Below are 44,271 nucleotides of genomic sequence, written 5' to 3' on the forward strand. Positions count from 1 at the left end.
CCCTATGGCGCCCCGTCCGGCTACCCCGCCCCGCAGCCACCCGGTCACCAGGGATACCCGGGCCAGCCCGGCTACCCGGGGACCGGCGGTGTGCCAGGACAGGCAAGCCCGCCAGGGCCGCCGATGGCCCAGGGCCACGCCGGCTACGGCGTACCGCAGGGGGGCGGCAGCGGACTGGGCGTGACGCTGGAGAAGTACCGTGAAGCGCCCAACGGCCAGCGGTGGACCCTCCAGAACTCCCAACTCGTCCGGGCGGACCTGGGGGTGGACGGCCAGCCGGTGCTCGCCCGGCAGGGCAGCATGGTCCTCTACCAGGGCAAAGCCGAGTTCAGCTACAAGGGCGCGGGCTTCCGCGGCAGGATCGTCGGCAACGCCACCGGGCAGGAGATGCAGCTCATGCGCTGCACCGGCTCGGGCCAGGTGTTCTTCGCCGAGGAGGCCGCGTACCTGCACCCCATCGAGCTCCAGGGAGACGCGATCTGCGTCTCCGCGGAGAACGTGCTGGCCTTCGACGAGTCGCTGCAGTACGAGGTGCGGCGTGTCGAGGGGCACGGAATCCCCGGCGGCGCGCTGTTCACCATGCAGTTCCACGGCACCGGCACGCTGGTGGTGAAGACGAAGGGCACCCCCGTCGTCCTGCCCGTCACCCCGGCCACCTACGCGGACGCCCAGGCCGTCATCGCCTGGTCGGCCGCCGCGCAGGTCATCGTCACCAGCCAGGTGAGACTGCGCCGGCACGCCTACCCCGGCCACAGCGGAGAGAGCGTCAATCTCCAGTTCCGCGGTGCGCCGGGCAACTTCATCGTCGTCCAGCCGTACGAGGTCTGAGGGAGCCCGTCATGAACCAGCAGTCGATCGCGGGCTACGCCCCGACCCCGCCCGCCGCCCGTATGGAGACACACGGAAGCAGCATTCTGAAGGTCGCCATGGCAAGCGGCCAGGACCTCTTCGCCCGCACCGGCTCGATGATCGCCTACGAGGGCTTCGTCCAGTACGAGCCCAATCCGCCGGCGATCCGCCGCATGGCCTCGCAGTGGCTGACCGGGGAGGGCGCCCCGCTGATGCGCTGCCACGGCGACGGCCTGCTCTATCTCGCCGACTACGGCGCCGACGTGGTCGTGCTGCACCTCAACGAGGACAGCCTCTCCGTCAACGGCACCAACGTCCTCGCGTTCGACGCCCACCTCAACTGGGGTGTGGAACGGGTCAAGGGCATGGCCAAGTTCGCCGGTCAGGGTCTGTTCAACGTCGGCATATCCGGTACCGGCTGGGTCGCGCTGACCTCGCGCGGCACACCGATCGTGGTGGACTGCGGACGCGGAGCGGACGAGACCTACGTCGACCCGGACGCCCTGGTGGCGTGGTCCAGCGGGCTGAAGATGAAGGGCAAGCGCAGCTTCAAGGCGTCCGCCATGATCGGCCGGGGCAGCGGCGAGGCCTACCAACTCGGCTTCTCGGGGCAGGGCTTTGTGGTCGTCCAGCCCAGCGAGGACAGCGCCGACCGCCTGCGTGCGCGCGGCTGAGGGGAGCAACGACAACATGCAGAGCCCGCTTTTCGCCCACACCGAGGTCCAGACCCAGGAGCGGTACGCCCTCCAGAACGACAAGCTGCTGCGCGTCGCACTCACGGGCCACGAGGACGTGCTCGCCCGCAAGGGCAGCATGGTCGCCTACCAGGGCATGATCGAGTTCGACGGCGAGTACCAGAGCCCGAGCCAGCGTCACGCCCAGCACATGACCGGCGAGGTCGTGGAACTGATGCGCTGCTCGGGCCAGGGGGTGGTGTACTTCGCCAACCTCGCCCAGTCGGTGCACATCCTCGACGTCGACCACAACGGCCTGACCGTCGACAGCTCCTACGTCCTCGCGCTCGACTCCCATCTGCACTGGGACGTCATCAGCGTGGACAGCCAGTACGGAATATCGGGTTCGGGCAAGTACAACCTGGTGATCACCGGCCAGGGCAAGGTCGCCCTGATGACCTCGGGCCAGCCGCTGATGCTCACGGTCACTCCCGACAAGTACGCCAGTGCCGACTCGGACGCCGTGGTCGCCTGGTCGACCTCCCTCCAGGTACAGCTCCAGGCGCAGACCAGCTCCTCGGGAGTCTGGCGGCGCCGCGGCAGCACCGGGGAGGGCTGGGAACTCAGCTTCATGGGCAACGGCTACGCGCTGGTGCAGCCGAGTGAACTCCTGCCGCCGCAGGGCGCTGTCATCGGGCAGGGCGTGCGCGCCCAGTTCGGCATGGGAGGACAGGGAGCCCACGGGATGAACCAGGGCAACGCCTGGGGCCACGGCGGCCCGGGCCACGGCCAGGGCAACATCTTCACCAACTGAGAACGGTTGGGGCGCGGCCCGGCCGCGCCCCAACCACAGGCCGACCGCTACAGGCAGCGCAGACCGCTGAAGGCAGGCCGACCGTTACAGGCGGTGGCGGGCGGCCGTCACCAGACGCAGTACGGAGTCGTCCGCGACGGCGGCGAGTTCGGCGAGGTCCGCCGGCTGCGTGTAGCGGTACCAGCGCAGCTCCAGGGACTCCTCGCTGACGGTCTCGGCCGCGCCCGGCGGTGCCAGCGCCGCGTACTGCACGTCGAGATGGACCGCGCACGGTGTGCTGTGCCGGTCCAGCCTCACCGGTCCACCGGGCAGCAGGGCGAGCCCGTCGACGCCGGACTCCTCCGTCGCCTCGCGCAGCGCGGCGGCGGCCAGGGTCGCGTCCTCGGGCTCGCAGTGCCCGCCCGTCTGGAGCCACATCTCCAGCTTGCGGTGCAGGGTGAGCAGCACCCGTTCCCCGACCGGGTCGATCACCAGCGCGCTGGCGGTGAGATGACCGGCGCGGCAGGCCTTCCACATGCCGTCCGGATGCTCGTCGAGATGGTCCAGATAGGCCCGGCGCAGGCCGTCCTGCGCCGGGTCCGGGGCGGTCCACTCACGAAGGGTCCGCGCGGCGTCCGCGTGGAGGGGCCGCGCGCCGGCCGGGCGGGCGGGCGCGTTGTGTTCAGCGGGGTTCACTTGGCGCTGTCGCCCTTGCCGCCGTCGTCTCCCGTGGAGTCTCCTCCGGCCTCGCCACCCGACGCGCCGCCGGATTTCCCGCCCGCCTCGCCACCGGCGTTTCCGCCGGGCCCCTTGCGCAGGTCCGGGCCGCTGCCGGCCGCGTCGCCGAGCATCCGGTCGAGCTCGGAGAAGTCGGTCTGCTCGCGGTGGACAAAGCCGTCCGGGTCGTCGAGGTCGTCGGCGGTCGGCAGCATGTCCGGGTGTGCCCACAGTGCGTCGCGGCCGTCCGTGCCCCGGGCATCGGCGAGCGAGGCCCACAGTCGGGAGGCGTCCCGCAGCCGGCGGGGCCGCAGCTGGAGACCGATGAGGGTGGCGAAGGTCTGCTCGGCCGGACCACCCGTGGCCCGGCGGCGGCGCAGCGTCTCGCGCAGCGCACCGGCGGACGGCAGGTGCGGTTCTGCGGCGGCGTGCACCACGGCGTCGACCCAGCCCTCGACAAGTGCCAGGGCCGTCTCCAGCCGGGCCAGCGCCGCCAGCTGCTCGGGGGTGTCCTCCGGCTGGAACATGCCCTGCTGGAGTTTCTCCTGGATCTCCTCCGGTCGGCTCGGGTCGAGCTGACCGACGACGTCCTCCAGCTTCTCGGTGTCCACCTTGATGCCGCGGGCGTATCCCTCGACCGCGCCGAAGAGGTGCGACCGCAGCCACGGGACGTGCGCGAACAGCCGCTGGTGCGCCGCCTCGCGCAGGGCGAGGTAGAGCCGCACGTCCCCTTCCGGCACGCCGAGGCCCTTGCCGAAGGCCGCCACGTTGCCGGGCAGCAGTGCGGCCTTGCCGGCCGGGCCGAGCGGCAGACCGATGTCCGCCGAGCCGACGACCTCGCCGGCGAGCACGCCGAGCGCCTGGCCGATCTGCGTGCCGAACATGGCGCCGCCCATCGAGCGCATCATGCCCAGCAGCGGGCCGGCCATCGCCTGCATCTCCTCGGGCAGCACGTCACCCATGGCGGTGCCGACCCGCTCGGCGACCGGGTCGACCAGGTCGCGCCAGACCGGCAGTGTCGCCTCCACCCACTCGGCGCGGCTCCAGGCGACGACGGAACCGGCACCGGAGGGCAGGGACGTCACGCCGTCGAGCCACAGGTCGGCCAGCCGGACGGCCTCCTCCACGGCGGACCGCTCGGCCGCGGACACACTGGCGTCCTTAGAGCCGTCGGCGGCACCCTGGGCGACGGTCTGGCGGGCGATCTCCTTGGCCATGTCCCAGTTGACCGGGCCGCCCTCGTAGCTGAGCATCTGGCCGAGCCGCTGAAAGGCAGCCCCGAGGTCGGCCGGGCCGCCGGCGCCACCGCCGAGCGAGCCGAACATGGCGGCCAGCGGGTTGTCCGCGCCGCCGCCGAAGCCGAAGCCGAACGGATCGGAGCCCTGGCCCGGGCCGTCGCCCTCGCCGCTGTCCTTACGGCGCTTGTCCTTGCCGCCTTCGCCGTCCTCCGGCTCTTCCGGCGGTAGGCCGAATCCGAATGGGATGTCACTCACGGGTTTCCTCGGATCTTCTGCGGTCGCGGATGGATCGCCCACACCGTTCGCGGGCGGACGGGAAGCGGGCACGCGGGTGTGACCGGCACTACCCCCAGCCTAGACACCCGTCGCCCGGGCGTCAGGCAGGATGGGGACTGCGCACGCCGTACCAGAGACAACAGCTGGAGAAGCCCGGTGAGTTCCCAGGAACCTAACGTTCGCGCAGCGCGAAACGGCGCTGCGGGCCCGACCGTCGCGGTCACCGGTGCGGCCTCGGGGGTGGGCGCGCTGCTGACCAGGCGGCTCGTGGACTCGCCGGAGATCGGGCACGTCATCGCGCTCGACGAGCGCCGAGGAGACGTCCCGGAGGCCCAGTGGCACGTACTGGACGTGCGCGATCCGACCATCGCCGAGCTGCTGCGTCCCGACGGCCGCCCGGTGGACGTGGTCGTCCATCTCGCGCTGGACCTGGACCTCGGCGCGGACCCGGCCGCCCGGACCGCGTACAACGTGCGGGGCGCGCAGACGGTGCTGACCGCGGCGGCCGCGGCCGGTGTCCGCCGGGTCGTGCTGTGCACGTCCGCGATGGTGTACGGCGCGCTGCCGGACAACGACGTCCCGCTGGCCGAGGACGCGGAGCTGAACGCCACCGCCGAGGCCACCGGCGTCGGCGACCTGCTGGAGATCGAGGCGTTGGCCCGGCGGGCGCCCCGGGCGCATCCGGGGCTGAACGTGACCGTGCTGCGGCCCGCCGTGCTGGTGGGCGGCACGGACACGGCGCTCACCCGCTACTTCGAGTCGCCCCGGCTGCTGGTCGTGGCGGGCTCCCGACCCTGCTGGCAGTTCTGCCACGTGGAGGACCTGGCGAGTGCGCTGGAGTTCGCCGCGCTGGAGAAGGCGGAGGGCGAGCTGGCGGTCGGCTGCGCGGGCTGGCTGGAGCAGGAGGAGGTCGAGCAGCTGTCGGGCATGCGGCGGATGGAGCTGCCCTCGGCGGTGGCGCTCGGTGCCGCCTCCCGGCTGCACCGGCTCGGGCTGACGCCCTCCCCGGCCGGCGACCTGGCCTACACGATGTACCCGTGGGTGGTCAGCGGCAGTCGGCTGCACGACGCCGGGTGGCGGCCGGAGTACACCAACGAGGAAGCGCTGGCCGCGCTGCTGGAGGAGGTCTCCGGGCGGCACGCGGTCGCCGGGCGCCGGCTGGGCCGGAAGGACGCGGCGACGACGCTCGGCGCGGCGGGCGCCACGGTCGCCCTGGTGGGCACGGCCGCTCTGGTACGCCGGGCCCGCAAGCGCCGGGGTCTGTGAGTGCCGGGCCCGCAAGCACCGGGCCCATAAGCGTCGGGCCCGCGAGCGCCGGGGTCTGTGAGCCGCGGCCCGGGGGCCGGCTCGATGGCGCTGACCGAAGGGTGAGCGGGGTTTTGCGCCGTCCGCCGGTTGCGGCAGCATGGCCCCATGTCACAGACCTACGACCACCCCGGTGAGCAGGGCTCGAAGGAGCCGATCCGACTTCTCGCGGTGCGGGACTCCCCGCTCTCGCTGGACGAGGTCTTCGCTGCCGTGGGTGACGACGCGGCGGGCGGTACCGCCCTGTTCGTCGGCACCGTCCGGGACCACGACGGCGGCGCCGACGTCGACAAGCTCGGCTACTCGGCGCACCCGACGGTGGAGGCGGAGATGCGGCGCGTCGCGGAGCGGGTGGCCGAGGCGTATCCGGTTCGCGCGCTGGCCGCGGTGCACCGGGTGGGGGATCTGGCGGTGGGCGACCTGGCCGTGGTCGTAGCGGTGTCCTGTCCGCACCGGGCCGAGGCCTTCGAGGCCTGCCGGAAGCTGATCGACGACCTCAAGCACGAGGTGCCGATCTGGAAGCACCAGACCTTCGCCGACGGCACCGAGGAGTGGGTGGGCGCCTGCTGAGCCCGCCGCCCGCGACCGCCCGGCCCCGCAGCCCCGGGCCGTGAAACACCCGTGGCGTGAAACGCCCGGAACGGCCTAAACCGGCTTGCGTGACCGCCCGGCCGACCCGAACGTTGGATTCTCCGACCAACGGCTTTTCCGGGAGGTTGTGGACATGGCATCGCTGATCTGGCTGCTCATACCCCTGATCGCCACCTGCATAGCGGGGCTGTGGTCCTCCTGGGCCGCCCGCCGCCAGACCAACGGAGCCGGAGACGCCGCGGGCGTGGCCGGCTACGACGCGTTCCGGAGCGCGATGGAACGCTCGCGCCATCCCCGACCCTTCGTCCGGACCGGACAGCCGTCCATGTCGCTGCCGCCCTCCGAGCCGCGGTCCGCGGCCTCCCCCGCGCAGCACGCCCCCGCCGCGCCGCCCGCGCCGCTGGAACCCGTGGCCGCCCTGGTCCGTGACCGGCGCCCGCGTCGCAGCCCCCGCCGCCGACTGGCGCTCTACGTGGCCGGCCGCGTGCGGCACGGCCGCCGCGACGCCGAGCCGGTCCCCACCGCGGCCTCCTCGGACGGACCGTCCCGGCGGGCCGACTGAACCGCCCGTCCCTTAGTGTCATGGCATGTCACGCCGCCATGCGACGATCTTCAGCTCGCTCCTGCTGCTCATAGGCCTCGTCTGCACCCTGCTCGTGGTGCGGGTGCCGTACTCGGAGCTGTCCCCGGGGCCGACGGTGAACACACTCGGCAAGCACGGCGGCGATCCGGTGCTCAGCATCGAAGGCCGCCGCACGTACCCGACGTCGGGGCACCTCAACATGACAACGGTCCGGGTCACCAGCGCGGACTACCAGATGTCGCTGCCGGAGGCGCTGTACGGCTGGTTCCGGGACGACAGCTCCGTGGTGCCGCACGAGACGCTGTACCCGGACGGCAAGACGGCCGAGGAGGCCGAGCAGGAGAACGCGGAGGAGTTCACCCAGTCCCAGGAGAGCGCCAAGGCGGCGGCGCTGAAGGAGTTGGGGATCGAGGTGCCGACGCGGACGGTGGTGGCGGCCGTCGTCAAGGACGGTCCCGCCGAGGGGACGCTGCGGGCCGGTGACATCGTCAAGGCGGTGGACGGCGAGCCCGTGAAGCAGCCGGCCGACGTGGCGAAGCTGGTCACCGAGCACAAACCGGGCGAGGAGGTGGTCTTCACCGTCGTGCCGGTCAAGCAGGCGGAGGCCGCCGAGAAGGCCGGGCAGGACCCGACCGCGAGCCCGACCAAGGAGGTCACCGTCCGTACGGTGGCGGCCGAGGAGGACAACCGGGCGATCGTCGGCATCCAGGCCGGGAGTGCGCACACCTTCCCGTTCCGCATCGACATCAAGCTGGCCGACGTGGGCGGGCCGAGCGCAGGGCTGATGTTCTCGCTCGCGATAGTCGACAAGCTGAGCCGGCCCGACCTCACCGGCGGAGCGTTTGTCGCCGGTACGGGAACGATCAACGCGGACGGCGAGGTCGGCCCGATCGGCGGTGTCCAGATGAAGACCGTCGCCGCGCGGCGCGCGGGCGCGACGCACTTCCTGACCCCGGAGGCGAACTGCCCCTCCGCGCTCGGGAACGCGCCCGACGGCCTCACCCTGGTGAAGGTCGGCTCGCTGGACGACGCGCTGAAGGCACTGGAGGCGCTGCGCGAGGACCGCCCGGCGGACATCCCGCGCTGCACCGCCGACTGACCTCGCACCGCCCAGCGAAGCCGCACCGCCCAGCGAACCCGGACCGCCCAGCGAACCCGGACCGCCGCGGCGGTCAGTCCTCGAACGTGGCGGCCAGCGCGTCGGCCAGCCCGGGGACCAGCGAGGACCCGGTCAGCACCTCGGTCGCGGCGTCCTTCTCCCGCAGCCGCAGCGCGGACTCGCGCCGGCCGTCGCGCAGCACGGCCACCGTCATCCGTACCTCCTGCCGGTCCGGGTGCTCGGCGACCCACGTGTTCAGCGCGGCCTCGTCGAGGCCTTCGGGGATGGACTCCTCGGCGGTGGCCGGCAGCATCAGCCGTTCGACGGTCAGCGCGCAGCCGGCGACGGGGTCGGGCCAGGCGATGGTGCCCAGGAACTCGTCGAGCGGGACGCCCGCCGGCAGCTCGTCCTGCTCGATCGGGGTGAGGGCGGCCTGCCGGCCGCCGGTGTCGGTGTCGGCGTCGTCGGGCTCGGCGAGCCCGAGCTGGTCGGCTAGCGCGGGTTCCTGGGCGCGCAGCGCTTCGGTGTCGACGAGGGCGAAGAGCCGGGCTGGTTGGTCCCAGCCCAGGCCGGCGGCGTACTCGTCGATCTCCAGCACGGCGCGGGTGAGGGGGGTGGCGGCCAGCGGTGTGCCGTCAACGGGGAGGTTGCTCATGCCCTTATCGTGCCTTGCCCTACCCCGGAAACGGGAACTGAGTAAAGCTTGAGTAAGTTGATGAGGTAGGGCCCTGGGTTATGGGGCCAACTTAAGTCCATGTGATTGACCCACTGCGATCTCGAGGTGCGCACCTTGGCTTTCCAGATGCCGGACCGGGGCTCAGGTGGCCCCTCCGGGCCACGGATCAGAGTCGGCCAGCCCTCCAGGCGCGCCAAGACGCTGCTGATGACAGCAGGCGTACTGGCAGTGCTGGCCATGCTCTTTGTCATGTTCGCCGGGTTCTGGACCGACTGGCTCTGGTACCGGTCCGTCCAGTACACCAACGTCTTCACGACCACCCTGTGGACGAAGATCGGCCTGTTCGCCGCCTTCGGTCTGCTGATGGCCGTCACGGTCGGCTTCAACATCTGGCTCGCGCACCGGCTCCGGCCGCCGCTGAGCGCGATGTCCCTGGAGCAGCAGAGCCTGGACCGCTACCGGATGAGCATCGCCCCCTTCAAGAAGTGGGTGCTCATCGGGGTCGCCGCGCTGGTGGGTCTGATCTCCGGTGCCTCGGCGGCCGGGCAGTGGCGCACCTGGCTGATGTGGGTGAACGGCACGCCGTTCGGCAGGACGGACGCCCAGTTCAACAAGGACATCTCCTTCTTCACCTTCGATCTGCCGTTCTACCGTTTCCTGCTGAGCTTCGGCTTCGCTGCGACGGTGCTGTCGCTGATCGCCGCCGCGCTGGTGCACTACCTCTACGGCGGGCTGCGGCTCACCACGCCGGGCGCCCGCGCCACCTCGCAGGCGACCGGCCACCTGTCGGTGCTGCTCGGTGTCTTCGTGGCGCTGAAGGCGGTGGCCTACTGGCTGGACCGCTACGGGCTGGCGGTGAAGTCCAGTGAGATCCGGGGCACGAGCGACTGGACGGGTCTGCGGTACACGGACGCCAACGCCTACCTGCCGGCGAAGACGATCCTGTTCTTCATCGCGGCGATCTGCGCGCTGCTCTTCTTCGCCGCGCTGTGGCGCCGCACGTGGCAGCTTCCGGTCATCGGCTTCGGCCTGATGGTCCTCTCGGCGATCCTGATTGGCGGCCTGTACCCGGCCATCGTGCAGAAGTTCCAGGTCCAGCCGAACGAGCAGGCCAAGGAGACGCCGTACATCGAGAAGAACATGAAGGCGACGCGCGAGGCCTACGGCATCGACGACGCCGACATGTCCGACTACCGGGGCACCACGCCGGACACCGAGGAGGAGAACGGCAGGCTGCGCGACGCCGTCGACGAGACGGCGAGCCTGCGTCTGCTCGACCCGAGCGTCGTGCCGCCCGCGTTCCGCCAGCTCCAGCAGGTCCGCGGCTACTACGGCTTCCCGGCCACGCTGGACGTCGACCGCTACAAGGACAAGGACGGCAACGAGCGCGACACGGTGGTCGGTCTCCGCGAGATCAACATCGAGGGCATCCCCGAGCGGAACTGGATCAACGACCACTTCAAGTACACGCACGGCTTCGGCATGGTCGCCGCCAGCGGTACCGACGTGGCGCCGGACGGCACCCCGGTGTTCAGCGAGAAGAACCTGCCGCCGGAGGAGACGCTGGCCGGTGACTACCAGCCGCGCATCTACTACGGCGAGCGGACGACCCAGTACTCCATCGTCGGCGGCCCCCAGCAGGAGCTGGACTACGCCGACGACGAGGGCGAGAAGACGTACACCTACACCGGCAAGAGCGGTGTCAGCATCTCCGGCCTGCTGAACCGGTCGGCGTACGCGCTGACGTTCGGCGAGCCGCAGTTCCTGTACTCCACGGCGATCGGCGAGGGTTCGCGGATCCTCTACAACCGGACGCCCAAGGAGCGGGTCGAGGCGGTCGCCCCGTGGCTGACCATCGACGGCGACCCGTACCCGGCGATCGTGGACGGCAAGATCCAGTGGATCGTGGACGCCTACACGACGTCGAACGGCTACCCGTACTCCTCGCGCACCACGCTGGGCGACACCACACAGGACTCGCTCACCGACGGCCAGCGCGCGCTGATCGCCCAGCAGGACCGGGTCAACTACATCCGCAACTCGGTCAAGGCGACGGTCGACGCCTACACCGGTGACGTGAAGCTCTACGAGTGGGACACCGAGGACCCGGTGCTCAAGACGTGGCGCAAGGCGTTCCCCGGCACGGTCGAGTCCAAGGACAAGATCAGCGACGCGCTGATGGACCACCTGCGCTACCCGCAGGATCTGTTCAAGGTCCAGCGTGAGCTGCTCCAGCGCTACCACGTGGACACCGCGAGCCAGTTCTACTCGGGCAGTGAGCGGTGGCAGATTCCGGACGACCCGACGCACAAGGGCAACCCGGTGCCGCCGTACTACCTGAGCATGAAGATGCCGGACCAGGACGACCAGGTCTTCTCGCTCACGACGACGTTCAACCCGAACCAGCGTGAGACGTTGGGCGCCTTCATGGCGGTCGACGCGGACGCGAGAAGCGACGACTACGGCAAGATCAGAATCCTGAAGCTGCCGTCCAACACCACGGTCGCCGGCCCGCAGCAGGTGCAGAGCAAGTTCAACTCCGATCCGACGATCGCCCAGCAGATCAACATCCTGCAACGCGGTGACTCCGAGGTGGAGTACGGAAACCTGCTCACGGTGCCGTTGGAGGGCGGCCTGCTCTACGTGGAGCCGGTGTACGTCCGCGGTGCCGGCACCAACTACCCGCGTATGCGGAAGGTGTTGGTGACGTACGGCGAGCGGATCGCCTTCGAGGACACCCTGGAGGCCGCGCTCGACAAGGTCTTCGGCATCGAGGGCGAGCGGCCGTCGCCGCCGCCGGAGGATCCCGAGGACCCGGAGGAGCCGGGTGAGGAGCAGCCCGGCGCCACACCGCCGGCCACTCCCGACGAGGCGTTGAAGGAGGCCGCCGACGCGGCCAAGAAGATGGACGACGCCATGAAGAAGGGTGACTGGGAGGCCTACGGCAAGGCCTGGAGGGAGCTCCAGGACGCGCTGAAGGAGGCCGAGGAGGCCGCGGACGCGGGCGACTGAGCCGGCGCCTGGACCGGCCGGGCGGGGTCGTACCCCGGTCGGCCGGTCCAGGCCCGCCACGCGGCGTGATAGTGTCGGTCAGACAACGGCGCGGGGTGGAGCAGCTCGGTAGCTCGCTGGGCTCATAACCCAGAGGTCGCAGGTTCAAATCCTGTCCCCGCTACTGGAGAAGGACCCGGAGTCATCGACTCCGGGTCCTTCGGCGTGTTGTGTACGTCCTGTGGTGAAACCGGCGACGCGCGCGGCGGGGCGCGCGTGGGGGCCGCGAGGTCGGCACACTGGGGCACGGTCGGCGGGCCTCGCGGGCGCCGCCGGGCCAACTCCCAAACGTGTGAGCGAGTTTGGCGACTCGCCATGTCGGGAAGTCGACAAAACGCTGAAGTGACCTTCTGGGTGCGATATACCAGATGTACGCGGGTTACGGGTGGTGCGACGATGAGACTCATGGGGGACAAGGCGAAGCTTGACGACGCAGGCCGCCCGGCCGCCCATGACGCCCAGGCGGTCCACATGACGGAGGCGGTCCACACGACGGAGGCGACCGGCGAGGGCGCGGGGCGGGACGGCGAGGCGCGGCAGGGGGCAGTGCCCTCCGCCACTCCCGCGACCCGGGCCGCCGCCGAGCGCGGCGAGACGGGCGCGCAGAGCCTGCTCGGCGCCGCACTGCTGCGCCAGGGCGATCTGGAGGGCGCCGAACCGCACCTGCGGGCCGCCGCGCTGGCCGGCGACCGCGCGGCAGCGAACAACCTCGGCGTCCTGCTGCACCAGCTCGGCCGCCGTACGGAGGCCGCCGAGTGGTGGCGCACGGCGGCGGTCGCCGGTTCGGCCGCCGCCGCCCACGCGCTCGGCCGACACCAGCGGGAACGCGGGGACGAGCCGGCCGCCGAGTACTGGCTGCGGCAGGCCGCCGAGTCCGGCCACACCCTGGGCGCCTACGCGCTGGCCGACCTGTTGGAGCACCGGGGCGAGGACGGTGCCGAACAGTGGTTCCGGGCCGCCGCCGAGCGCGGACACCGGGAGGCCGCCTACCGGGTCGGCATGGCCCTGCTGCGCCGCTCCGGCGGCGCGGAGCCGTCACCGCTGGTCGAGTCGCCGGGTCCGGTCGGCGGTCGGGACCGCGGCGGCGCCGCCACCGAGGCCGAACGCTGGTTCCGGCAGGCCGCCGCGCGCGGCCACCGCCGGGCGGCGCTGCGTCTCGGCACCCAGCTGGAGGAGCGCGGTGAGGTCCGGGAGGCCGGTCGCTGGTACCTGATCGCCGCCAACGACGGCGAGCCGCGCGCCGCCTGCGCCCTGGGCTTCCTGCTGCGCGACGCGGGCAACGACGAGGCCGCCGAGCAGTGGTGGCGACGCGCCGCCGAGGCAGGCGACGGCAACGCGGCCAACGCGCTCGGCGCGCTCTGCGCGGAGCGCGGCGAACGCGCCGCGGCCGAGCGCTGGTACCACACCGCGCTGGACGCCGGCGACGCCAACGGCGCCTTCAACCTCGGGCTGCTGTGCGCCGGTCAGGGCCGCACCGCGCAGGCCGAGAAGTGGTATCGCCGCGCCGCCTACGCCGGACACGTCGAGGCGGCCAACGCGCTGGCCGTGCTGCTGCTCCAGCGCGGTGACGCGCAGGGCGCCGAGCCGTGGTTCTCCAAGGCGGCCGAGGGCGGCAGCGTGGACGCCGCGTTCAACCTGGGCATCCTGCACGCCGGTCGCGGCGAGGAGGACCGCGCCCGGCGCTGGTACGAGCGGGCGTGCGCCGCCGGGCACCCGGAGGCGGCCCTCCAGGTTGCCGTGGCGCTGCTCGCCGAGGGCGACGAGGAGGCGGCCGAACGGCGGCTGCGGGAGGCGGCCGAGGGCGGCAGCGTGGAGGGCGCGTTCCGCCTCGCCGACCTGCTGGAGCGCCAGGACCCGGAGGTCGCGGTCGGCACCGGCACCTTCGGCGCCACCGACACCTTCGGCGGCCGGTCCCACCGAGCCGCCGGTACCGGGACCGGCGACGCGGAGAGTGAGCACGCCGAGTACGAGGACTGGTACCGCCGGGCGGCCGAGGCCGGACACCGCCGGGCCCAGGTCCGGCTCGGCATGTGCGCCGCCGCCCGGGGCGACGTGGTGGAGGCCGCGCGCTGGTACCGGGCCGCCGCCGAGGCGGGCAGCAGCCACGGCGCCTTCAACCTCGGGCTGCTGCTCGCCCGTGAGGGCGCCGAGCCGGAGGCCGCGCTGTGGTGGACCAGGGCCGCCGAGGCCGGGCACGGTCGTGCCGCGCTGCGGCTGGCCCTGCTCGCCGCGCGTCGGGGCGAGCTGGCCGAGGGGCGCCACTGGTGCGCCCGGGCGCGGGAGCTCGGGCCGGACGAGGTGGCGCGACGCGCCCAGCGGCTGAGCGAGGCGCTGCACACCGAGCTGACGGCGTGAGCCGTGCCGCCCCCCCCCGGCGGAGTGGCCGCTGGGGCGGGATTTGCACCGAGGGTCACCGGACGGCTAGAGTGGGGAACACAACGACGCGGGGTGGAGCAGCTCGGTAGCTCGCTGGGCTCATAACCCAGAGGTCGCAGGTTCAAATCCTGTCCCCGCTACTGAAGGCCGAGGCCCGGTTCCGCAAGGAACCGGGCCTCGGTCGTGTTGTCGTGTTCGCGTGTCGCCGCGCCGGGATTCGCGTGCCGTCGCGCCGGGGGAGTCGCCCCCGATCCGGGGCTCGGGTGGCCGGATCAGGCCGTGGCGCAGTGGGGGCACAGGCCCCGGTAGGTGACGGTCGCCTCGGAGATCGTGAAGCCGAAGCGCTCGTTCTCGGGCAGCGCGCTCAGCGGGTCGCCCTCCGGGTGGACGTCCCGGATCATGCCGCAGCGGGAGCAGATCAGGTGCTGGTGGCTGTGGTGTGCGTTGGGGTCGTAGCGCTTGGCGCGGCCGTCGGTGCTGACCTCCAGCACCTCGCCGAGGGCGACGAGCTCGCTGAGCGTGTTGTACACGGTCGCCCGGGCGATCTCCGGAAGCCGCTCGGCGGCCAGGGCGTGGACCTCGTCCGCCGTGTAGTGCACGTGCTGCCCGTTCAGGACCTCGGCGACGACGCGTCGCTGCGCGGTCAGCCGCCAGCCCCGCTCGCGGAGCCGTTCCAGCAGGTCACTCATCACTTCCACCCATCGCTCAGGTAAGGGCCAGCTTAGCAGCGGATCAAGCCATCCCCGGACTCGGTATCCTCTTCCTCGTCATCTTGACTTGGACAAAGTCCAATGTAAGCTCGGGTCTCGGCGCACGCCAAGGGACAGGACAAAGCGCAGGAGGCGCAAGTGACTGCACAGCACGAGAGCACCGGCCCGCTGACCACGGAGGCCGGCGCACCGGTCGCGGACAACCAGAACAGCCAGACCGCCGGGGTCGGCGGCCCGGTACTGGTGCAGGACCAGCTGCTCCTGGAGAAGCTCGCCCACTTCAACCGTGAGCGCATCCCGGAGCGGGTCGTCCACGCCCGCGGCGCGGGTGCCTACGGCACGTTCACCGTGACGGCCGACGTGACGCCGTACACCCGGGCCAAGTTCCTCTCCGAGATCGGCAAGGAGACCGAGGTCTTCCTGCGCTTCTCCACCGTCGCCGGCAACCTCGGCGCGGCCGACGCGGTCCGCGACCCCCGCGGCTTCGCGCTGAAGTTCTACACCGAGGAGGGCAACTACGACCTCGTCGGCAACAACACCCCGGTGTTCTTCATCAAGGACGCCATCAAGTTCCCGGACTTCATCCACACCCAGAAGCGCGACCCGTACACCGGCTCGCAGGAGGCGGACAACGTCTGGGACTTCTGGGGGCTCTCCCCCGAGTCGACGCACCAGGTGACCTGGCTCTTCGGCGACCGCGGCATCCCGGCCAGCTACCGCCACATGAACGGCTACGGCTCGCACACCTTCCAGTGGACGAACGAGGCCGGCGAGGCCTTCTGGGTCAAGTACCACTTCAAGACCGACCAGGGGATCAGGACCCTTGCCCAGGACGAGGCGGACCTGCTCGCGGGCAAGGACCCCGACAGCCACCAGCGGGACCTGCGCGAGGCCATCGAGCGCGGCGAGTACCCGACCTGGACGGTGCAGGTGCAGATCATGCCGGCGGCCGAGGCGGCCACCTACCGTTTCAACCCGTTCGACCTCACCAAGGTGTGGCCGCACGCGGACTACCCGCCGATCGAGATCGGCAAGCTGGAGCTGAACCGCAACCCGGAGAACATCTTCGCCGAGGTCGAGCAGTCGATCTTCTCGCCGCACCACTTCGTGCCCGGCATCGGCCCGTCCCCGGACAAGATGCTCCAGGGTCGGCTGTTCGCCTACGGCGACGCGCACCGCTACCGGGTCGGCATCAACGGCGACCACCTGCCGGTGAACCGCCCGCGTGCCACCGAGGCCCGCTCGCACGGCCGTGACGGCGCGATGTACGACGGGCGGCACGGCGGTGCGAAGAACTACGAGCCCAACAGCTTCGGCGGCCCGACCGAGACCGGCCGGGCGCTGTGGGAGCCGCAGCCGGTCTCCGGTGTGACCGGCGACCACGTCGCGCCCTCGCATGCCGAGGACGACGACTTCGTCCAGGCCGGCAACCTCTACCGGCTGATGTCCGAGGACGAGAAGAGCCGTCTGATCGACAATCTCGCGGGCTTCATCTCGAAGGTCTCCAGGGACGACATCGCCCAGCGGGCGATCGAGAACTTCCGCAAGGCCGACGAGGACTACGGCAAGCGCCTGGAGGCCGCCGTCGCCGCTCTCCGCGGCTGACCCGGCGGTCCGTCGAGACCGCGGTGGGCCGCGCCGGCGGTGCCTGATCGGCCCTGCGCCGACGGCGGCGGTCCACCGCACCTCGCCTGGAGGAGGGCGGGAGCTCAAGGCTCCCGCCCTCCGACGTGTGCGCGGCCGCGGTCAGGCCGAGACGGCCGCCGGCCGGCGGCCGCTGTCGGTCCAGCAGCGCACGACGTCCCGTACCGACACGATCCCGACGGGTTCGTGTCCGGCGAGCACGATCAGGTGGCGGAAGCCGCCCCGCGCCATCGCGGCGGCGGCCTCGTCCAGCGTCCAGTGGGGTGCGGCGAACACCACGTCGGTGGTGGTGTGCGCCTGCGCCCGTTCGACGTCCGGGTCCTCGTCGAGGCCGAGTGAGACGAGGATGTCCCGCTCGGTGAGGATGCCGATGCCGCAGCCGCCCGGGTCGTGCACGACCGCGGCGCCGACGCGGCGGGCGGCCATCAGCCGGGCGGCCTGGCGGAGAGTGTGGTCGGGGCCGATGGTGAGGATCACGGTGCTCATGGCGTCGCGTACGAGGATGGGCATAGGGGTGCCACCTCCATGGGTCCGTTTGTCCGCGTGTGAGCGAGCCGGCCCGGTCGACCCGGCGGCCGTTTGAGAGTGGATTCACAAACTCACAAGCGCGGGATTCTCATGTTCACACGGTGGCGGTCCGGCTACAAGGGGTGCGAACGGCGGGCCGGTGCGCACGGCGCACCACCGCCCCGCGCGGGTCCTCCGCACCGGCGCGGGGCGGTTCTTGAAGCGTGGGCGCGGCTCAGCCGCCCAGATACGACAGCAGGTCCTGGTGCAGCAGCCCGTTGGAGGCCGCCGCGTCGCCGCTGTGCGGGCCGGGGCGGCCGTCCAGTCCCGTGAAGACGCCGCCGGCCTCCTGGACGATGACCGCGGTGGCCGCCATGTCCCACAGCGACAGCTCCGGCTCGGCGCAGATGTCCACCGAGCCCTCGGCGACCATCATGTACGGCCAGAAGTCGCCGTAGGCCCGGGTGCGCCAGCACTCCCTGGTCAGGTCGAGGAAGCTGCCGAGCCGCCCCCGCTCCTCCCAGCCGCTGAGCGAGGAGTACGCGAACGACGCGTCTCGCAGGCGGCCGACCCGGGAGACGTGCAGCCGGGTGGCCGAGGACAGCGAACGCCCGGTGTAGGCGCCCGCGCCCTCCGCCGCCCACCAGCGCCGGTTCAGCGCGGGCGCCGAGACGACGCCGACCACCGGACGGTCGCCGCCCTCACCGCGTTCCATCAGCGCGATGAGCGTGGCCCACACCGGCACCCCGCGAACGTAGTTCTTGGTGCCGTCGATCGGGTCGATGATCCAGCGGCGCGGCCCGCTGCCGTCGGTGGCCCCGAACTCCTCGCCGAGCACGGAGTCGCGCGGCCTGGCCCGCTGGAGGGCGGTGCGGAGCAGTTCCTCGGCGGCCTTGTCCGCCTCGCTGACCGGAGTCATGTCCGGTTTGGTCTCCACCTTCAGGTCCAGCGCGCGGAAGCGTTCCATCGTGGCGGAGTCGGCGGTGTCGGCCAGCACGTGGGCCAGACGCAGGTCATCGAGGTAGTCGGACATGGGCGAACAGTATCCAGAGCCCGCCGGGAGCGGCCACAGCAGCGCCGCCGGCCGGGTGTCCGCGAGATGACCGGCATATGTCTTGACATCACCTGGCGGTCCGTCAATTCTGTGCGCGGGTCCGCCCCAGGGGCCCGGAAAGGTAGCCATGCCCACAGCGCGTGAGTCCCTGCTGGACGCCGCACAGGCGGTCCTCGTCCACCGGCCGTGGTCAACCGTGCGGATGGTCGAGGTGGCGGCGCTCGCGGGCGTGTCACGCCAGACGCTCTACAACGAGTTCAGCTCCAAGGAGGGCCTGGGCGCGGCGCTGGTGCACCAGCGGGTGGAGGTTTTCCTCAGGGGCGCCGCCGCGACGGTGGCCACCGCCCGCCGGGAGGGCGGCGACCCGGCGGTGTGCTGGGCCACCGGCGTGGTCTGGATACTTCACCGCGCACGCGAGGAACCGCTGGTCAGAGCGGCCATGACGGGCTGCTGGTCGTCCCGGTTACCCCTCCCGCAGGCGCCTCCCGAGCGGCTGCTGGAGCGACTGTGCGAGCGGATGCTGGCCGCGCTCGACGCCGCCGGCGCGGTCACCTGCTGGGAGGCCCCGGTGGTCCGGCGGGCCTGCGAGGCAGGACTGCGGATGGCGCTCAGCTACGTCGTCGCACCGCCCGACGAACCGGAGGCCGCCGCCCGGGTCGCGGACGTGGTGACGGCGATGCTGCGGCACCTCGGCGACGCCCCCGCCGACACCTGCCCGCCGGATGCCGCCGACCCGCCGGATGCCGCCAACCCGCCGGAGAACGGCCACGGCAGGACCGCTTAGTCGCCCTCGTGGTGTTCCCGCGTGGCGAGCAGCCGGCGCAGGGAGTCGAGCCGGGCCGGATCGGCGTGACCGGCCGCCACCCACTCGTCCAGCGCGCAGTCCGGCTCGTCGTGGCTGCACGCGCGGGGGCAGCCGGCGGTGCCCGGCTCCAGGTCGGGGAACGCCAGGACGACCCGCCCGGGCTCCACGTGGTTGAGGCCGAACGACCGCACGCCAGGGGTGTCGATGACCCAGCCGGCGCCCTCCGGCAGCGGCAGCGCCAGCGCGGAGGTGGTGGTGTGCCGGCCGCGTCCGGTGACCGCGTTGACGAGCCCCGTGGCGCGCTGCCGGTCCGGCACCAGGGCGTTGACCAGGGTGGTCTTGCCGACGCCTGAGTGCCCGACAAACGCCGTCACCCGGTCGGTCAGCAGCTCGGTGACGGCGTCCACCGGCTCGTCCCGGTTCACCGCGACCGCCCGGACGCCCAGCGGCGCGTACCGCCCCAGCAGCGCCTCCGCCGGAGCCAGGTCCGACTTGGTGAGCACCAGCAGCGGTTCCAGACCGGCGTCGTAGGCGGCGACCAGGCAGCGGTCGATCATCCGGGGCCGCGGCTCCGGGTCGGCGAGCGCGGTGACGATCGCGAGCTGGTCCGCGTTGGCGACGATGACCCGCTCGTAGGGGTCGTCGTCGTCCGCCGTGCGGCGCAGCACCGAGGAGCGTTCCTCGACCCGGACGACCCGTGCGAGGGTGTCCTTGGCGCCGCTCAGATCACCCACGACGGCGACCCGGTCGCCCACCACGACACCCTTGCGGCCCAGCTCCCTGGCCTTCATCGCGGTGACCGTGCGGTCCTCCACCAGGCAGGTGATCCGGCCGCGGTCGACGGTGAGGACCATGCCCTCGGCGGCGTCCTCGTGCCTGGGCCGCAGCCGGGTGCGCGGACGGGTGCCGCGCCGGCTGGGCCGGGCGCGGATGTCGTCCTCGTCGGTGTGCTTGCCGTACCGGCGCATCGTGCGCCTCTCAGTCCCGCCCGAGCATGCCGTGCCACAGCGCGGGGAAGTCGGGCAGCGTCTTGGCGGTGGTCTCGACGTTCTCCACCTCCACACCGGGGACGACCAGGCCGAGCAGCGCGCCGGCGGTCGCCAGCCGGTGGTCCTCGTAGGTGTGGAAGACCCCGCCGTGCAGCTTCCGGGGGCGGATGCGCAGCCCGTCGGCGGTCTCCTCGACATCGCCGCCCAGCCCGTTGATCTCCTTGGTCAGCGCGGCGAGCCGGTCCGTCTCGTGCAGCCGCAGGTGCGCCACGCCCCGCAGCACCGACTCGGAGTCCGCGAGCGCGGCGACGGCCGCGATGCCCGGCGTCAGCTCGCCCACGTCGCCCAGGTCCACGTCGATGCCGTGGATCTTGCCGCTGCCGGTCAGCGTCAGCCCGGCCTCGGTCAGCTCGCAACTACCGCCCATGGCGGTGAAGATGTCCCGCAGCGCGTCACCCGGCTGGGTGGTCCGGGCCGGCCAGTCCGGGATGGTGACCCGGCCGCCGGTGACCAGGGCGGCGGCGAGGAACGGCTGCGCGTTGGACAGGTCGGGCTCGACGACGAGGTCGCGGCCGAGCAGCGCGCCGGGCGTGACCCGCCACACGTTGGCCTCGCCGCCGGACTCCGGGGTGTCGACCTGGGCGCCGGCGGCCCGCAGCATGTCCACGGTCATCCGGATGTGCGGCATGGACGGCAGCGTCCCGCCGACGTGCCGCACCTCGACGCCCTGGTTGAAGCGCGGCGCCGACAGCAGCAGCGCGGAGACGAACTGGCTGGAGGAGGACGCGTCGATCTCCACCCGGCCGCCGTCCAGCGACCCGGTGCCGTGCACGGTCATCGGAAGGGCGCCCCGGCCCTCGTCGTCGATCCGGGCGCCCAGCGCGCGCAGCGCGTCGATGACGCCGTGCAGGGGCCGCTCGTAGGAGCGGGGGTCGCCGTCGAAGCGGATCGGCCCGTCGGCGAGCGCCGCGAGCGGCGGCAGGAAGCGCATGACCGTGCCCGCGTTGCCGACGTCCACGGTGGCCGGGCCGTGCAGCCCCGCCGGGATGATCCGCCAGGCCTCGCCGCCGCCGTCCGGGCCGACGCCCTCCTCGATGCCCACGCCCAGGTCGCGCAGCGCCTCGGCCATCAGCAGCGTGTCGCGGGAGCGCAGCGGGCGGCGCAGCCAGCCCGGCTCGGAGGCCAGCGCGGCCAGGACCAGGCCCCGGTTGGTGACCGACTTCGATCCGGGCACGGTGACGGTGGCGTCGACGGGGCCCGTCGTCTGCGGCGCGGACCAGTTGGTGCTGTTCGTGGACTCGTCGGTCATGGTGCTCACTTTAGTGGCTACCCCACGACCCGGTTCCCGGCACATAGGGCCCGCCCACGCGAGAAACCGGTCAGGAACGAACATGTTCGGGCCGCGGCCACGGCTACAGACCGAGCAGCCAGCGGCCGCCGCCGAGCAGCGAACACACCGTGACGACGTGGAAGAACAGCAGCCACACCACCGCCGGCACGTTCGTGAGCCGGTGCAGCTGGTCGACGTCGGAGTCCGGGGCACCGCCGCGCCTCCTCTTGTTCTGAAGCTCGAACACCGGCCGTACGCCCCCCAACAGGAGGAACCACACCGCCCCGTAGGCGAACACCGACTGCACCTCGGGTGCGGTCAGCCAGCTGACCAGCAGGAACGCGCCGCCGGTCAGGAACACCGTGAGTACCCCGTAGACGTTCCTGATCATCACCAGCATCACCACCAGCAGCGCGGTCGCGCCCCACAGCAGCGCCGTGATGTGGCCGGCTGCCAGCAGCCAGGCGCCCAGCAGCCCGAGCAGCGAGGGCGCGGTGTAGCCGGCGGCGGCCGTCAGCACCATGCCGAGCCCGGTCGGACGGCCCCGGGAGACGGTCAGCCCCGAGGTGTCCGAGTGCAGCCGTATGCCCTCCAGTCGGCGGCCGGTGAGCACCGCGACCAGGCCGTGTCCGCCCTCGTGGGCGATGGTCACCGCGTTGCGCGCCAGCAGCCACACCGGCCGGTAGGCCACCACCGCCAGCGCAAGCACGCCGACCAACACCACCAGCAGCACCGGTGGCGCCGGCTGGGTGCCGGTCACCCGGTCCCAGACGCCCGCCACCGGCCCCGCCGCCCACTCCGCCGCGTCCGTGCTGCTCACTGTGCCGCCCCCTCGGGTTCTCGCTTCGGCTCATCCGGCCAACGGACGACACCGCCCGGCCGTGCCGTGGCAGTGTGGCACCCATGTGCGGAAGGTATGCGGCCAGCCGTAAGGCGGAGGACCTCGTCCAGCTCTTCGACGTCCGGCAGTGGGACGGCGAGGAGACGCTGGAACCCGACTGGAACGTGGCGCCCACCAAGGAGGTGTACGCCGTACTCGAACGCCCGATACGCGGCAGCGACGACCCCGCTCCCGTGCGGCAGCTGCGGACGCTGCGCTGGGGGCTCGTGCCCTCCTGGTCCAAGAGCCCGGACACCGGCGTCAAGATGATCAACGCGCGGGCCGAGACCGTCCGGGACAAGCCCGCCTACCGGCAGGCCTTCGCCGCCCGCCGCTGCCTGCTGCCGGCCGACGGCTACTACGAGTGGGCGACCGCGAAGGACGAACTCGACCTGGAGCAGCAGGGCCGGCGGAAGCGGCCCCGGAAGCAGCCCTACTTCGTCACCCCGGTGGACGGCTCGGTCATGGCCTTCGCCGGCCTCTACGAGTTCTGGCGCGACCGCACCCTGCCGGACGGCGACCCCGGGGCGTGGTGGGTGACCTGCACGGTGCTGACCACCGACGCGGAGACCGCCCCGCTCCCCGGCGCCGGCGAGGGGCCCGGGCCGCACGCGCTGGCCGAAATCCACCCCCGGATGCCGGTCGCCCTGCCGCCCGACCGGTGGGACACCTGGCTCGACCCGCGCCACGACGATCCGGAGGAGCTGACCGCCCTCCTCTCGTCCCTGCCCACCGGACGCCACCGCGCGTACCCGGTCGGCACGGCCGTGTCCAACGTGCGGAACAACTCCCCGGAGCTGGTCAGGGAACTCGACGAACCCGAGATCGGCACGCTCTTCTGACCAGCGGGGCGGCGCGGTGGTTCGATAGCGCCATGACACGCTCTGACAGCCCCGACATCCCCGGAGCACCCGACGCCCCCGGAGCACCCGACGCCGCCGTGACCGTGCCCACCCCGGTCGGTGACGCCCGGATCAGCTGGTACCGGGCCGCGGCGCCGTCCGGGCCGCGCCGCGTCCTCGCCCTGGGGCACGGCGCGGGCGGCGGCGTCGAGGCGCGCGACCTGCGGGCGCTCGCCGCCGCGCTGCCCGCCCTGGGCTGCACGGTCGCGCTGGTGGAGCAGCCGTGGCGGGTGGCCGGACGCAAGGTGGCCCCCGCGCCGAAGACGCTGGACGCGGCCTGGACGGCGCTGTGGCCGGAGCTGGCCGCCGAGGGCGTGCCGGTGGTCGCCGGCGGACGCAGCGCGGGCGCGCGGGTGGCCTGCCGCACCGCCGCCGACCTCGGCGCCGCCGCCGTGCTGGCGCTCGCCTTCCCGCTGCACCCGCCGGGTCGCCCGGAGCGCTCCCGGGCCGCCGAACTGCTCGCCGCCCCCGCCGCCGGACTGCCGACCCTGGTGGTCCAGGGCGACCGGGACACCTTCGGCCGTCCGGAGGAGTTCCCGGCGGCCGACGGGCTGGAGGTGGCCGCCGTGCCCTGGGGCGACCACGGCTTCGCGGTGCCGAAGAAGGCCTCCGCCGACGGGATCGGCCAGGCCGGCACGCTCGGGACGATCACCACCGCGGTCGCCGACTGGCTCGGCGGGACACCCGGAGGCTGAGCGGAACCCGTCCCTCCCCATCCCGTCGCGGATATCTCCCGGCCGCGGGAATGCCAGGCGGGTGTCCGCTTGTTGGCACGGACAGTCGGTACGAAGTCGAGCGATGCACACGAGAGGGAGCCGCCCCCATGGGTTCTGTCGCCTGCCCCCAGCGTCCCCAGGCCGCCAGGCTGGACTGGGCCACTCTGGCGCTGGCCGGCGCCGCGGACGGCCACCCGGTCGACGCTACCGCTCGCGGCCTGCTACAGGAGCTATCCTCCGAGGCGGGCGTGCCCGCAGCGGCGTCGCCCGCCGCACGTCGCACCGCAACGGAGGAGGTGGGTCTGGTCGCCGGGCCCGAGGACGGAAGCACACGGTCGGAGACGGAGGCCGAGCGCAACGCCCGCTTCGAGCGGGACGCGCTGGAGTTCCTCGACCAGATGTACTCCGCCGCGCTGCGCATGACCCGCAATCCGGCCGACGCCGAGGACCTGGTCCAGGAGACCTACGCCAAGGCGTACGGGTCCTTCCACCAGTTCCGCGAGGGCACGAACCTCAAGGCGTGGCTCTACCGCATCCTGACGAACACCTTCATCAACTCCTACCGCAAGAAGCAGCGCGAGCCGCAGCGCAGCGCCGCGGAGGAGATCGAGGACTGGCAGCTGGCCAGGGCGGAGTCCCACATGTCGACGGGGCTGCGCTCGGCGGAGTCGCAGGCGCTGGACCACCTGCCGGACTCCGACGTCAAGGAGGCCCTTCAGGCCATTCCCGAGGAGTTCCGCATCGCGGTCTACCTTGCGGACGTCGAGGGCTTTGCCTACAAGGAGATCGCGGACATCATGGGTACGCCTATCGGCACCGTGATGTCCCGACTGCACCGGGGGCGGCGCCAGCTGCGCGGCATGTTGGAGGACTACGCGCGTGAGCGCGGCATGGTCCCCGCGGCCGCCGGTGGGGGCGCGTTGGAGGAGTCGCACAACCGGAAAGGCTCGGGCTCATGAGTAGCTCAGACCCCAATGAGAAGAACTGCTCTGAGGTCCTGGACCATCTCTACGAGTATCTGGACCAGGAGATGCCCGACTGCGACCGGGACAAGCTCGCCGAGCACTTCGACGAGTGTTCGCCCTGCCTGGAGAAGTACGGTCTGGAGCAGGCGGTGAAGAAGCTCGTCAAGCGCTGCTGCGGCCACGACGAGGTGCCGACCGACCTCCGGTCGAAGGTGATGAGCCGGATCGAGCTGATCCGGGCCGGCCAGGCGGTGCCGGAGCAGGCCGTGGTCGACATGGCCGGGTACACCCATCCGGCGCCCTCCGCCGAGGAGTCCGAGGAGGACCCCGCCGCCTCGTCCGGACCCCGCAAGAACACCCACTGAGCCGACGGCCCGCCTCCCGGGTCCCACGCTCGGGGGTACTTCCGGATTTCCCCTCGCGCGCGAGCGCACCCTGTCGCAAGCTGACCCCAGGAACCCTCCGGGTCTGTCCCCGACCGGCGGCACCCGTGGGTAATGAGCGCGCCTCGCGGCGGGCATGGTTGGATGCGAGAGCAGTTTTCCCGGCGACGGTTCGACGGCTTGACGTCGGACGTCGGTCGACGGGTACCGGCAAGGGTGTCTCTCAACCGACAGGCGGGAATGCAGGCGGGATCATCGTGAAGTTCTTCGGCAGGGCACGGCATCGGCCATCCACCGACTGGCGGCTGGCCACCGACCGCGCGTTCACCCTCATCGGCGACGGCCGGTACGAGGACGCGGGCGCGCTGCTCACCCGTGCCGCCGATCTCGAACCCTGGCTTTCGGAGTCCTGGTTCAACCTGGCCCTGCTGCACAAGTTCCGGCACGACTGGGAGCAGGCCCGCACCGCGGGGCTGCGGGCCGTGGCGCTGCTGGACCGGTCCGCCGGCGCCCCCGACTGGTGGAACCTGGGCATCGCCGCCACCGCACTCCAGGACTGGCCGCTGGCACGGCGCGCCTGGCAGGCGTACGGGCTGCGGGTGCCGGCCGCCGCGGAGGAGTCCGGCGACGAGCCGCTCGGCATGGGCCTGGGCAGCGCCGCGCTGCGGCTCTCCCCGGAGGGTGAGGCGGAGGTCGTCTGGGGCCGCAGGCTGGACCCGGCCCGGATCGAGGTGCAGTCCATCCCGCTGCCGTCCTCCGGCCGCCGCTGGGGCGAGGTCGTCCTGCACGACGGGGTCCCGCACGGCGAGCGACTGTTGACGATGTCCGGCACGCCGACGGCCTTCCCGGTGTTCGACGAGATAGAGCTGTGGGCGCCCTCCCCGGTACCCACCTGGGTGGTCCTGCTGGAGGCCGCCACGGAGGCCGACCGGGACGCCCTCGAACAGCTGGCGGCGGACGCCGGCTTCGCCGCCGAGGACTGGTCGGCGTCCGTACGGCTGCTGTGCCGCTCCTGCTCGGAGTCGCGCATGCCCAGCGACGAGGGCGACGGCAACCACCGCCAGGACCCGCACGACCACAGCGCCCCGGGGCAGCCCGGCCCGCTCGGGCACATGAACACCGGCGGCCCCGGCCAGCTGTGGCACCCGGAGCGAGAGTGCGGTGTCGCGGCCCCGGCCGGCCTGGTACGAGGCCTGCTGGACGGCTGGGTCGCGGACAGCCCTGACACCCGCGAGTGGCGGGATCTGGAAGAGGTCTGCTGAGCCGTCCCGGTCGGCCCCGTACCCTGTAGGGCGACACCCGGCGGACAGTAGGACGGCCGGCAGGTTCGAGGAAGGCGTACGGCTGAAGATGGCCCAGCAGCAGGAGACCCGCTCCCAGGACGCGGCGGACGGCCCGGACGAGTTCATCGTCGACACCGAGGACTGCGCGGCGCGTGAGGAGGCGCACCGGCTGCGCGGCACCGCCCGGCCGATCACGGTCGTCGGCAACCCGGTGCTGCACCGGGAGTGCCGGGACGTCACCGACTTCGGTCCGGAGCTCGCCGCGCTCGTGGACGACATGTTCGCCTCGCAGCGGGCGGCCGAGGGCGTGGGCCTGGCGGCGAACCAGATCGGTGTGGACCTGAAGGTCTTCGTCTACGACTGCCCCGACGACGAGGGCGCCCGCCACGTGGGCGTCGTCTGCAACCCGGTGCTCGAGGAACTGCCCGCCGAGCGGCGGCGGTTGGACGACAGCAACGAGGGCTGCCTGTCCGTTCCCGGCGCCTACGCCGAGCTGGCCCGGCCCGACTACGCCGTGGTGCGCGGCCAGGACCTCGAGGGCAAGCCGATCGCCGTGCGCGGCACGGGCTACTTCGCGCGCTGCCTGCAGCACGAGACGGACCACCTCTACGGCCGGCTGTACATCGACCGGCTCTCCAAGCGGGACCGCAAGGACGCGCTGCGGCAGATGGCCGAGGGCACCCCGCGCTACGAGACCGTCCCCAACGACTGACCGCCCCGGGGACGGGGGCCCTTTCACAGGTCGGCCCACTGGCGTTTCCGCTGGAAACCCGGTGAGTTGTTGACGTGTTCCGGCGGTTGGGCGACGCTCTGTTGTCATGCCCGGACGCGGTGCGCACACCGTCGTCCGGGCACCGCTCACGCGACCTGACCAGCACCGTGATCGACCGTCACCGTGAAGGGGAACACTCCTTGAAGACCACCCTGCGCCGCCTCGCCGCCGTCGGCACGGCCCTGGCGCTGCCGCTGCTCGCCGTGCCCGCCACCGCCCAGGCCGCCGCGCCCCCGGCCGCCGGCGAGGTGAGCGCCGCCGCCAAGCTCACCCACTCCCAGGCGACGACGATGTTCCGCAACGCCGGCATCACCTGGTCCTCCAGCGGCAACTGCTCGGACCGCAACAGGCCCACCTGCACGTCCTTCGAGCAGATCCGCGAGGACACGGTGAAGGGCGCGATCACCCTGAAGCGGGCCAGTGGCTGCGCGCTCAACGTCACCGGCGGCACGGAGACCGGTCACGCCAGCGGCACCTACAGCCACTGGAACGGCTACAAGCTCGACTACTCGCTCTCCACCTGCGTCCAGAACTACGTGAACGCCAACTTCAGCTACATCGGCGGCAACAAGTGGCGTTCCGGTTCCGGGAACGTCTACTACCGCGAGAGCAACCACTGGGACGTGACGTACTACAACTGCGGCGGCTGCTGAGCCCCGCGACCGACACGGCCGGCCCGGGCGCTCCCTTCGGGGCGCCCGGGCCGGACGGGCTCTAGAAGTCGTCGTCGAAGGAGACCGAGCCCTCGACCGCGACCTGGTAGGCGGAGGCGCGACGCTCGAAGAAGTTCGTCAGCTCCTGCACGTTCTGCAACTCCATGAAGGAGAAGGGGTTCTCCGAGCCGAACACCGGCTCAAGGCCCAGCCGCACCAGCCGCTGGTCGGCCACACAGCGCAGGTACTCGCGCATCGACTCGGTGTTCATGCCGGGCAGCCCCTCCCCGCACAGGTCGCGGCCGAACTGCAGCTCGGCCTCCACCGCCTCCTCCAGCATGGCGGTCACCTGCTTGCCCAACTCCTCGTCGAACAGCTCGGGTTCCTCCTGGCGCACGGTGTCCACCACGTGGAAGGCGAAGTCCATGTGGCAGCTCTCGTCGCGGAACACCCAGTTGGTGCCGGTGGCCAGACCGTGCAGCAGGCCGCGCGAGCGGAACCAGTACACGTAGGCGAAGGCGCCGTAGAAGAACAGCCCCTCGATGCAGGCGGCGAAGCAGATCAGGTTGAGCAGGAAGCGGCGGCGGTCCTCCTTCGTCTCCAGCCGGTCGATGTTCTCCACCGAGTCCATCCAGCGGAAGCAGAACTGCGCCTTCTCCCGGATGGAGGGGATGTTCTCCACGGCGGCGAACGCCTCGGCGCGCTCGTCCGGATCGGGCAGGTAGGTGTCGAGCAGCGTCAGGTAGAACTGGACGTGCACGGCCTCCTCGAAGAGCTGTCGCGACAGGTACAGCCGCGCCTCGGGGGAGTTGATGTGCTTGTAGAGAGTCAGCACCAGGTTGTTGGCGACGATCGAGTCTCCGGTGGCGAAGAACGCCACCAGCCGCCCGATGAGGTGCTGTTCGCCGGGGGAGAGCTTGGCCAGGTCGGCCACGTCGGAGTGGAGGTCGACCTCCTCGACGGTCCAGGTGTTCTTGATGGCGTCCCGGTAGCGGTCGTAGAAGTCCGGGTAGCGCATCGGGCGCAGGGTCAGCTCGAAGCCCGGGTCGAGCAGGTTCCTGACCCGCTCGGCGGCGTTCTCACCGGCGGTCGGGGCGTCGGTCTCGACGGGGGTGTTCACTGGCAGGCCTCGCAGGACTCGGGGTTCTCAAGGGAGCAGGCGACGGCGTCCTCGGCGGGCGCCGTCTGCTGGGTCGGCAGTTGGGCGGCGGCGGAGGAGCGGGCCGACTGGGCGATCCGGGTCGCCGGTCGCGACCGCAGGTAGTACGTGGTCTTGATGCCGCGCTTCCAGGCGTAGGCGTACATCGAGCTGAGCTTGCCGATGGTCGGCGCGGCCATGAAGAGGTTGAGCGACTGGCTCTGGTCCAGGTACGGGGTGCGGGCCGCGGCCAGGTCGATCAGCGCCCGCTGCGGGACCTCCCACGCCGTGCGGTACAGCGCCCGCACGTCCTCGGGCAGTCCGGGCAGCTCCTGCACCGAGCCGCCTGCCTCCCGCAGCGCCTGCCTGGTCGCCTCGTCCCAGCGGCCCAGCCGCTTCAACTCCTCCACCAGGTAGGTGTTGACCTGAAGGAACTCACCGCTGAGCGTTTCGCGTTTGAAGAGGTTGGACACCTGAGGCTCGATGCACTCGTAGACGCCGGCGATGGAGGCGATCGTCGCGGTGGGCGCGATGGCCAGCAGCAGCGAGTTGCGCATCCCGGTGCGGGCGATCCGCGTCCGCAGCGCCTCCCAGCGGTCCGGCCAGGTGGGCTCGGCGTCCGGGTAGTGGTCCGGGTGCAGCACGCCGCGCGCTGTGCGGGTGGCGGACCACGCCTCGTGCGGGCCGTGCCGCTCGGCGAGGTCGGCGGAGGCCTCGTAGGCGGCGAGCATGATCCGCTCGGAGATCCGGGTGGAGAGCGCCTTCGCCTCGGGGGAGTCGAACGGCAGGCGGAGGCGGAAGAAGACGTCCTGGAGTCCCATCAGGCCCAGGCCCACCGGGCGCCAGCGGGCGTTGGAGTTCCGGGCCTGCTCGGTGGGGTAGAAGTTGATGTCCACCACCCGGTCGAGGAAGGTGACGGCCGTTCGGACGGTGTTGTCCAGCCGCTCCCAGTCCAGAGTGCCGTCCGCGTCCAGGTGTGCGGCGAGGTTGACCGAGCCGAGGTTGCAGACGGCCGTCTCGCCGTCGTCGGTGACCTCCAGGATCTCGGTGCACAGGTTCGAGGAGTGCACGACCCGGCCCGGTTCGGCGGTCTGGTTGGCGGTGCGGTTGGCGGCGTCCTTGAACGTCATCCAGCCGTTGCCGGTCTGCGCGAGGGTGCGCATCATGCGGGCGTACAACTGCCGGGCCGGCACCGACCGGACGGCCAGACCGGCGTCCTCGGCGGCCCGATAGGCGGCGTCGAACTCCGCCCCCCACAGGTCGACGAGCTGCGGCACGTCCACGGGGGAGAACAGCGACCACTGCCCGTCCGCCTCCACGCGGCGCATGAACTCGTCCGGGATCCAGTGCGCGATGTTCAGGTTGTGGGTGCGCCGCGCCTCCTCGCCGGTGTTGTCGCGCAGCTCCAGGAACTCCTCGATGTCCGCGTGCCAGGTCTCCAGGTAGACGCAGGCGGCGCCCTTGCGCCGGCCGCCCTGGTTGACGGCGGCGACCGAGGAGTCCAGCGTCCGCAGGAACGGCACGATGCCGTTGGAGTGGCCGTTGGTGCCCCGGATCAGCGAACCGCGGGCCCGGATGCGGGAGTAGGAGAGCCCGATGCCGCCGGCGTGCTTCGACAGCCGGGCCACCTGGTGGTAGCGGTCGTAGATGGAGTCCAGCTCGTCCAGCGGCGAGTCCAGCAGGTAGCAGGAGGACATCTGCGGGTGCCGGGTACCGGAGTTGAACAGCGTGGGCGAGGACGGCAGGTAGGAGAGCGTGCTGGTGAGCCGGTACAGCTCGGCGACCTCGGCGAGCGCGCTGCTCTCGTCGGGGTCGGCGGCGTCCGCCAGGCCGCAGGCCACCCGCAGCAGGAAGTGCTGCGGGGTCTCGACGACCTGGCGGGTCATCGGGTGCCGCAGCAGGTAGCGGGAGTGCACGGTCCGCAGGCCGAAGTAGCCGAAGCGGTCGTCCGCGCCCTCCGCGAGCGCCCGCTCGACGAGTGCGTCGAGCGCGGCCGCGTGCCGCCGGACGAACGCTGCGGTGGAGTCGGCGATCAGCCCCTCGCGGTGCCCGACGGCCACCGAGGCGGAGAAGGACTCCGCGCCCTGGCCGGCGGCCTCCTCGCGGATGGCGAGTGTCAGCAGGCGCGCGGCGAGCCGGGAGTACTGCGGCTCGTCACCGATCAGTCCGGCCGCCGCCTCGATGGCCAGCGACCGCAGTTCGGCCTCGTCCGAACCGGGGTGCCGGCCGCGCAGCGCGGCGGCGGCGACTCTGCCCGGCTCGGTCGCGGTCAGGTCGGCGGTCAGATCGGTCAGTGTGCGCAGCAGTGCCGCTGACACGGGCTCCGTGGGTGCGATGGTCACGGGGCGTGCTCTCCCTCGCTCGGCGTGGCCTGCGCGGGCGGGCGGGGGAGCGCGCACGTGACGGTCCGCACGGCCCGATGGCCGTACGGCGTGTCAAATGGCGTCCCTCAGCCCATCCCACGAGACCCGGACGTCTTCGAAGGCCGCCGGCAGGTCTTCGGACTCGCGCCGGAGCCGTGTTCCGGCTCGGCGCACACCGTTGCGGGACAGTCCCGGACTCGCACCGGGTTCCCCTGCGTCAGCGGCGAGGATGAGCATACATCTAGTGGCGCGGTGTTGACGCGCCCCCATATGTTGTGTCGCCCACGGTGGCGTCCCGCGCTCAGCAGCAGCGGAAGCCCTCGCGCGGATCGGCCTCCCTGGCGTCCGTCCGGCGCCGCTCGAACTCGCGTCGGCTGAGCACCGCCGCGCCTGGCTCGTTTCGGCGGGCGTGCGCCACGTAGCGGTCGTAGGCGGCCTCGCCGGTGGCCTCCCGCCAGAACCACCGGACGCGGGCGGCCAGCGCCCGCAGCCGCGCGGCGTGCCTCACGCCCGCCTCCCGACGGGCTCGGGGCGCTCGTCCCCGGACCCGCTGTCGCGCGCGGCCGCCTCCGCGGCGGCGAGCTCGGCCTTCTCCTCGGCGGTCGCGAGGAGTCCGGCCGGCGCGATGATCCTCGACTGCTCGAACGGCGCCTCGTGCAGCCGGATCTGCTCCGGGTGGCGGATGGCGCGGTAGCAGACCCGTCCGGCGTCCAGGATCACCACGATGATCAGTACCGCGAACAGGGCGGCCAGCACTCCGTCGACCGTCGAGTTGGTGACGATGGTCCGCATCTCGCCCATGTCCTTGGCGGGCGCGATGAGTTCGCCGGCGTTGATGCCGTCCTGGTAGACCTGCCGCTGGGTGAAGAAGCCGACGCGCGGGTCCCCGGAGAAGACCTTCTGCCAGGTCGCGGTGAGCGTGACGGCGACGTCCCAGGCGAGCGGGACGCCGGTGACCCACGCCCATCTCAGCCGTCCGGACTTCACCAGCAGTGTGGTGCAGACGGCCAGTGCGACGGCGGCGAGCAGTTGGTTGGCGATGCCGAAGAGGGGGAAGAGCTGGTTGATGCCGCCGAGCGGGTCGTGCACGCCGACCCACAGGAAGTAGCCCCAGGCGCCGACGACGACCGCGCTGGTGAACCACACGCCCGGTGTCCAGCTGACTTGCCGGAACGGCTTGTAGAGGTTGCCGAGGGTGTCCTGGAGCATGAAGCGGCCGACGCGGGTGCCGGCGTCGAGGGTGGTCAGGATGAACAGCGCCTCGAACATGATCGCGAAGTGGTACCAGAACGCCTTCATCGCGCTGCCGCCGACAACCGCCGAGAAGATCTCCGACATGCCGAGCGCGAACGTCGGGGCGCCTCCGGTGCGGGAGAGCAGGCTGTCCTCCTCGACCGCCTCGGCCGCCGCCGCCAACTCCTGCGGCGAGATGGTGAACCCGAAGTTCGCCACCGCAGCCGAGGCCGACTCCACGGTCGAACCGATCATCCCCGAGGGCGAGTTGACGGCGAAGAACAGCCCGGGGTCGATGATGCAGGCGGCGATCATCGCCATCACGGCCACAAACGACTCGGTGAGCATGGCGCCGTAGCCGACCATGCGGACCTGCGTCTCCTTCTGGATCATCTTCGGCGTGGTGCCGGAGGCGACCAGCGAGTGGAAGCCGGAGAGCGCGCCGCAGGCGATCGTGACGAAGACGAACGGGAAGAGCGAGCCGGCGAAGACCGGCCCGTCGCCCCGGGCGGCGAAGTCGGTGACCGCGGGCATCTTCAGCGTCGGCGTCGCGACCAGCACGCCGATGGCCAGCAGGACGATCGTGCCGATCTTCATGAACGTCGACAGGTAGTCGCGGGGCGCCAGCAGCATCCACACCGGAAGCACGGAGGCGACGAAGCCGTAGACGACCATCCAGATGACCAGCGCGCCCGGCGAGAGCGTGAAGGTGTCGGCCCAGGAGGACTCGGCCACCCAGCCGCCCGCGACGATCGCCAGCAGGAGCAGCAGCACTCCGATGACCGAGACCTCGGTGACCCGGCCCGGGCGGAGGATTCGCAGGTAGAAGCCCATGAAGAAGGCGATCGGGATGGTCATGCCGATCGAGAAGACGCCCCAGGGGGAGTGGGCGAGCGCGTTCACGATGACCAGGGCGAGCACCGCGAGCAGGATGATCATGATGGCGAACACCGCGATCAGGGCCGCCGCACCGCCGAACGGGCCGATCTCGTCGCGGGCCATCTGGCCGAGCGAGCGGCCGTTGCGCCGGGTGGAGAAGAACAGCGTGACCATGTCCTGAACCGCGCCGGCGAAGATCACGCCGACGATGATCCAGATGGTGCCGGGCAGATAGCCCATCTGCGCGGCGAGCACCGGTCCGACCAGCGGTCCCGCGCCGGCGACCGCGGCGAAGTGGTGGCCGAAGAGCACCCGGCGGTCGGTGGGGTGGAAGTCCACGCCGTTGTCGAGCCGTTCGGCCGGGGTGGCCCGGTTCTTGTCGACGCGCAGCACCCGGGTGGCGATGAAGCGGGAGTAGAAGCGGTACGCGATGGCGTACGTGCCGAGGGCGGCGGCGACCATCCAGGCCGCCGAGATCTCCTCGCCGCGGGCCAGTGCCAGCATGCTCCAGCCGAGGCCGCCGGCCACCGCGACGGCGGCCCAGCCCGCCATCGCGGCCGGGGACATCCGGCTTCGGGCCGGTCGCCCGGCCTCGTCGGGTGGCGCTGCGGCGCGCTTGGTCATGGCGCGGCTCCGTTCCTGCGAGGGCCGACCACCCCCGGTGGGACGCCGGAGGTGGTCGCGTCCGCTGATCTGTCAGAACGCGCAGGAATCTAGGGCCGGTGGTGGCGGGCCGTCATCAGTGCGACGGCCGACCGGCGGACGAGCGGTCGTGTTCTGCGCCGAACGGTGCCCGGTGTCCGGGGAGCGGACACCGGGCACCGGGAGCTCAGTCCGTCGGGCGCTGGAGCCTGGCGACGAACTTGTAGCGATCGCCGCGGTAGACCGAACGCACCCACTCCACGGGTTCGCCGTCCCGGTCGAAGGAGTGCCGGGACAGCATCAGCATCGGCAGGCCCACGTCCGTGCCGAGCAGTCCGGCCTCCCTCGGGGTGGCCAGCGAGGTCTCGATGGTCTCCTCGGCCTCGGCGAGGTGGACGCCGTAGACCTCGGAGAGCGCGGTGTACAGCGAGGCGTACCGCACGAGGCTGCGGCGCAGCGCGGGGAAGCGCTTCTGCGACAGGTGCGTGGTCTCGATGGCCATGGGTTCGCCGCTGGCCAGCCGCAGCCGTTCGATGCGCAGCACCCGGCCGCCGGCCGGCACGCCGAGCAGGGCGGCGAGCCGGTCGTCGGCCGTCACGTAGCCGATGTCCAGCAGCTGGGACGTCGGCTCCAGGCCCTGGGCGCGCATGTCCTCGGTGTAGGAGGTCAGCTGCAGGGCCTGGGAGACCTTGGGCTTGGCGACGAACGTGCCCTTGCCCTGGATGCGCTCCAGCCGGCCCTCGACGACGAGTTCGCTGAGCGCCTGGCGGACGGTGGTGCGGGAGGTGTCGAACTCCGTCGCCAGGGTCCGCTCCGGCGGGACAGGGGTGCCGGGCGGCATGGTTTCGGTCATCTCCAGGAGATGACGCTTGAGTCGGTAGTACTTGGGTACACGGGCGGTCCTGGTGGCACCGGCCGGGCCGTTCTCGGCCGCCGTCCGTCCGTCCGGCCCGTGTTGTGCTGCTGCCGTCACCGCTTCCTCCGACTCCTACGTTGCGACCCGCGTCCGACCGCGCGCGGCGGGTGGCGGGTCCCGGTTCCAGCCGTCCGCCTGACGGCGGAGTGCCGCCGGGCCCGGGCCGCCCGTGCTGGGCCGTACCGCGCCGCCGGCTTCAGGTGGCTGGGTTGTCCCTTCTTATACACCGCGAGCGCGGCCCGGGTCCCGTCCCGGTCCGGAGCCGTTTGGTCTACACCATTAAAGGTCGCTTCCGTCGCGCTGACCAGGGCCGGTGCGCCGGCGTGTCGGTTCTTCCCAACGAGCGGCGGCGGGAGGGCGGCTGGAGTACGTGTCGGTCCGATAACGGACCGGTCCGGGCCTTTCGTACTCTCTTGACACCCCTAAAGGTCTAGGCCAAGCTGCGGGGCACTGGTCCAGACCATTTGGGCCGGCGTCCCAGCCCCACGGGCAGTGCTCGTTGTGTGCCTCCGCGGTGGGCGGGAGATCATTGGCATCCCCGAGGAGGGTGTGACGTGCAGCGCAAGCTCATAGCGGCCATCGGAGCCGTCGCGATGACGGCCTCGCTGGCCGCCTGCGGTGGCGACAGCGACAACTCGTCCAAGGACCCGAAGGACCGGGACGAGACGCTCACCGTGTGGCTGATGAACGACGCCGAGAGCACCTGGCCGGAACTGGTCAAGGACGTCAACGACCAGTTCAAGAAGAAGTACCCCAAGGTGACCGTCAAGGTCCAGTACCAGCAGTGGGGTGACAAGGCCAAGAAGCTCGACACCGCCCTGGGCGGAAGCAAGTTCCCGGACGTCGTCGAACTCGGCAACACCGAGACGATGACCTACATCCTCAACGGCGCCCTGGCCGAGATCGACGAGAAGAAGTACGAGAACTCGGACACCTGGATCCAGGGCCTGAAGGACACCTGCAGCTTCGAGGGCAAGCTCTACTGCGTGCCCTACTACGCCGGTGCCCGCGTCGCGATCCTGAACACCGAGATGTTCGACAAGGCGACCGGCTCCAAGGAGCTCCCGCAGACCGAGGACGACCTGAAGAAGGCGCTCGCCAAGGTCGGCGACGAGTACGGCAAGGACAAGGCGTTCTCCTCGCTCTACCTGCCGGGCAAGTACTGGTACGCGGCCATGTCCTACGTCGCGGCGTACAACGGCAGCATCGCCGAGTACGACGAGGGCAAGAAGGAGTGGAAGGGCAACCTCTCCAGCCCCGAGTCGCAGAAGGGCATCAAGCACTTCGTCGACCTGGTCAACACGTACAACAACGCCGACAAGACCAAGGACGAGCAGGACCACGCCAACGTCATGGCCAACGAGAAGGCGGCTGTGATCTACGGCAACGGCTGGGAGGCCGGCTCGGTCGTCACCGGCGAGAGCGGCAACCCCAAGCTCGAGGGCAAGATCGCCACGGCCGGTATGCCGGGCCCGAACGGCAAGGCGCTGCCGTCCTTCATCGGCGGCTCGGACCTCGCGGTCATCGAGAAGTCCAAGGTCAAGGACCTCGGCGAAGAGTGGATCTCGATGTTCACCAGCGGCAAGTCCATGGAGGTGCTGGCCTCCAAGAACATCCTGCCGAACAACACCAAGCAGCTCGAGCCCCTGAAGGACAACCCGGAGACCGCGCCGATCGCCAACGCGGTGCCGGACGCCTGGTTCACCCCGATCGCCCCCGGCTGGACCGCGATCGAGAAGCAGCTCGTGCTCGAGAACATGCTGCTCGAGGTCGTCCGCGGCGGCTCCGTCGAAGCCGCGACCAAGAAGGCCGACGCCAAGATCAACGAACTGATCAACAGCGAAGCCTGACCGGACGGACACGACACGCGCGGGTGGGGGCTGACGACTCGCCTCCACCCGCGCGCCCCCGGGTGAACTGACAAGACGGAAGGCCAGCACAGTGACTGCCGCCGACACCAAAGCCGCCGAACCTCCGGTAGCCGACTCCCCGCCCACGGGGGAGGCCGGCGGGTCCGGGAAGGGCAAGGGGAGAGCACGCCGTCCCGGCGGCTCCAGATCCGGCGGCCTCCTGCCCTACCTCCTCATCGGACCGGCCATCGTCGCGATCGCCGCCGTCTTCGCCTGGCCCCTGGTGAAGACGGTGATCATGTCCTTCCAGGACATGGGACGCCGCGAACTGTGGACCGGGAACACCCCGCCCTGGGTCGGCTTCGAGAACTTCAGCACGATCCTCGCCGACTCCCACTTCTGGTCGGTGACCTTCAAGACGGTCCTGTTCATGGTCGTCTGCGTCACCCTCACCATGGGCCTCGGCCTGCTGCTCGCCATGATGATGCAGCGCATGTCGACCTGGGTCCGGCTGCTGCTGACCGGGGCGCTCGTCGCCGCCTGGTCCATGCCGCTCCTCGTCGCCACCTCCATCTTCCGCTGGCTCGCCGACTCCGACTACGGCGTCATCAACAGCACACTCAGCAAGATCCCCGGCCTCGACTTCCAGGGCCACAACTGGTTCCTCGACCCGTGGCAGGGCTTCGGCGTCATCGCCGCCGTCGTCGTCTGGGGCGCCATCCCGTTTGTCGTCGTCACCCTGTACGCCGCGCTCACCCAGGTCCCGCAGGAACTGGAGGAGGCCGCCCAGCTCGACGGCGCCGGCCGCTGGGGCGTGTTCAAGCACGTGATCTTCCCGGTCATCAAGCCCGTCTTCCAGATGGTCGCCACGCTCTCCGTGATCTGGGACTTCAACGTCTTCGGCCAGGTCTTCCTGATGCGCGGCAACAAGCCCGAGCCGGAGTACGAGCTCCTGGGCATCTACTCCTTCCAGAAGGCCTTCTCCAGCTCCTCGTTCAGCCAGGGCACCGCGATCGCCCTGATCACCGTGCTGCTGCTGTCCGGGGTGGCCGTCTACTACCTGCGCCAGCTGCTCAAGACGGGAGAAGTCGAGTGAGCGCCCCCACCTCCACACTCAAGGTCCCGGAGGCCGGCGGCACCCCGCCGGTCAAGCCGCCCGCCCCGGCGGCCCTGCGGCCGGACCGCAAGAAGCGCCGCATCGGCTACAACGTCGTCGGTCTGATCGCGTTCGTGTTCATGGCCTTCCCGGTCTACTGGCTGCTGCTCAGCGCCTTCCGCCCGAACCACGAGATCCGCAGCTACGACCAGTCCCTGCTGCCGACCTCGATCACCTTCGACAACTTCGTCCGCGCCAGCGAGACCCGGTTCTTCTGGACCGCGATCCAGAGCAGCCTCATCATCTGCGTGACGTCCGTGCTGGGCGCCATCGTGCTCGGCACCATCGCCGCGTACGCCATCGGCCGCTTCAACTTCATCGGCCGCAAACCGTTCATGATGGTGCTCATCCTGGTCCAGGTGCTGCCGCCGACCGCGATGCTCATCCCCATCTACGTGCAGCTCAACGCGATGGGCGCGCTCAACGAGTACTGGGGCGTCATCGTCGTCTACCTGGTGTCCGTGCTGCCGTTCAGCATCTGGATGATCCGCGGCTTCGTCGTCAACGTGCCCAAGGAGCTCGAGGAGTCGGCGATGGTCGACGGCTGCTCCCGGATGGGTGCGTTCTGGCGGGTGATCTTCCCGCTGCTGGCACCCGGCCTCGCCGCCGCCTCCATCTTCGCCCTGATCACCGCCTGGAACGAGTACCTGTTCGCCTATGTCCTCATGCAGGACAACGACAAGTACACCCTGAACGTGTGGCTGATGAACTTCACCACCGACCGCGGCACCGACTACGGCGGTCTGATGGCGGGTTCCGTGATCATCGCCGTGCCCGTGGTCATCTTCTTCATGATCGTGCAGAAGAAGATGGCGGCCGGTCTCACCTCCGGCGCAGTGAAGGGATAGGACCGCATGACCACGCTCGTGTCCGAGACCGACACCGTCACCCGGGACGCGCTCGCCGTCCTGCAACCGGGATTTGTCGGCACCACTGCCCCCGACTGGCTGCTGCGCCGACTCGACGACGGCCTCGCCGCCGTCGGCCTCTTCGGCCGCAACATCCAGTCCCCGGAGCAGCTGGCCGCGCTCACCACCCAACTCCGCGCCGTGCGCCCCGACGTGCTGGTGGCCATCGACGAGGAGGGCGGCGACGTCACCCGACTGGAGGTGCGCACCGGCTCCTCCTTCCCCGGCAACCTCGCCCTCGGCGCCGTCGACGACCCCGAACTGACCCACCGGGTCGCCCGGGAACTCGGCCGCCGCCTCGCCGCCTGCGGCGTCAACCTCAACTGGGCGCCCTCCGCGGACGTCAACTCCAACCCCGGCAACCCCGTCATCGGAGTGCGCTCCTTCGGCGCCGACCCCCAGCTCGTCGCCCGCCACACCACCGCCTACATCCAGGGCATGCAGTCCGCCGGAGTCGCCGCCTGCACCAAGCACTTCCCCGGCCACGGCGACACCAACGTCGACTCCCACCACGCCCTGCCCCGCATCGACGCCGACCTGAGCACGCTCAGCACCCGGGAACTCGTACCGTTCCGGGCGGCAGTCGCCGCCGGCACCAAGGTGGTGATGAGCGCCCACATCCTGCTGCCCGCACTGGACGCCGCGCTGCCCGCCACCCTCAGCCACTCGGCGCTCACCGGGCTGCTCCGCGCGCCCGTCACCGCCGGCGGGCTCGGCTTCGACGGTCTGATCGTGACGGACGCCGTGGAGATGAAGGCCATCGCAGACACCCACGGCATCGAGCGCGGCACCGTGCTCGCGCTGGCCGCCGGCGCCGACGCGATCTGCGTGGGCGGCGGACTGGCGGACGAGGACATCGTGCTGCGGCTGCGGGACGCCCTGGTGACGGCCGTGCGCTCCGGTGAACTGTCGGAGGAGCGGCTGGCCGAGGCCGCCGGGCGGGTCCGCGACCTGGCCCGCTGGACCGCCGAGGGCTCCGGTGCGGGGGAGGGGGGCGCACCGGAGCCCGAGGTCGGCCTCGTCGCCGCCCGGCGCGCGCTGCGGATCACCGGCGCGGAGTCCTACACCCCGCCCACCGAGCCGCCCTACGTCGCGGCGCTCACTCCGATGGCGAACATCGCCGTCGGCGACGAGACGCCCTGGGGCGTCGCCGCCGAGCTGGCTCGGCTGCTGCCGGGCACCCGCACCGGCGACCTCGGGCGCGACCAGGCGGGTGACGTACCGGCCGCGCTGCGGCGGGTGCTCTCCGAGGCCGGCGACCGGCGGATCGTCGCCGTCGTCCGCGACGCGCACCGGCACCCGTGGATGACGGCGCTGCTGGACGCGCTGGTCGCCGCCCGGCCCGAGACGGTCGTCGTGGAGATGGGAGTGCCGCAGGCCCCGCCGTCCGGGGCACTGCACATCAGCACCCACGGCGCGGCGCGGGTCTGCGGGACGGCCGCCGCCGAGGTCATCGCGGGCCGCCGCACGGCGGACTGAGCTACCGCCGGACGGCCGAGAGCCGGCCACCGCGCATGCGGTGGTCGGCTCTCGGCCGTCATGTGTCGGCGCTGCCTGTGTCGGGCACCGCTTGTGTTCGAAAGTCGAACGCTGACTGGGGGCGGTCGTGCGCTCGGCACGGCGGGCGAGAAGGCCCCGGACCCCGGAAAACACTTCGGGCCGCGGCGCCTGGGAGGGACCCTCAACCCACCCGGCACCGCAGCCCGGAGCGATCGGAGACCGGTGCGCGGTCAGGGCAGAGAGCGCATCGGTCTCGTTCCGCCCTCCTGTGCGGGGAGAGCAGAAGTCTTCGTTTCGATGCCATTCTGGACTAGACCAGGCGGATCTGTCCATGCCTTGAACAGAAAGGATCGGTGTGAGGGCCGTGCGGCCGCACCACCGGCCGTCGCGCCAGGTGCCGGCCGCGGGACCCGCACCGGCTAGGCTCGGCCCCGTGCCCTCCATGAACGATCTCGTACGCCAGCACACCGCGCTCGGCGAGTCCGACCTCGAATGGCTGCACCTGCTCGTCTCCGAGTGGCAGCTGCTGTCGGACCTGTCCTTCGCCGACCTCGTGCTGTGGGTGCCGACCAGGGACGGCACCCGGTACGTCTCCGTGGCCCAGATGCGGCCGAACACCGGGCCGACCTCCTACCAGGACGACATGGTCGGCCATCTGGTGCCCAGGGGCCGGCGGCCGCTGCTGGACTCCGCGCTGGACGAGGGGCGCATCGTCCGCGAGGGCGACCCGGAGTGGCGCGAGGAGGTGCCGGTGCGGGTCGAGTCGATCCCCGTCCGGCGCGCCGGACGGGTGCTGGGAGTGATCGCCCGCAACACCAACCTGCTGACGGTGCGCACCCCGAGCCGCCTGGAGCTGACCTACCTGCAGAGCGCGTCCGACCTGGCGCAGATGATCGCGGCCGGCGAGTTCCCGTTCGCCGAGCAGCAGGGCGACATGGACGTCTCGCCCCGGGTGGGGGACGGCCTGATCCGGCTGGACGCCGACGGCGTCGTCCAGTACGCGAGCCCCAACGCGCTGTCCGCCTACCACCGGTTGGGCCTGGCGGCCGACCTCGTCGGACTGCACCTCGGGCAGACCACCGCGCGGCTCGCGCCCTCGCGCGGCCCGATCGACGAGTCCCTGGCGAAGCTGGCCAGCGGCTGGGCGCCGCGCGAGGCGGAGATCGACGGTGACGAGTGCGTGGTGCAGTTGCGCGCCATCCCGCTCAAGCCGAAGGGCAGCAGAATCGGTTCTCTCGTGCTGCTGCGCGACGTCACCGAACTCCGCCGCCGCGAAAGAGAGTTGATCACCAAGGACGCCACCATCCGGGAGATCCACCACCGGGTGAAGAACAACCTCCAGACGGTCGCCGCCCTGTTGCGGCTCCAGGCCAGGCGGATCGGCTCCCAGGAGGGGCGCGAGGCGCTGGAGGAGGCCGTGCGCCGGGTCGGCTCGATCGCCATCGTGCACGAGACGCTCTCCCAGAACCTCGACGAGCGGGTGGAGTTCGACGCCATCGCCGACCGGGTGCTGGCGATGGTGGCGGAGATCTCCCCGGGGAAGGTCGTCGGTCGGCGCGGCGGCCGGTTCGGCATCCTGGACGCGGAGGTCGCGACGCCGCTGTCCATGGTGCTCACCGAGGTGCTGCAGAACGCGCTGGAGCACGGCTTCGGTCCGGGCGAGCACGGCACGGTCGAGGTGGGCGCCGTGCGGGGCGGCCCGCCGGGCAGGGACCGGCTGCTGGTGACGATCCTGGACGACGGCAAGGGACTGCCGTCCGGTTTCGACGCGCGGACCGGCGGCAACCTCGGACTCCAGATCGTCCGGACCCTCGTCGAGGGTGAACTCGGCGGCACCTTCGGGATGGAACCGGGGGAGGAGCGCGGCACCCGCGTCACTTTCGACATCCCGCTGGGGACCGGCCGCGCTTGAGGCGCGGCCCGTCGCACACCGTCGCACCCCGTCGCTGACGGGTCGTCCACGGCCGCCGGCGTAGGCGCCCCGGCGTGCCCCGCCACCCGCGCGCCTGTCCAAGCACCCGTGCGCGCACCTGTGCTGGCCACTCGTGCGGGCCACTTGTGCCGGCCGTCGCACACACGGCGAACCCCGGCCCGTCGGGGACGGGCCGGGGTTCGGCCGATGTGGTGAGTGCGTACGGGTTTCTCACCCGGTGCACTGCGATGCTGCGTCTCGGGGGGCAGCGGGCGATGCGGTGGGGCGCGTCAGGCGGTGGCCTTGCGCGCACGGTTGCGGGCGGCGCGGCGCTTCATCGCGCGGCGCTCGTCCTCGCTCAGGCCACCCCACACACCGGAGTCCTGGCCGGACTCCAGGGCCCACTGCAGGCACTGCTCCTGAACGGGGCAGCGGCGGCAGACGGCCTTGGCTTCCTCGATCTGCAACAGCGCAGGACCGGTGTTGCCGATGGGGAAGAAGAGCTCGGGGTCTTCCTCGCGGCAAACGGCGCGGTGACGCCAGTCCATGGCTGCTCCATCTCCTGTGTTTCGAAAAGGTTGCTTGTGAATGTGAACGCTTTCACGAATCCCTGGGCAACGGAAGATCCGCACGGATAATGTGATGCGGGTCCCATGTCTGCTGCGTGGAGGGGATTCCGGCTCTCAAGGGGCCCTGTGGGCTCTCCCGATCGCCAAGAAGAGACTCGCAAACCTCGGCGGCGGACACAAGCCCTTCCGGCAAGTTTTTTTCGATTCCTTGGTGTCGCCTGGCTCACAGCCGTACTTCTAGTGGGTGGAGGCTGGCCTAAACGTTCGACTGGAAGGACTTTGCAGCCTTCTACTTACACAATCACACGCAGTGCACGGCGTACGCCTGTGAAGGTGACGCTCCGACGCAGTCCCAGGTGGTCACCGTCCATCTGAAACGGCAGTGGCGCCTGCGATTCCAAGGTGAACTCCGTGAGGTCGTGCAGTGTCACCGCGTGCTTGCCGCGCAGTCCGCGCTCGGGCGAGGAGGTGAGCAACTGGGTGCCGTAACGGGTCACCGCGCCGGTGGACAACCTCGCCAGGCCCAGCACGTCCAGCGCGCAGTCGAAGGACGCCTGCGGTGCCGCGTACACCGGACGATTCCCCAGGTAGGTCCAGGGAGCGGTGTTGCAGACTATGGACAGCGCCAGGTCGTGCACGGGCTCCTGCCCCGGCACCGACAGCGTGATCGTCCCCCGCCGCCGGTGCGGCTCCCCGACGAACTGACGCAGCGCCTGCCGCACGTAGAGGGCGTGTGTTGATCTCTTGCCGCGCTCCCGCGCCTGTTCGACCCGGCCCACCACGCCCGCGTCGAACCCGAACCCCGCGCAGAAGGTGAACCAGCGCCCGGGGACCGCCGAGTCGTCGGAGCCCTCCGTGCCGGCGGCCAACCCGAGACCGATGTGCCTTGACCGCCGCGCGGCGAGTGCGTCGAGCAGCGCGCCGGTGGCCTCCACCACGTCGTTGGGCAGCCCCAGCGCCCGCGCGAAGACGTTTGTCGAGCCGCCCGGCACCACGGCCACCCCGGGCAGCCGGTCCGGATCGGGGCCCGCGTGCAGCAGCCCGTTGACGACCTCGTTGACCGTGCCGTCGCCGCCGAGCGCGATCACCAGCTCGACCTCGCCGCCCGCCGCGGCCTCCCGGGCCAGGTCGCGGGCGTGCCCCCGGTACTCGGTGGTGGCCACTTCCAGCTTGAGGTCGCTGGCGAGCGCGTGCGTCAGCACATCACGGGTCCGCGTACTGGTGGTGGTGGCTTTCGGGTTGACCACTAGGAGCGCACGCATGCCTGAGAGGTTACCTCGCTGGAGTGTTCCTCCACCCTGCACCGGCCGGTCGCCGCCGCCGCACGCCCCCGGGCTGATAGGGGCGTGACGCGCCGCGCGCGGGGGCGCGTCACGCCCCTATC

At 71.5% G+C, this 44,271-nt stretch carries 39 protein-coding genes, 2 tRNA genes and 1 riboswitch; of the genes, 25 read left to right on the forward strand and 16 right to left on the reverse strand.

Annotated features, from left to right (window positions below):
* The 3 genes from FNX44_RS01440 to FNX44_RS01450 form a co-directional block, all read left to right on the forward strand.
* A partial coding sequence (locus FNX44_RS01440) for an AIM24 family protein (protein ID WP_173019092.1) occupies window positions 1-828 on the forward strand: 828 nt, incomplete at its 5' end.
* Between the two features lie 11 nt (window positions 829-839).
* A complete protein-coding gene (locus FNX44_RS01445) occupies window positions 840-1,523 on the forward strand; it encodes an AIM24 family protein (protein WP_143646053.1) in 684 nt (227 codons plus the stop codon).
* Between the two features lie 16 nt (window positions 1,524-1,539).
* A complete protein-coding gene (locus FNX44_RS01450) occupies window positions 1,540-2,337 on the forward strand; it encodes an AIM24 family protein (protein ID WP_143646054.1) in 798 nt (265 codons plus the stop codon).
* A gap of 84 nt (window positions 2,338-2,421) precedes the next feature.
* Here FNX44_RS01450 and FNX44_RS01455 read toward each other — a convergent pair whose 3' ends face one another.
* Window positions 2,422-3,012, reverse strand: a complete 591-nt coding sequence (locus FNX44_RS01455; RefSeq protein WP_143646055.1) for an NUDIX hydrolase — start codon at window positions 3,010-3,012, stop codon at window positions 2,422-2,424.
* The gene (locus FNX44_RS01460) at window positions 3,009-4,526 is read right to left on the reverse strand and encodes a zinc-dependent metalloprotease (protein WP_143646056.1); all 1,518 of its coding nucleotides are present in this window, start codon (window positions 4,524-4,526) and stop codon (window positions 3,009-3,011) included. The genes FNX44_RS01455 and FNX44_RS01460 overlap by 4 nt, the downstream gene beginning before the upstream one ends.
* Before the next feature lie 177 nt (window positions 4,527-4,703).
* Here FNX44_RS01460 and FNX44_RS01465 point away from each other — a divergent pair, with 177 nt between their 5' ends.
* From FNX44_RS01465 to FNX44_RS01480, 4 genes are all read left to right on the forward strand, one after another.
* Complete coding sequence (locus tag FNX44_RS01465; protein WP_143646057.1) at window positions 4,704-5,813, forward strand: NAD-dependent epimerase/dehydratase family protein; 1,110 nt, start codon at window positions 4,704-4,706, stop codon at window positions 5,811-5,813.
* A 147-nt stretch (window positions 5,814-5,960) separates the two neighbouring features.
* On the forward strand, window positions 5,961-6,422 hold the full coding sequence (locus FNX44_RS01470) for a molybdenum cofactor biosynthesis protein MoaE (protein WP_143646058.1): 462 nt from the start codon (window positions 5,961-5,963) through the stop codon (window positions 6,420-6,422).
* 154 nt (window positions 6,423-6,576) lie between these two features.
* Complete coding sequence (locus FNX44_RS01475) at window positions 6,577-7,005, forward strand: hypothetical protein (RefSeq protein WP_143646059.1); 429 nt, start codon at window positions 6,577-6,579, stop codon at window positions 7,003-7,005.
* A gap of 25 nt (window positions 7,006-7,030) precedes the next feature.
* Entirely contained in the window at window positions 7,031-8,125 is a 1,095-nt protein-coding gene (locus FNX44_RS01480; RefSeq protein ID WP_143646060.1) for a YlbL family protein, read from the forward strand.
* Window positions 8,126-8,198: 73 nt separating this feature from the next.
* Here FNX44_RS01480 and FNX44_RS01485 read toward each other — a convergent pair whose 3' ends face one another.
* Window positions 8,199-8,780, reverse strand: a complete 582-nt coding sequence (locus tag FNX44_RS01485) for a PPA1309 family protein (protein WP_143646061.1) — start codon at window positions 8,778-8,780, stop codon at window positions 8,199-8,201.
* A 147-nt stretch (window positions 8,781-8,927) separates the two neighbouring features.
* On the opposite strand from FNX44_RS01485, the gene FNX44_RS01490 reads away from it, so the two are divergent.
* The 4 genes from FNX44_RS01490 (at window position 8,928) to FNX44_RS01505 (ending at window position 14,368) form a co-directional block, all read left to right on the forward strand.
* Window positions 8,928-11,813 (forward strand): UPF0182 family membrane protein, encoded by a 2,886-nt coding sequence (locus tag FNX44_RS01490; protein ID WP_143646085.1) that lies wholly within the window; start codon window positions 8,928-8,930, stop codon window positions 11,811-11,813.
* Window positions 11,814-11,902: 89 nt separating this feature from the next.
* A tRNA-Met gene (locus FNX44_RS01495) sits at window positions 11,903-11,976 on the forward strand.
* Between the two features lie 281 nt (window positions 11,977-12,257).
* Window positions 12,258-14,207, forward strand: coding sequence for a tetratricopeptide repeat protein (locus tag FNX44_RS01500; RefSeq protein WP_173019093.1), 1,950 nt, complete (start codon window positions 12,258-12,260; stop codon window positions 14,205-14,207).
* Between the two features lie 87 nt (window positions 14,208-14,294).
* Window positions 14,295-14,368: transfer RNA gene (locus FNX44_RS01505), tRNA-Met, on the forward strand.
* A 132-nt stretch (window positions 14,369-14,500) separates the two neighbouring features.
* Here FNX44_RS01505 and FNX44_RS01510 read toward each other — a convergent pair.
* A complete protein-coding gene (locus tag FNX44_RS01510; RefSeq protein WP_143646063.1) occupies window positions 14,501-14,917 on the reverse strand; it encodes a Fur family transcriptional regulator in 417 nt (138 codons plus the stop codon).
* Between the two features lie 159 nt (window positions 14,918-15,076).
* Here FNX44_RS01510 and FNX44_RS01515 point away from each other — a divergent pair, with 159 nt between their 5' ends.
* Window positions 15,077-16,543, forward strand: a complete 1,467-nt coding sequence (locus FNX44_RS01515; protein ID WP_143646064.1) for a catalase — start codon at window positions 15,077-15,079, stop codon at window positions 16,541-16,543.
* Between the two features lie 141 nt (window positions 16,544-16,684).
* Here the strand turns inward: FNX44_RS01515 and FNX44_RS01520 are convergent, their stop codons facing one another.
* Both FNX44_RS01520 and hisN read right to left on the reverse strand, forming a co-directional pair.
* Window positions 16,685-17,086, reverse strand: coding sequence for a CBS domain-containing protein (locus FNX44_RS01520; protein ID WP_143646086.1), 402 nt, complete (start codon window positions 17,084-17,086; stop codon window positions 16,685-16,687).
* Between the two features lie 238 nt (window positions 17,087-17,324).
* Window positions 17,325-18,122, reverse strand: coding sequence for a histidinol-phosphatase (hisN, locus tag FNX44_RS01525; protein WP_143646065.1), 798 nt, complete (start codon window positions 18,120-18,122; stop codon window positions 17,325-17,327).
* Between the two features lie 148 nt (window positions 18,123-18,270).
* On the opposite strand from hisN, the gene FNX44_RS01530 reads away from it, so the two are divergent.
* The gene (locus FNX44_RS01530) at window positions 18,271-18,927 is read left to right on the forward strand and encodes a TetR/AcrR family transcriptional regulator (protein WP_143646066.1); all 657 of its coding nucleotides are present in this window, start codon (window positions 18,271-18,273) and stop codon (window positions 18,925-18,927) included.
* On the opposite strand, the gene rsgA is transcribed toward FNX44_RS01530, so the two are convergent.
* The 3 genes from rsgA to FNX44_RS01545 form a co-directional block, all read right to left on the reverse strand.
* Complete coding sequence (gene rsgA, locus FNX44_RS01535; RefSeq protein ID WP_143646067.1) at window positions 18,924-19,916, reverse strand: ribosome small subunit-dependent GTPase A; 993 nt, start codon at window positions 19,914-19,916, stop codon at window positions 18,924-18,926. The genes FNX44_RS01530 and rsgA overlap by 4 nt on opposite strands.
* Window positions 19,917-19,926: 10 nt before the next feature.
* Window positions 19,927-21,246, reverse strand: a complete 1,320-nt coding sequence (aroA, locus tag FNX44_RS01540) for a 3-phosphoshikimate 1-carboxyvinyltransferase (RefSeq protein ID WP_143646068.1) — start codon at window positions 21,244-21,246, stop codon at window positions 19,927-19,929.
* A gap of 103 nt (window positions 21,247-21,349) precedes the next feature.
* Window positions 21,350-22,087, reverse strand: a complete 738-nt coding sequence (locus FNX44_RS01545) for a M50 family metallopeptidase (RefSeq protein ID WP_323369012.1) — start codon at window positions 22,085-22,087, stop codon at window positions 21,350-21,352.
* A gap of 83 nt (window positions 22,088-22,170) precedes the next feature.
* Between FNX44_RS01545 and FNX44_RS01550 the strand changes: the two genes are divergently transcribed.
* From FNX44_RS01550 to FNX44_RS01580, 7 genes are all read left to right on the forward strand, one after another.
* A complete protein-coding gene (locus FNX44_RS01550) occupies window positions 22,171-22,989 on the forward strand; it encodes an SOS response-associated peptidase (protein ID WP_143646069.1) in 819 nt (272 codons plus the stop codon).
* A gap of 32 nt (window positions 22,990-23,021) precedes the next feature.
* A complete protein-coding gene (locus tag FNX44_RS01555) occupies window positions 23,022-23,744 on the forward strand; it encodes an alpha/beta hydrolase family protein (protein WP_153506706.1) in 723 nt (240 codons plus the stop codon).
* Between the two features lie 128 nt (window positions 23,745-23,872).
* A complete protein-coding gene (locus FNX44_RS01560) occupies window positions 23,873-24,724 on the forward strand; it encodes a sigma-70 family RNA polymerase sigma factor (protein ID WP_143646070.1) in 852 nt (283 codons plus the stop codon).
* Window positions 24,721-25,095, forward strand: coding sequence for a mycothiol system anti-sigma-R factor (gene rsrA, locus FNX44_RS01565; protein ID WP_143646071.1), 375 nt, complete (start codon window positions 24,721-24,723; stop codon window positions 25,093-25,095). Before FNX44_RS01560 ends, rsrA begins: the two co-directional genes overlap by 4 nt.
* A 275-nt stretch (window positions 25,096-25,370) precedes the next feature.
* Complete coding sequence (locus FNX44_RS01570; RefSeq protein WP_143646072.1) at window positions 25,371-26,375, forward strand: tetratricopeptide repeat protein; 1,005 nt, start codon at window positions 25,371-25,373, stop codon at window positions 26,373-26,375.
* 88 nt (window positions 26,376-26,463) lie between these two features.
* Window positions 26,464-27,108, forward strand: coding sequence for a peptide deformylase (gene def, locus FNX44_RS01575; RefSeq protein WP_143646073.1), 645 nt, complete (start codon window positions 26,464-26,466; stop codon window positions 27,106-27,108).
* A gap of 200 nt (window positions 27,109-27,308) precedes the next feature.
* Window positions 27,309-27,821 (forward strand): hypothetical protein, encoded by a 513-nt coding sequence (locus FNX44_RS01580; RefSeq protein ID WP_407699132.1) that lies wholly within the window; start codon window positions 27,309-27,311, stop codon window positions 27,819-27,821.
* Window positions 27,822-27,882: 61 nt separating this feature from the next.
* Here FNX44_RS01580 and FNX44_RS01585 read toward each other — a convergent pair whose 3' ends face one another.
* The 5 genes from FNX44_RS01585 to FNX44_RS01605 all read right to left on the reverse strand — a co-directional run bounded on the left by FNX44_RS01585 (window position 27,883) and on the right by FNX44_RS01605 (window position 35,049).
* Window positions 27,883-28,839 (reverse strand): ribonucleotide-diphosphate reductase subunit beta, encoded by a 957-nt coding sequence (locus FNX44_RS01585; protein WP_228449530.1) that lies wholly within the window; start codon window positions 28,837-28,839, stop codon window positions 27,883-27,885.
* Window positions 28,840-28,937: 98 nt separating this feature from the next.
* Window positions 28,938-31,301 carry a ribonucleoside-diphosphate reductase subunit alpha gene (locus FNX44_RS01590; RefSeq protein ID WP_143646075.1) on the reverse strand — a complete coding sequence of 788 codons (2,364 nt, stop codon included), beginning with the start codon at window positions 31,299-31,301 and terminating at the stop codon, window positions 28,938-28,940.
* Between the two features lie 131 nt (window positions 31,302-31,432).
* Window positions 31,433-31,562, reverse strand: a riboswitch (cobalamin riboswitch).
* A gap of 61 nt (window positions 31,563-31,623) precedes the next feature.
* On the reverse strand, window positions 31,624-31,830 hold the full coding sequence (locus FNX44_RS01595; RefSeq protein WP_143646076.1) for a YbdD/YjiX family protein: 207 nt from the start codon (window positions 31,828-31,830) through the stop codon (window positions 31,624-31,626).
* Window positions 31,827-34,001, reverse strand: coding sequence for a carbon starvation CstA family protein (locus tag FNX44_RS01600; protein ID WP_143646090.1), 2,175 nt, complete (start codon window positions 33,999-34,001; stop codon window positions 31,827-31,829). The genes FNX44_RS01595 and FNX44_RS01600 overlap by 4 nt, the downstream gene beginning before the upstream one ends.
* 262 nt (window positions 34,002-34,263) lie before the next feature.
* A complete protein-coding gene (locus FNX44_RS01605; protein WP_143646077.1) occupies window positions 34,264-35,049 on the reverse strand; it encodes a GntR family transcriptional regulator in 786 nt (261 codons plus the stop codon).
* Window positions 35,050-35,546: 497 nt separating this feature from the next.
* On the opposite strand from FNX44_RS01605, the gene FNX44_RS01610 reads away from it, so the two are divergent.
* From FNX44_RS01610 to FNX44_RS01630, 5 genes are all read left to right on the forward strand, one after another.
* Window positions 35,547-36,842, forward strand: coding sequence for a sugar ABC transporter substrate-binding protein (locus tag FNX44_RS01610; RefSeq protein ID WP_143646078.1), 1,296 nt, complete (start codon window positions 35,547-35,549; stop codon window positions 36,840-36,842).
* A 91-nt stretch (window positions 36,843-36,933) separates the two neighbouring features.
* Window positions 36,934-37,938, forward strand: a complete 1,005-nt coding sequence (locus FNX44_RS01615) for a carbohydrate ABC transporter permease (RefSeq protein WP_143646079.1) — start codon at window positions 36,934-36,936, stop codon at window positions 37,936-37,938.
* Entirely contained in the window at window positions 37,935-38,846 is a 912-nt protein-coding gene (locus FNX44_RS01620) for a carbohydrate ABC transporter permease (protein WP_143646080.1), read from the forward strand. Before FNX44_RS01615 ends, FNX44_RS01620 begins: the two co-directional genes overlap by 4 nt.
* 6 nt (window positions 38,847-38,852) lie before the next feature.
* On the forward strand, window positions 38,853-40,385 hold the full coding sequence (locus FNX44_RS01625; RefSeq protein ID WP_143646081.1) for a glycoside hydrolase family 3 protein: 1,533 nt from the start codon (window positions 38,853-38,855) through the stop codon (window positions 40,383-40,385).
* Window positions 40,386-40,839: 454 nt separating this feature from the next.
* Window positions 40,840-42,318, forward strand: a complete 1,479-nt coding sequence (locus FNX44_RS01630) for a histidine kinase N-terminal domain-containing protein (RefSeq protein WP_181356257.1) — start codon at window positions 40,840-40,842, stop codon at window positions 42,316-42,318.
* 290 nt (window positions 42,319-42,608) lie between these two features.
* Here FNX44_RS01630 and FNX44_RS01635 read toward each other — a convergent pair whose 3' ends face one another.
* Both FNX44_RS01635 and FNX44_RS01640 read right to left on the reverse strand, forming a co-directional pair.
* Window positions 42,609-42,866, reverse strand: a complete 258-nt coding sequence (locus tag FNX44_RS01635; protein WP_143646083.1) for a WhiB family transcriptional regulator — start codon at window positions 42,864-42,866, stop codon at window positions 42,609-42,611.
* A 314-nt stretch (window positions 42,867-43,180) separates the two neighbouring features.
* A complete protein-coding gene (locus FNX44_RS01640) occupies window positions 43,181-44,149 on the reverse strand; it encodes a diacylglycerol/lipid kinase family protein (RefSeq protein ID WP_143646084.1) in 969 nt (322 codons plus the stop codon).
* Window positions 44,150-44,271 lie beyond the last annotated feature (122 nt).

It is taken from the genome of Streptomyces alkaliterrae (genome assembly GCF_007097205.2).
Lineage (GTDB): Bacteria > Actinomycetota > Actinomycetes > Streptomycetales > Streptomycetaceae > Streptomyces > Streptomyces alkaliterrae.

What these genes read in the sequence shown, in the direction of transcription:
- FNX44_RS01445 (WP_143646053.1), top strand. Translation starts at nt 840, where the DNA reads ATGAACCAGCAGTCGATCGCGGGCTACGCCCCGACCCCGCCCGCCGCC.
- FNX44_RS01450 (WP_143646054.1), top strand. Translation starts at nt 1,540, where the DNA reads ATGCAGAGCCCGCTTTTCGCCCACACCGAGGTCCAGACCCAGGAGCGG.
- FNX44_RS01470 (WP_143646058.1), top strand. Translation starts at nt 5,961, where the DNA reads ATGTCACAGACCTACGACCACCCCGGTGAGCAGGGCTCGAAGGAGCCG.
- FNX44_RS01475 (WP_143646059.1), top strand. Translation starts at nt 6,577, where the DNA reads ATGGCATCGCTGATCTGGCTGCTCATACCCCTGATCGCCACCTGCATA.
- FNX44_RS01480 (WP_143646060.1), top strand. Translation starts at nt 7,031, where the DNA reads ATGTCACGCCGCCATGCGACGATCTTCAGCTCGCTCCTGCTGCTCATA.
- FNX44_RS01485 (WP_143646061.1), bottom strand. Translation starts at nt 8,780, where the DNA reads ATGAGCAACCTCCCCGTTGACGGCACACCGCTGGCCGCCACCCCCCTC.
- FNX44_RS01490 (WP_143646085.1), top strand. Translation starts at nt 8,928, where the DNA reads ATGCCGGACCGGGGCTCAGGTGGCCCCTCCGGGCCACGGATCAGAGTC.
- FNX44_RS01500 (WP_173019093.1), top strand. Translation starts at nt 12,258, where the DNA reads ATGGGGGACAAGGCGAAGCTTGACGACGCAGGCCGCCCGGCCGCCCAT.
- FNX44_RS01510 (WP_143646063.1), bottom strand. Translation starts at nt 14,917, where the DNA reads ATGAGTGACCTGCTGGAACGGCTCCGCGAGCGGGGCTGGCGGCTGACC.
- hisN (WP_143646065.1), bottom strand. Translation starts at nt 18,122, where the DNA reads ATGTCCGACTACCTCGATGACCTGCGTCTGGCCCACGTGCTGGCCGAC.
- FNX44_RS01530 (WP_143646066.1), top strand. Translation starts at nt 18,271, where the DNA reads ATGCCCACAGCGCGTGAGTCCCTGCTGGACGCCGCACAGGCGGTCCTC.
- rsgA (WP_143646067.1), bottom strand. Translation starts at nt 19,916, where the DNA reads ATGCGCCGGTACGGCAAGCACACCGACGAGGACGACATCCGCGCCCGG.
- aroA (WP_143646068.1), bottom strand. Translation starts at nt 21,246, where the DNA reads ATGACCGACGAGTCCACGAACAGCACCAACTGGTCCGCGCCGCAGACG.
- FNX44_RS01550 (WP_143646069.1), top strand. Translation starts at nt 22,171, where the DNA reads ATGTGCGGAAGGTATGCGGCCAGCCGTAAGGCGGAGGACCTCGTCCAG.
- FNX44_RS01555 (WP_153506706.1), top strand. Translation starts at nt 23,022, where the DNA reads ATGACACGCTCTGACAGCCCCGACATCCCCGGAGCACCCGACGCCCCC.
- FNX44_RS01560 (WP_143646070.1), top strand. Translation starts at nt 23,873, where the DNA reads ATGGGTTCTGTCGCCTGCCCCCAGCGTCCCCAGGCCGCCAGGCTGGAC.
- rsrA (WP_143646071.1), top strand. Translation starts at nt 24,721, where the DNA reads ATGAGTAGCTCAGACCCCAATGAGAAGAACTGCTCTGAGGTCCTGGAC.
- def (WP_143646073.1), top strand. Translation starts at nt 26,464, where the DNA reads ATGGCCCAGCAGCAGGAGACCCGCTCCCAGGACGCGGCGGACGGCCCG.
- FNX44_RS01585 (WP_228449530.1), bottom strand. Translation starts at nt 28,839, where the DNA reads ATGCGCTACCCGGACTTCTACGACCGCTACCGGGACGCCATCAAGAAC.
- FNX44_RS01600 (WP_143646090.1), bottom strand. Translation starts at nt 34,001, where the DNA reads ATGTCCCCGGCCGCGATGGCGGGCTGGGCCGCCGTCGCGGTGGCCGGC.
- FNX44_RS01625 (WP_143646081.1), top strand. Translation starts at nt 38,853, where the DNA reads ATGACCACGCTCGTGTCCGAGACCGACACCGTCACCCGGGACGCGCTC.
- FNX44_RS01635 (WP_143646083.1), bottom strand. Translation starts at nt 42,866, where the DNA reads ATGGACTGGCGTCACCGCGCCGTTTGCCGCGAGGAAGACCCCGAGCTC.
- FNX44_RS01640 (WP_143646084.1), bottom strand. Translation starts at nt 44,149, where the DNA reads ATGCGTGCGCTCCTAGTGGTCAACCCGAAAGCCACCACCACCAGTACG.